Raw genomic sequence first — 55,598 nt, 5'->3', positions numbered from 1 at the left:
CTCCGTGTCCGAGCAGAGCGGCAGCCAGCGACCGGTGCCGTCGTAGCGCTCGTCCTCGGCGCCGTCGCCGGCGAAGCGCGCGACGTAGAGCGTCCCGGTCAGCAGCAGCTGCATGTTGGCCTTGCGCGCCTTCCTGGTGCCGCTGCCGTCGAAGGTGCCGGCGGAGACGAAGCGGTAGATGTAGTCACCGCGCTCGTCGTCGCCCATGTAGGCGACCGCCTTGCCGTTGCTGGCGATCGTGACGTTCGCTCCCTCGTGCTTGAAGCGGCCGAGCATGGTGTGCTTGCGCGGCGTCGAGGTCGGGTCGTAGGGGTCGAGCTCGACGACCCAGCCGAAGCGGTAGGGCTCGTTCGGCTCGTTCTGCATCGAGAACCGGGGCTCGATCGAGCTCCAGCCGCGACCGGCGCCGCCGCTGATGCCGTAGCGGGCGTACTCCGCCTCGTACTCGGCCGGGCGGGTTCCCTCGAAGTACTGGTTGAAGTTCTCCTCGCCCGACAGGATCGTGCCCCACGGGGTACGGCCGCCGGAGCAGTTGTTGAGCGTGCCCTTCACCGTGGTGCCGGTGGCGTCCTCGCTGGTCTTGAGCCGGTCGTCCCCGGCCGCCGGGCCGACGAGCTCGAAGTCCGAGCCCACGTGGAGGCGGCGGTTGAGCGTGGTGTTGGCGACCTTGGCACGGCGCCACGAGCCCTTCCTGGCCCCACGCACGATCTCGACGACCGACAAGCCGTGGGAGGCCATGGCGACACCCTTGACCACGTCGGCGTCGGTGCCCGTCGGGAACATCAGGTTCTCGTCGGTGTACTCGTGGTTGGTCACGAGCACGGCGCGCTTCTGCTTGGTGGGGTGGGGGAGCACGCCCACGTAGTCGTTGTTGTAGCCGAACTGCTGGGCGGCCGCCTCAGGCGTCTGGTTGCGGACGTCGAACCGTGGGGCGCCCTTCTCGACCCGGTCGCCCCAGCTGATCAGCACGTCGGCCCTGAAGCCGCGGGGGACCGTGACCTTGTCGTCGCGGTTCGGGGCGACCGGGGTGAAGGCCCACCCCCCGGCTCCCCGGGCGCTGACCGCGGCCGCTGCGAGCGGGGCCTGGCCCGCGGCCACGCCGGTGAGCGTGAGGGCGCCGGCACCGACGGCGGCGGTCTTGATGAGCGAACGGCGCGCGAGGGCGGTCGCGGCGATCTCGTGGAACTCGGGGTTGTCCGTGGTGTTCGGGACCGGCCGGTCGCAGGCGTTGCCGCAGCGGAAGTGGCAGGTCATGTGGCTGCGCGAGCCGTGGCGCACGTCGGTGTGGAGCGGCAGGAGACGCCGGGTGGGCGTGGTGGTCATCGATCCTCCGGGAGAATGGGTGGTCGTCGCAGCCTCATCGCGACAAGGGAGGAGCAGGTGACTCCCGGGTGAACGACACGCGAAGCGTGGCCCACCGGTGCGGGGTTGACCTCACGTGCACCTGAGGTGCCACGGTGGCCCGATGAGCGCCTTCGACCTGGACGGCTACCTGACCCACCTCGGCGTGGTGGCCCGTGAGCCCACGGTCGACGCGCTGGGCGAGCTCCAGGCGGCGCACGCACGGTGCCACGGCTTCGACAACGTCGACGTCCTGCTCGAGCAGCATCCCGGGGTCGAGCTCGACGCGGTCGTCGAGAAGTTCGTGGGCCGCGGCCGCGGTGGCTACTGCTTCGAGCACGCCACGTTGTTCCACGCGGCGCTCCTCGGCCTCGGCTACGACGTGACCCTGCGGCTCGCCCGGGTCGGTGACCCCTGGCTGGCGGCGCGCACCCACCTCGACATGGTCGTGGTCCTCGACGGGGACCCGTGGCTGGTCGACCCCGGCATCGGTGTCCCGCCGCTGGGTCCGATCCGGCTCGAGGACGGTGCGCGACTGGAGGGCGGGGTGTGGACCCACGAGGTGCGCAGGGACCAGGCGGGCTGGCAGCTGTGGCGCGAGCGGTCGGCGGGCTGGGAGCTGATGCACACGACCGACGACGAGCCGGTGCGTCCCGTCGACGTGCGGATGGGGCACCACTGGACCTCGACCCACCCCTCCTCCCACTTCCGCAGCACGCTCACCGTCGCCCAGCACGGCGTCGCCGCCGACGGCACCGCCGTGCACACCACGGTGAGCCTCGAGGGGGTGACCGAGCGGCGCGCGGGCGGCGCCGCCGTACGGCGTCCGCTCGACCTCGACGAGCTGCCCGGCCTGCTCACCGGCCTCGGCGCCGGGCTGGACGAGTCGGAGACAACCCGGCTGGTCCGGCGCGTCGGCGACCTGCTCCGTGACCGGGGCGTCTAGCGTGGACACGAACACCTGTTCGGACGCCCAGGAAACGGATGGAGAGGGGAGGGGTCACCGTGCGCGTGCTCGGGATCGACCCCGGACTCACCCGCTGCGGCATCGGCGTGGTCGAGGGGATCGTCGGCCGGCCGCTCACCCTCGTCGACGTCAACGTGCTGCGGACGTCCGCCTCGGTGCCGATCGCCCAGCGGCTGGTGACGATCGAACGCGGCATCGACGCGTGGCTCGACGAGTACTCGCCCGACGCGGTGGCCGTCGAGCGGGTCTTCGCCCGGTCCGACTCCAGCACCATCATGGGCACCGCCCAGGCCAGCGGCATCGCGCTCGTCGCGGCTGCCCGGCGGGGCCTGCCCGTCGCGACCTACACGCCGAGTGAGGTCAAGGCCGCGGTGTCCGGCAGCGGTCGCGCCGACAAGGCGCAGGTCGGGGCGATGGTGACCCGCATCCTGCGGCTCGACGCCCCCCCGAAGCCGGCTGACGCCGCCGACGCGCTCGCGCTGGCGGTCACCCACGTGTGGCGCGGTGGAGCCCGCGCCCGGATCGACGCGGCCGTCGCCGCGGGGAGGACCCCATGATCGCCTTCGTACGCGGCCAGGTGGCCACTGTCGGACTCACCTCGGCCGTGGTCGAGGTCGGTGGCGTCGGGCTCGAGCTGCTGTGCACCCCGGGCACCCTCGCGACGCTCCGCCCGGGGCAGTCCACGACGCTGCCGACGAGCATGGTCGTGCGCGAGGACTCCCTCACCCTCTTCGGCTTCCTCGACGACGACGAGCGCTCGACCTTCGAGCTCGTCCAGACTGCCTCGGGGGTCGGCCCCAAGCTGGCGCAGGCGATGGTCGCGGTGCTCTCCCCGGAGGACCTCCGCACGGCGGTCGCCCACGAGGACGTGAAGACCCTCACCCGGGTGCCCGGGATCGGCCAGAAGGGCGCCCAGCGGATCATCCTGGAGCTGCGCGACCGGATCGGCGCGCCCACCGGCGTCCCGAGCGGGTCGCCGGCGACCGCCGCCGCCCAGGCCGACTGGCGCGGACAGGTCCAGCAGGGTCTGGTCGGGCTCGGCTGGTCGGTCAAGGAGGCCGACAGGGCGGTCGAGACGGTCGCCGTGACCGTGGACGACACCTCCGGTGACGCCCCCGACGTCGGCGCGCTCCTGCGGGCGGCCCTGCGTACCCTCAGCAAGGCGTGAGCGACCCAGGCGTGGAGGAGGCGGACGTGACCGAGCAGGGCTGGCCCGGCACCGGGACCCACGACCCGCTGACCGCGGCGGAGGAGGCCCACCTGCACTCGCTCACCGTGGCCGAGGCCGACGGCGACGAGCGCGCCGTCGAGGCCGCACTGCGCCCGCGGACGCTCGACGAGGTGGTGGGCCAGCAGCGGGTGCGCGCCCAGCTCGGCCTGGTCCTCGAGGCGGCGCGGCGGCGCGAGCGCGCCCCCGACCACGTCCTGCTCTCGGGGCCGCCGGGACTCGGCAAGACCACGCTGGCGATGATCATCGCCGCAGAGATGACCGCCCCGTTGCGACTGACCAGCGGCCCGGCCATCACCCACGCCGGCGACCTCGCGGCGATCCTCTCGGGGATGAACGAGGGCGACGTGCTCTTCGTCGACGAGATCCACCGGATGTCCCGTCCGGCCGAGGAGATGCTCTACCTCGCGATGGAGGACTTCCGGGTCGATGTGGTGATCGGCAAGGGCCCTGGTGCCACCGCGATCCCGCTCGAGATCCCGCCGTTCACGCTGGTCGGTGCCACGACCCGAGCCGGCCTGTTGCCCGGACCGCTGCGCGACCGCTTCGGGTTCACCGGCCACCTCGAGTTCTACGAGCCCGACGAGCTCGAGCTGATCGTGCGCCGCTCCGCGGGGCTGCTGGGCGTCGAGCTGACGGACGACGGTGCCTCCGAGATCGCCTCACGCTCGCGGGGCACGCCGCGGATCGCCAACCGGCTGCTCCGCCGGGTCCGCGACTACGCCCAGGTCCGTGCCGACGGCGTGGTCACGCTCGACGTCGCCGGCAAGGCCCTCGACCTCTACGAGGTCGACGAGTCGGGCCTCGACCGGCTCGACCGTGCCGTCCTCGACGTGCTCTGCCGCCGGTTCGGCGGGGGACCGGTCGGCATCTCCACGCTCGCGGTGGGCGTGGGGGAGGAGCGCGAGACGGTCGAGGAGGTCGCCGAGCCGTTCCTGGTCCGCCAGGGCCTCCTCGCGCGGACGCCGCGGGGCCGGGTCGCGACGCCGGCGGCGTGGCTCCACCTCGGTCTCGAGGTGCCCTCGTCACAGGAACCGACCCTCTTCGAGGACTGATGCCGGGGCCGCTGTGGCCCCAGTTACACTTCACCGTTGGCCGACCGGGTCCCCGGTCAGGCCTGCCCTGCACCCCCATCGGAGAGGTCTCGTCGTGGAGTTGCTGCCGATCATCGGCATCGCCGTGTTGTTCTGGTTCATGATCATCCGCCCCCAGCAGAGGCAGCGGAAGGCCGTCCAGAGCATGCAGGCGGCCCTCGAGCCCGGCACCGAGGTCATGCTGACCTCCGGCGTCTACGGCACCATCTCGCGGATCGAGGACGAGAAGGTCTGGGTCGACGTCGCGGACGGCGTGACGCTGACAGTGGCCAAGGGTGCCGTCGGCCAGGTCGTGCAGCCGCGCGGGTCCGAGGTCGAGCCCGCCGCCGACCGCGAGGACGACCAGCCCTCCCAGGACGCCTGACCGTGGCGCGGAGGCGGCGTCCGGGCCGTACCCTGCTCGGATTCTTCGTCGGTCTGGCCCTCGCCTACGGCCTCGTGGCCCTCACGGGCACCTGGACGCCGACCCTGGGCCTCGACCTCCAGGGCGGGACCCGCATCACCCTCATCGCCCAGGGGAACCCGTCCGAGGACAACCTGGTCGAGGCCTCCGAGATCATCGACCAGCGCGTCAACGGCTCGGGCGTCTCCGAGGCCGAGGTGACGACCCAGGGCAACCAGTTCGTGGTCGTCGAGATCCCCGGCGAGAGCCCCGACAACCTGCGCGAGACCGTCGAGCGCCAGGCCCAGCTGCGCTTCCGTGTCGTCGCCTGCACCTCGGCCGACGGCCGCTGCGGCGCGGCGACGGCCCCGACCGCTCCCACCGACCCCGAGGCGTCGACCTCGCCCGGCGCCGGCGTGACCGCGCCCTCGAAGCCGGGCAAGACCGGCAAGAACGACCAGCAGAACGGCTCGAACCGTCCGCCGGTCGCCTTCGCCGAGAAGGACAAGAACGGTCAGGGCGCCACCGACGAGCCCACCGCCGACCCGACCGACGAGCCCACCGACGGGGCCAGCGAGCCGGCGCAGCCCGATGCCGAGGGCGGCTACGGCGACCCGTTGACCTGGATGGATGCCCCCGACGAGGCCTCGATCCAGGCGTTCCAGGACTACCAGTGCCCGCCGGCGGGGGACACCGCGCTGGTCGAGGACGACCCCGACAAGCCCTTGGTCACCTGTGACGACCAGGGCATCAAGTACCTCCTCTCGCCCGCGTTGATCGAGGGCACCGAGCTGGCCGGCGCCGACGCCGGCATCCCCCAGTCGCAGTTCGACTGGGTCGTGTCGCTCGACTTCGACAGCTCCGGCACCAGCAAGTTCACCGAGATCTCGCGCGCCCTCTACGGCACCGAGAAGCAGTTCGCGATCGTGCTCGACGGCCAGGTGCTGTCCGCGCCGACGATGGACGCGGTCATCACCAACGGCCGCGCCGAGATCAGCGGCAACTTCACCGAGCAGTCCGCCACCAGCCTTGCGACGAGCCTCAAGTTCGGCGCCCTGCCGATCGCGTTCGAGCCGGACCCGCCGGTGGAGACCGTCGGTCCCTCGCTGGCCGGCAACCAGCTCTCCGCGGGCCTGTGGGCCGGCGGCATCGGCCTGCTGCTGGTGATGGTCTACTGCCTCTTCTACTACCGCGGCCTCGGGCTCGTCGTGATCGCGTCGCTCGGCGTGGCCGCTGCGGCGACCTACGCGATGGTGCTGCTGCTCAGCGAGAGCGCGAACTTCACGCTGTCGCTCCCGGGCATCGCCGGCCTGATCGTGGCCGTCGGCATCACCGCCGACTCGTTCATCGTCTACTTCGAGCGGATGCGTGACGAGATGCGCGACGGCAAGTCGATGCCGGTCGCGGTCGAGGCCGGCTGGGCTCGGGCGCGCAACACCTGCCTCGCGGCCGACACCGTGTCGCTGCTCGCCGCACTGGTTCTCTACATCTTCGCGGCAGGCGTGGTGAAGGGCTTCGCGTTCGCCCTCGGCCTGTCGACCCTGATCGACCTCGTGGTGTTCTTCTGGTTCACCCACCCGATGGTGTCGTGGCTGGCGAGGTACAAGTTCTTCAACGGCGGCCACCGCCTCTCCGGCCTGTCGGCCGAGACGCTGGGCGTCGACTCGATCGCGACGGCCCGGCCGGCGCGCGTGGGAGGGAGGGCCTGATGGGACGCTTCTCCAGGCTCGGCAACGACCTCTACAACGGTCGCAAGTCGATCGACTTCGTCGGGCGCCGCTGGCTCTGGTACGCCCTGTCCGGCGTCATCGTGGTCGTGGCGATCGCCGGGCTCGGCGTGCGCGGTCTCGACTACGGCATCGAGTTCACCGGCGGCGCCGAGTTCCGCGTCTCGGTGGCGGCCAGCGAGGCGACCCAGGACACGGCCGACGAGCTGCGCCAGGCCGTGGCCGGCACCGGCATCGACGCCGCTTCCAACCCGGTCGTCACGACGTCGGGGTCCGAGGCGATCCTCGTGCAGACCGAGCCCCTCACCTCCGACGAGAGCGACCAGGTCAGCCAGATCCTCCTCGACACCACCGGGGCCGCGGCCGGCGACCTGTCGCAGACCGAGCTGGGGGCGAGCTGGGGCGAGCGGATCGCCCAGCGGGCGCTGATCGGTCTCGCGGTCTTCCTCGTCCTCGTGGTGCTCTTCATCTGGGCCTACTTCCGCGAGTGGAAGATGTCGGTCGCCGCGCTCGTCGCCCTCGCCCACGACGTCCTGATCACGGTCGGCGTCTACTCGATCTCGGGCTTCGAGGTGACCCCGGCGACCGTCACGGGCGTGCTCACGATCCTCGGGTTCTCGCTCTACGACACCGTCGTCGTCTTCGACAAGGTCCGCGAGAACACCAAGCACATGCGCGAGACCCACATGAGCTACGCGCAGGCCGCGAACCTGGCGGTCAACCAGACCCTGGTGCGGTCGATCAACACCTCGATCGTGGCGCTCATCCCGGTCGGCGCGATCCTCTACGTCAGCGCCGTCCAGCTCGGGTCGGGCAACCTCCAGGACCTCGCGCTCGCGCTCTTCGTCGGCATGGCCGCCGGCGCCTACTCCTCGATCTTCATCGCGACTCCCCTCCTGGTCCACATGAAGTCGGGGGAGACCGAGGTGCAGCTCGCCGAGCGGCGGGCCAGGGCACGCGAGAAGGCCAAGGCCGACCGTTATGCCGCCGTGCCGTCCTTCTCCGAGGGCATGGCGGTCACCGACGACCCGGAGGCCACCCCGGCACCGCGCGCCACCTCCGACGCCGAGGCACCGGTCGCGGCGCCGACCGCACGGCAGCCCGCTGCCGGGAAGGGGCGCACGGCGCCGGCCTCCCAGCGCCCCGTGAGCCGCAGCGGCTCGTCGGGCCGCAACCAGCCGAGCCGCTCGACCAAGTCGAAGCGGGGGCGCAGGTGAGCCGCGAGATGGCGCGCTCCGCGCTGGAGCGCCTCGTCGTCGACGTCCCGGACTTCCCGGAGCCAGGCATCGTCTTCAAGGACATCAGCCCGGTCCTCGCCGACCACGACGCGTTCACCGTCGTCATCGGCGCGCTGGCCCAGTCGGGTCGCGACGACCAGGGCCGCGTCGTCGTCGACAAGGTCGTCGGCATGGAGGCCCGCGGGTTCATCCTTGCTGCGCCGGTCGCACTCGCGCTCGGATGCGGGTTCGTCCCGGTCCGCAAGGCGGGGAAGCTCCCTCGGGAGACCCACGCGGTCTCCTACGAGCTCGAGTACGGCCGGGCGACCCTCGAGCTCCATCGCGACGCGATCGCTCCGGGCGACCGGGTGCTCCTGGTCGACGACGTGCTCGCCACCGGCGGCACGGTGGCTGCCACCAACCAGCTGGTCGAGCAGTGCGGCGGCACGCCCCACGCGGTGTCGGTCCTCATGGAGCTCGGGTTCCTCGACGGTCGCAGCAAGGCCGACGGCGTACCCGTCGACAGCCTCCTGACCATCTGACTCCCGGACGCCACCACCAGGCGCCCGCCTACACTGACGGCATGGCGGAGGACCAGGCAGCGACGAGCACCGAGCCGGCCCCGTCTGCGCGCAGCATGCGTGCGCGTCTGGCCCGGATGGGCACCCGCAGCCAGCCCGGCAACCCGGTGCTCGAGCCGTTGTTCCGCGCCGTGCGGACCAACCACCCGAAGGCCGACCTGGCGCTGCTGGAGCGTGCCTACACGACCGCGGAGCGGCACCACGGCACCCAGATGCGCAAGAGCGGTGACCCCTACATCACGCACCCGCTCGCTGTGACGACGATCCTCGCCGACATGGGCATGACCGAGCCGACCCTGGTCGCCGCCCTGCTCCACGACACCGTCGAGGACACGCCCTACACGCTGGAGGAGCTCACGGGCGACTTCGGCGAGGAGGTGGCGCTGCTCGTCGACGGCGTGACCAAGCTCGACAAGGTCAAGTACGGCGACTCGGCCCAGGCCGAGACCATCCGGAAGATGATCGTCGCGATGTCGCGCGACATCCGGGTGCTGGTCATCAAGCTCGCGGACCGGCTCCACAACATGCGCACGCTGCGCTACGTCAAGCGCGAGTCGCAGGAGCGGACAGCCCGCGAGACGCTCGACATCTACGCCCCGCTGGCCCACCGCCTCGGCATGAACACCATCAAGTGGGAGCTCGAGGACCTCGCGTTCGCGACGCTGCACCCCAAGATCTACGACGAGATCGTGCGGATGGTGGCCGAGCGGGCACCCTCGCGCGGCCAGTTCCTCGGCCAGGTGATCAAGCAGGTCGAGAACGACCTCAAGGACGCCAAGATCAAGGCGAAGGTCACCGGCCGACCGAAGCACTACTACTCGATCTACCAGAAGATGATCGTCGGCGGCCGCGAGTTCTCCGACATCTACGACCTGGTCGGCGTGCGGATCCTCGTCGACACCGACCGCGACACCTACTCCGCCCTCGGCGTGCTCCACTCGCGCTGGAACCCGGTCCTCGGTCGGTTCAAGGACTACGTCGCGATGCCGAAGTTCAACATGTACCAGTCGCTCCACACGACCGTCATCGGCCCGCAGGGCAAGCCGGTGGAGCTCCAGATCCGGACCTTCGCCCAGCACCGCCGGGCCGAGTACGGCGTCGCGGCGCACTGGAAGTACAAGGAGGACGGCCGCAACGGGGTCGACACCGAGCGCCGCGCCGATGTCGACGACATGACCTGGATGCGCCAGCTCCTCGACTGGCAGAACGACGTCGAGGACCCGGGCGAGTTCCTGGAGTCGCTGCGCTTCGAGATCAACCGTGCCGAGGTCTACGTCTTCACCCCCCGGGGCGACGTCGTCGCGCTGCCCACCGGCGCGACCCCGGTCGACTTCGCCTATGCCGTCCACACCGAGGTCGGCCACCACACCATCGGCGCCCGGGTGAACGGGCGCCTCGTGCCGCTGGAGTCGACGCTCGAGAACTCCGACGTCGTCGAGATCTTCACCTCGAAGTCGCCGACCGCCGCTCCCTCGCGCGACTGGCTGACCTTCGTGAAGTCGCCGCGGGCGCGCAACAAGATCCGCCAGTGGTTCACCAAGGAGCGGCGCGAGGAGGCGATCGAGGACGGCAAGGACCAGATCGCCAAGCTGATGCGCAAGGAGGGGCTGCCCCTCCAGCGCCTGCTCTCCCACGACACGCTGACCCTGGTCGCGCTCCACTTCAAGCTGGCCGACGTCTCGGCGCTCTACGCCGCGGTCGGCGAGGGCAACGTCAGCGCCCAGGCCGTCGTACGGCGCGTCATCGACCTCAACGGCGGCGACGCCGGAGCTGCGGAGGACCTGTCCGAGGCCGTCACCATCACGGGCCGCAGCCGGTCGAAGATCCCGGCCGCCGGCGACACCGGGGTGATCGTCAAGGGCGCACCGGAGGTCTGGGTGAAGCTCGCGAAGTGCTGCACCCCGGTCCCGCCCGACGACATCCTCGGCTTCGTCACCAAGGGCGGGGGAGTCTCGGTCCACCGCAAGGACTGCACCAACGCCTCGAGCCTGCTCAGCCAGCCCGAACGGGTCCAGGAGGTCGAGTGGGCGCCCACCGGCCAGTCGATGTTCCTGGTCAACATCCAGGTCGAGGCACTCGACCGCGCCCGGCTGCTCTCCGACATCACGATGGCGCTCTCCGACGCCCACGTGAACATCCTCAGCGCCAACCTGTCGACGACCCGCGACCGGGTGGCGAAGAGCAGGTTCTCGTTCGAGATGGCCGAGAGCAAGCACCTCGACAACGTGCTGCGCGCCGTCCGTGCCGTCCCCGGCGTCTTCGACGCCTACCGCATCACCAGCTGACCGTGACGACCATGCGGGCCGTGCGCCTCGTCGCCCACGGCGGACCGGAGTCGCTGGAGCTCCACGACGTCGACGTCCCGGACCCGGGGCCCGCCGAGGTGCTGGTCCGCGTCGCGGCCTGCGGGCTCAACAACACCGACGTCTGGACCCGCGAGGGCAGCTACGGCGCCCCCGGGCCGCCGGCCGGCTGGCTGGGGCCGCTCGACTTCCCCCGGATCCAGGGGGCCGACGTGGTCGGCGAGGTCGTCGCCGCCGGAGGAGCACCGGGCCAGGACCTCGTGGGACACCGTGTCCTGGTCGACCCCGCGATCTACTCCGGTGCCGGTCCCGACGCCCTGCCGGTGGACATCCTCGGCAGCGAGCGTGACGGCGGCTACGCCGAGCAGGTCGTGGTGCCGGCCTCCTGCGCACACCCGGTCGACGACTCCCCGTTGGAGGACGTCGAGCTCGCCTGCCTCCCGATCTCCTACGGCACGGCGCTGGGCATGGTCGACCGGGGCGGTGTCCGCGACGGGGAGACCGTCCTCGTGACAGGCGCCTCCGGAGGCGTCGGGCTGGCGGCGGTCCAGGTGGCCGCGGCGCGGGGTGCCCGCGTCGTCGCCGTGAGCAGCGGCGACAAGACCGAGCGGGTGCGGGAGGCCGGCGCCGACGAGGTCCTCGACCGCGACGCGGGCGACCTGGCCACCGCTGTGCGCGACGCAGCGCCCGGGGGAGTCGACGTCACCGTCGACGTCGTGGCCGGACCGCTGCTCGAGCAGCTCGCCGACCTGCTCGCGCCCGGCGGTCGTTGGGTCGTGGCCGGCGCCCTGGCGGGGCACGAGGTGCGGCTCGACGTCCGCGCCCTCTACCTGCGCAACCTGCGGCTGGTCGGGTCGACCATGCACACGCCGGCCCAGTTCGCCGAGCTGGTCGAGATGGCCCGTGGCGGCCGGTTGCGTCCGGTGGTCGCACGCACCTTCCCGCTGGCCGAGGCAGCGCTGGCCCAGGCCGAGCTCGAGACCCGCCGCCACGTCGGCAAGCTGGTCCTCGTCCCCTGACCCCGACGTCCCCAGGGGGCGGTCAGCCGGAGTAGTCGGCGGAGACCTGCTTGGCCATGGCGAGGAAGGACTGGCGGGAGGCGAGGCTCTCCTCGAGCTCCTTGGCCTTCTTCTCGTTCCCGGCGGACTTCGCGGCCTCGAGGTCCTGCTCGAGGTCGGCGATCGCCGCCTCGAGCTTGGAGACCATGTCGTCAGCGCGGGCCGACTTCTCGGGGTCCGTACGCCGCCACTGGTCGTCCTCGACGTGGCGGACGGCCTCCTCGACCTTGCGCAACCGCCCCTCGAGCGGCTTGATCTGGTCGCGCGGGACCTTGCCGGCCGCCTCCCAGCGGTCGGCGATGTCGCGCAGCGCCCTCTTGGCGGCGTCGAGGTCGGTGACCGGGACCAGCGCCTCGGCCTCGACCAGCAGCGCCTGCTTCACCTCGGCGTTGGCCGCGAACTCCTGGTCCTGCTCGGCCTGGGCGGCGTCGCGGGCACCGAAGAACTGGTCCTGGGCGGCGCGGAAACGCGCCCACAGCTGGTCGTCGACGTCGCGCGGTGCGGGGCCGGCGGCCTTCCACTCGCGCATCAGGTCGCGGTAGGCGCCCGAGGTCGGCCCCCACTCGGTCGAGCCGGAGAGCGCCTCGGCCTCCTTGACCAGCCGCTCCTTCACGATCCGGGCCGCGTCACGCTTCTCGTGCTGCTCGGCGAAGTGCACCTTGCGACGGCGGGTGTAGGTGGTCCGTGCGGTGGAGAACCGGCGCCACAGCGCGTCGTCGGAGGCGCGGTCGATCCGCGGGAGGGCCTTCCACTGGTCGAGCAGGGCGCGGAGGCGGTTGGCGCCGTTGCGCCAGTCGTTGCCCTCGGCGAGCTTCTCGGCCTCGGAGACGATCGCCTCCTTGGCGGCGCGGGACTCCTCGGACTTCTTCGCCCGCTCCTCCTTGCGCGCCTTGCGCTGGGTGGCGATCACGGGGGAGAGGGCGTCGAGCCGGCCGGCGAGGCTGGCGAGGTCGCCGACGGCGTTGGCGTCCACGACCTGTGACCGCACGGTCTTCACCGCCTCGGTCGCCTCGTCGGGCGAGAGCACACCGGCGTTGACGCGCTGCTCGAGGAGCTGGACCTCGAGGGCGAGCGCGTCGTAGCGCTTGGTGTAGAACTCCAGGGCCTGCTCGGGCGTCCCCTCGGGGTACTGCCCCACGGAACGCTCGCCGTCGGCGGTCTTCACGAAGACCGTGCCGTCGTCGGCGACTCGTCCCCACTCATGGCTCGTCACCCGCGACATGCTAGTCAAGGCCCGCTCGGTAGTCTGCGGGGGTGTTCATCGCCGGATTCCCCGCGGGCCCGTGGGGCACCAACTGCTACGTCGCCGCGACGGCTGCGGGCAGCGAGTGCGTCGTCATCGACCCCGGCAAGGACTCCGCCGAGGGCGTCGCCGAGGTCGTGCGAGAGCACCGGCTCAAGCCGGTCGCCGTCCTCGTCACCCACGGCCACGTCGACCACATGTGGTGCGTCGCCCCGGTCGCCGGGACCTACGACGCCACGGCGTGGATCCACCCCGCCGACCGCCACCTGCTGACCGACCCGATGGCCGGCATGTCACGGGAGACGACGCAGATGCTCCTCGGCGGGAACTACGAGTGGGCCGAGCCGGACGACGTCCAGGAGCTCGCCGACGCCCAGTCGCTGGAGCTGGCCGGCCTCACCTTCACTGTCGACCACACGCCCGGCCACACCGAGGGGTCGGTGACCTTCCGGTCGCCCTACGCGCGTGACGACGTCTCCGAGGTCATGTTCTCCGGCGACCTGCTGTTCGCGGGATCGATCGGCCGGACCGATCTGCCCGGCGGCGACCATCCGACGATGCTCCGCAGCCTGCGCGACAAGGTGCTGACGCTGCGCGACGACATCGTGGTGCTGCCCGGCCACGGGGAGCAGACCTCGATCGGCCGCGAGCGCGCCACCAACCCCTTCCTGCTCGAGCTCCAGACTGATGCACCGGACGGTGCCGTCGGTCGCGTCACCCGAGGACTCTGACCCACCCATGGCCACCAAGATCAGCCCGCTCAGCGGGTTTCCCGAGCTGCTGCCCGAACAGCGCTACGTCGAGCAGCAGGTCATCGACACGCTGCGGCACACCTTCGAGCTGCACGGGTTCGCCGGCATCGAGACCCGCGCCGTCGAGCCGCTCGACCAGCTCCTCCGCAAGGGCGACACCTCGAAGGAGGTCTACCTCCTGCGGCGCCTCCACGAGGAGTCGGCCGAGGGGCACGCAGGGCTCGGGCTCCACTTCGACCTCACGGTGCCCTTCGCGCGCTACGTGCTCGAGAACGCCGGCAAGCTGGAGTTTCCCTTCCGCCGCTACCAGGTGCAGAAGGCCTGGCGCGGCGAACGTCCCCAGGAGGGTCGCTACCGCGAGTTCACGCAGGCCGACATCGACATCATCGGCCGTGACGTGCTGCCCTTCCACCACGACGTCGAGGTCACGCGCGTCATGGTCGACGCCCTGAACCGCCTCGACTTCCTGCCCGGCTTCCGGCTCCAGGTCAACAACCGCAAGCTGATCCAGGGCTTCTACGCCGGGCTCGGCATCACCGACGGCGACGAGGTGATGCGGGTCGTCGACAAGCTCGACAAGCTTCCCACCGAGCGGGTCCGGTCGATGCTCGTGGAGGAGGCGGGCCTCGACGGCGCCACCGCCGACCGCGTGCTCGGCCTCGCGACGATCCGTGCCACCGACGACTCCTTCGTCGCCGCCGTCCGCGCGCTCGGCGTCGAGCACGAGCTGCTCGAGGAGGGCCTGGCCGAGCTGGCCGAGCTGGTCAGCTCCTGCGCCGACCTCGTGAGCGACCGGGTTCGCGTCGAGGCCGACCTCTCGATCGCCCGGGGCCTCGACTACTACACGGGCACGGTCTTCGAGACCCGCCTGGACGGCTACGAGTCGATGGGCTCGATCTGCTCCGGTGGGCGCTACGACGCTCTCGCGTCCGACGGCCGCACGACCTACCCGGGCGTCGGGATCTCGCTGGGCGTCAGCCGCGTCGTGGTGCCGCTCCTGGCTCGCACCGGCCTGACCGCGACCCGCCGCGTGCCCAGCGTCGTGGTGGTCGCGCTCACCGACGAGGGGTCCCGCCCGGCCAGCGAGGCGGTGGCCCACGCGCTGCGCGCCCGCGACATCGCCTGCGAGGTCGCCCCCAGCCCCCAGAAGTTCGGGAAGCAAATTCGCTTTGCGGAGCGTCGTGGGATCCCCTATGTCTGGTTCCTGTCCGACGGGGGCCACCAGGTCAAGGACATCCGGAGCGGCGAGCAGGTCGATGCCGACCCGACGACCTGGACACCCCCCGCGGAGGACCTCCGCCCGACCATCACCAGCAAGGAGCAGAACCAGTGATCCGCACCCACGACGCCGGCACCCTCACCGCCGCGAACGTCGGAGAGACCGTCACCCTCGCCGGGTGGGTCGCCCGCCGCCGCGACCACGGTGGAGTGGCGTTCCTGGATCTGCGCGAGGCCAGCGGCGTCGTCCAGGTCGTGGTGCGCGACGAGGACGTCGCCCACAGCCTGCGCTCGGAGTACTGCCTCAAGGTCACCGGCGAGGTCGTCGCCCGCAAGGCCGGCAACGAGAACCCCAACCTCGCGACCGGCGACATCGAGGTCGTCGCAGCGGATGTCGAGGTGCTCAGCGCCAGCGCTCCGCTCCCGTTCCCGATCGACGAGCACGTCGAGGTGGGCGAGGAGGCGCGCCTCAAGCACCGCTACCTCGACCTGCGGCGCCCTGCCCCGGGTGCCGCGCTGCGGCTGCGCAGCAAGGTCAACAAGGCGGCCCGCGACGTGCTCGACGCCCACGACTTCGTCGAGGTCGAGACCCCGACGCTGACGCGGTCGACCCCCGAGGGCGCCCGCGACTTCCTCGTCCCGGCGCGTCTCCAGCCCGGCAGCTGGTACGCCCTGCCCCAGAGCCCCCAGCTGTTCAAGCAGCTGCTGATGGTCGCGGGCATGGAGCGCTACTTCCAGATCGCGCGCTGCTACCGCGACGAGGACTTCCGCGCCGACCGCCAGCCGGAGTTCACCCAGCTCGACATCGAGATGAGCTTCGTCGAGCAGGACGACGTCCTGGCGCTCGCCGAGGAGATCCTGGTGGCGCTGTGGAAGCTCGTCGGCCACGACGTACCGACTCCGCTCCCGCGGATGACCTACGCCGAGTCGATGGCGCGCTACGGCTCCGACAAGCCCGACCTGCGGATGGGCCAGGAGCTCGTCGACTGCACCGACTTCTTCAAGGACACGCCCTTCCGGGTGTTCCAGGCGCCGTACGTCGGCGCCGTGGTGATGCCCGGCGGCGCCTCCCAGCCCCGCAAGCAGCTGGATGTGTGGCAGGAGTGGGCCAAGCAGCGCGGTGCGCGCGGCCTGGCCTACGTCCTCGTCCAGGAGGACGGCGAGCTGACCGGTCCGGTGGCGAAGAACATCACTGACGAGGAGAAGGCAGGCATCGCCGCCCACGTCGGCGCGAAGCCCGGCGACTGCATCTTCTTCGGTGCCGGCGCGGTGAAGTCGAGCCGTGCGCTACTAGGTGCCGCCCGCCTCGAGATCGGTCGCCGTTGCGGCCTGATCGACGAGTCGGCCTGGAGCTTCCTCTGGGTCGTCGACGCGCCGCTGTTCGAGCCCGCCGACGAGGCCACGGCTGCCGGTGACGTCGCCGTCGGCTCCGGCGCCTGGACTGCTGTCCACCACGCCTTCACCAGCCCCCAGGACGTCGACACCTTCGACGAGGACCCCGGCAACGCCGTGGCCTGGGCCTACGACATCGTCTGCAACGGCAACGAGATCGGCGGCGGGTCGATCCGTATCCACCGCGAGGACGTCCAGAAGCGCGTCTTCAAGATCATGGGCATCGAGGAGGACGAGGCACAGGAGAAGTTCGGTTTCCTGCTCGACGCCTTCAAGTACGGCGCCCCGCCGCACGGCGGCATCGCCTTCGGCTGGGACCGGATCGTGGCGCTGCTCGCCGGCACCGACTCGATCCGCGACGTCATCGCGTTCCCGAAGTCCGGCGGCGGTTTCGACCCGCTGACAGCTGCGCCCGCGCCGATCACGCCGGCGCAGCGCAAGGAGGCCGGCGTGGACAGCAAGCCGGAGGCGAAAGAACCCGTCTCCGAGTGAGTGACGACGGGCTGTTCGACGTCCCCGGGGCCTCGACCCCCTCGCCGGGGTCGGGGTCCCTGGGCGCGAACACCCACGCGTCGGCGCCGCTCCCGGTCCGGATGCGGCCGCGCACGCTCGACGAGCTCGTCGGCCAGTCGCAGCTGCGCGCCCCGGGCTCGCCGCTGCGCCAGCTGATCGAGGACGACCAGGCGACCTCGCTGCTGCTGTGGGGGCCGCCGGGCACGGGCAAGACCACGATCGCCGGCATCGTCAGCCAGCAGACCGACCGACGCTTCGTCGAGGTCTCCGCCGTGTCCGCGGGCGTGAAGGAGGTGCGGGCGGCGATCGACGCCGCACGAGCCGAGCTCAGCCGGGGCGGCCGGGAGACGGTCCTGTTCGTCGACGAGGTCCACCGCTTCAGCAAGGCACAGCAGGATGCCCTGCTCCCCGGCGTCGAGAACCGCTGGGTGACGCTGGTCGCCGCCACGACCGAGAACCCGTTCTTCTCGGTGATCTCGCCGCTGCTGTCGCGCAGCCTCCTGCTCCGTCTCCAGCCCCTCACCGACGACGACGTGCGCGACGTGATGGAGCGGGCGGTCGAGGACGAGCGCGGCCTCGGGGCGGCGTACGAGCTCGAGGTGGAGGCGCGCGAGCACCTCGTCCGGCTCGCCGGTGGCGACGCCCGCCGTTCGCTGACCTACCTCGAGGCGGCGGCCCGCGCTGCCGGTGCCCGGGGGACGAAGACGATCGACCTCGAGGCGGCCGAGGCGGCGGTCGACCAGGCGGCGGTGCGCTACGACCGGCAGGGCGACCAGCACTACGACGTCATCAGCGCCTTCATCAAGTCGATCCGCGGCTCCGACCCGGACGCCGCGATCCACTACCTCGCCCGCATGATCGAGGCGGGGGAGGACCCGCGCTTCATCGCCCGACGACTCGTCGTCCACGCCAGCGAGGACATCGGCCTCGCCGACCCGACGGCCCTCCAGGCGGCGGTCGCGGCCGCCCAGGCCGTCCAGCTGATCGGCATGCCGGAGGCCCGCATCAACCTCGCCCAGGCGACGATCCACCTCGCGGTGGCGCCGAAGTCCAACCGGGTCATCACCGCGATCGACGCAGCGATCGGTGACGTGAAGGCCGGCAAGATCGGCCACGTCCCGCCCCACCTCCGCGACGCCCACTACGGCGGCGCGAAGGACCTCGGCCACGGCCGGGGCTACACCTACCCTCACGACGAGCCCTACGGGATCGCCGAGCAGCAGTACCTCCCCGACGTCCTCGACGGCACGACCTACTACGACCCGACGAGCCTCGGCTTCGAGGCGAACGTGTCCGAGCGGCTGCAGCGGATTCGGAAGCTCACTCGCGGCGAGGACTGAGGCCCGGGCTCCCGGATGGCGCCTCGTGGCGCGGATCGGCACTCACCACGTGCTCGCATCGCGGCATGAGGATGGGGTCAGGACTGGGACCGGTAGGTGCGGTAGATCTCGCCGCCGGGCCACGCTGGTTCGTACACGTGCAGTACCTGCTGCGCTAGGTCGCGCGTGCGGAAGTCGTCACCGTGGGCGACATGGGCGACCAGCGCTTCGCGGACCTCGGGCCACTGCAGCGACCGCATCGAGAACTCCAGCACTTCGACCGCTCCCCAGTCCCAGCTTCTGGCCTGCTGCAGCAAGGCATCGACGGCCGTGGAGTAGGGAAGCCGGTCCGACTGGAGAAGCTGCAGTAGGTCCACAAGAGCGTGCTCGTAAAGGTTCACGCCCACGAGGTGCTGGGCGGCGACGCGAATGACTTGCAGGCGTTCGGCCAGTTCATCCTCGGCGGGCCATTGGCTGCTCATTCGGTCATCCTGACAGCACGATTCACTCATCGGCGGAACCGCGGGTGACAGCGGAATGAGCAGCGTTCACCGATGCAACTGGCGACCTCGTCCGCGTTTGGCAGGTGGCGATCGAGCGGCCTCACCTGCAGCTACGATCCGCGCATGCCCCATCTGAGGCGCGTTATGGGTCTGGCTCTGCTGTTGATGTCCGCGGTCGGCTGTAGCAACGCCGCTGACCCTATCGATGCTGCGCCTAGGCAAGACGCTTCGACCACGAGCGAACGGAGCCCGGACCCCGAAGCCAGCAACCCCGGCGAGATGGAAGCAACACCTCGATGCGACGCGCTCGTTGCCCCCTCTCAGGTAAGAGCATTGGGAGGGCTACTAGGCGACTCGGAAGAACTGCCAGGGACAGGGCGACTGCTCTTCTGCGAATGGCGCAAGGGAGAGCAACGCCTCTTGGTCATTCACGGCCCTGCCGCCGACTGGAGTCCGTTCCTTCCCGATCAGGTCAAGCAGTTGCGCGCCTCCCAGCTACCCATCTCAGCAACCCAGGATCGCGCGCTGGACGTCGGCTTGCGACGAGCGGTCCAGGGCAAGGGCGTCTGCCAGACCGTGACCACCATGGCGCAAATCGTGACTGGCGACCCGCAGGCCGACATCGTCGGACGAAGTTTCGGTCCCACCGTCTTGCAGCTAGACACGTGCATCAAGGATGTGTTCACGAGAGTGCTGCTGGACGCCTCCACTGTTCAAGAAGATCCAGATTCAACCGCGGCCGAAGCCCAGAAACTGCTCCAGGCGCTGGTACTCGGAGGTTGAGTCCCTGCCCCGAGCGCGATCCTGACAGCGGCATGAGCGTGCGTTGCAGTAATGCAACATCTGGCGCGGAGGAATGTGCAACCGTGGGTGATGCTCGCACGTCAGACGGACCTGAAGACCTTGCTCGCGGTCGCCGCGACCTTCGTGCTGTTGGTCAGCGCGTTGTCCTCTTGTACCGACGCTGGCGCTCAAGGTGAAGTCTCTGAGCCCCTGCCTCCATCAACGGCCTCTGCTTCCGGCGAGTTCGCCGCTACTGGTGGGGACGTGTGCCCTCACAGTCAGCCACTATCGGACGCAAGTGACGGCTTCGGCGCAAGCGAGATGGCGAAATCCAGACCTCAGTTCCGCCGCGTCGAGCGGGCGTGGGTTTGTGCGTACCGCCCAAGGACGGGCAAACCGGGACCGGACGACCAGGGCCGCTACGTCGGTTGGTTCTTGAGAGGAACAGCAGTGCCAGTGGTCGAGCCGCAGTTGACGTCACTCGAATCCGTTCTGAGCTCGATTGAAGCGCCCGAACCCCCCGGTGACGAAAGGCTGTGTCCTGCCGACTTGGGAACCCGTTGGCTGGTCGTGACTGAGTCTAAGGGAGACCTCACCGGGGTAGCGGTCGACGACTTCGGGTGTGAGGACGTGCGCCTCACTGACGACCCGCTTCACGTAGAGCCGGGAGAAGCCAGTCAGCCAGGAACCCCGTCTGGAACTTTCGCCTCCCCGGCCGGGCTTCTGGACACGGTGAAGGCGCTGTACCCCGACGTCTTGTCCACGGGCTGACGACGCTCCCGGAGCGTCCGCTCATGGGCATGACCGCTTCGCGCCATGAGCGGTCACGCTCGTTCTGGCCGAAAGGCTGCGGTAGCGCCTCGTCGCGGTGATACTTCGGCGGACGGTGCGCCCAAGAATCCCTGCCGGGCTGCCGCCGAAGACTCGGGAACGGGAGAAGTACATGCAAGGTCGTCAGCGTGCTACTGCCTTGATGTTGGCCGTGGCGCTTGTCGTCACCATGGCTGGCCAGGCGTACGGCGCACGACTGACGACTACGGATGATGGGTCCGACGTGTGGTCTCCCGAGGGGAGCGAGTACGTCGCCGCCGGATCTGTTGCGAACACCGACCTACTTCGGACCTCGCTGAATCACCGAGAGCACAGGATCGTGGGCCGTGCCCGCTACGAAGCGCTGACCAAGAACACCAGTCACGAGGTTCGGCTCAACACCCAGTTGAAGACCAACCAAGGCAAGGTTTACGACGTCATCGTGATGGTCGATCCGAACGGTGAGGGCGAGAGGTTGCTGCTGTTCCGCCGCTGGCGTGACAACCCGATCGAGTGTGACCACGCGGTCGGGACTGCCGCGTGGTCGGACGAGAAGATCAGCTTCTCGGTGCCGCGCGCGTGTCTGGGGTCCCCGCGATGGGTCAAGTACAGGGCGGTGGCGCGTTCCTACAAGGAGGAGACCGGGCTGTTCTTGGACATGGCCAACCACTCCGGCCCGACCAAGAACCCTTGGAGCGCACGAGTCAGGCGTGATTGAGCCTGCACGGTGAGAACGCGTGATGGTCAGTCGGCCTGCCGCCATCCGCTCAGCGGCATGAGCGTGCGCAGCTCTCAGAAGAGCCAGTCGCTGATTGCGGAGGCAGCGAGGAACAGTGCGACCACTAGAACCACCTTGGCGATCCAAGTCGCGATGATGAGTGTCTGCTCGTCGCGGTCCTCTTGTGAGCGCACGTTTCACATCGTAGGCCGCCTAGCCCTGCCCCTGCGCCCTACTGACGGCTATAAGAGCGTGTGTATGTGAGGATGCGGCCATGCTGCGCCGGGACTATGGCGAGTACCGCGACGCCATGCGGCGAATGGTCAACGACGTTGATCCGATAGCTCTCATCAAGGGTGGGGCGCCCGCCGACGAGTACGACCCGGAGATCTCCGAACTGCTCAAGTGGCGGACTGTCGTGACCCTGGAGCGCGTGCATGAGGTTTTCCAACGCGCATTCGAGATGCCGATCAGCGATGACGACGCCAGGCGGATAGCCGAAGGCATCGGCCGAGTCCGCGAGAACTTCGGTTACGCCGCTGGAGATTAGAGGCGGGCCGTGACCCTATGCCGTACTGACAGCGGCATGAGCGGTCACGCCGTGGCTAGATGCTGCGGTCATCGTCCGCCATGTCTCTGGCAACCTGCTCTTGCGCCACAGTGAGTTCCGCGTCGGTGTGCCCGAGTCCACGTGCCCACTCGATGGATGTAGCGAGGTCGCGGAGCGCCTGCTTCTGTGCTGGATGGGTGAACGGCAGCGAGTCCTCGTCCCTCGTCATCAGCCAGTCGAACAGCACGAGTGCGGACTGGTCCCATAGGCGGAGGTCGAGGAGCTGCGGCTCTGGCTCAGACACCTCAGGATGCTCGCACAAACGACCGCTCCTGGGCACGAGCGAGCGGATCGCGGCGTGAGCGAGCACGCGATGCCGAACTGGCAGTACCGGCGTGAGCGGACTTCTCGCTGAGGCCCGCTAGCCCCAGTCATCATCAACGGCGGCGACCACGGCCTGCACGTCCCGGAGAGCCGATAGCGAAACAACGAAGGCCAGGTCCGACGCCTCCGGGCCGCCATCACCGACGTTCAGGTGCAGAACATCATCGGAGACGTGCCACCACACGGCGGACCCTTCAACCGACCCGAGGCGCACGGCGCGGCGTCTACTCCAGTCCGTGTCCGACACGGAGGTCAAACGCTCCCAATCACGGGGATGGGCCCGGATATTCACCTGCCAAGAGGACCCCTCCAGCGTGACCACCACGGTGGCTTCACGCTCGCCCTCCTGGGTCTCAGCTCTCACCGCGACGTGCTCCACGTCGGTACGTTCGCACGGCTGCGACCGACCGCACATCGGCAGGACCGCGACTGTCAGCGGCATGACCGTGCGTCGGAGCCCAGCTAGTCAGGGAAGGCTTGTTCTTCTACGAGTCCGGCGATGAAGTCCTCGAAGGCGGGTGCGAGTGGAGTGACGGCGTAGTCGACCTCCTGATCCACGTGCACGACGACAGGTTCGCCATCGGGTCCGCAAGCGCGGTAGTCGAGGGCGATCATGTCGTGACCCGCGGACGGGGTGTCGGCAAAGTAGACGCCGAGGTCCGGATAGCCCCACTCTTGTAGCCACAGGCGCTGACCGTGCGGCCCGCAGAGGCTCATGCGGGCGGTGCGCCCAATGGCGAAGATGCCGGTGACCGCCACGTGGTCGGGCGCCCAGGTGGTTGGAGCCGGGCTGGCGTGAGCAGTCCGAGCCAGCAGGCCGCCGTTGCGTGTGCGAGCCAGGCTGACGTAGGCAGCGGGTAGCTGGTAGCCGAGTTCTGCTTCGACTGAACGGAGGGCCTCCTCAGACAGCGGCGTTTCGCTGTACTCCGTCGCACCTGCCTCGTCTGGCACCCACAGATCGGGATCGAGATCGGGTGAGTCCGGCATGGGCTGCACAGTAGCGACGGCGCGACCGCTCAGCGGCATGAGCGAACGCTGTGCCGCCATCCGCTCAGCGGCATGAGCGTGCGGTCTGCTCTTGCCACGGTCACTCGTCCACGAGCAGAACAACCTTAGTGGCGAAGCCGGGCTCGTCTACCCACGCTGAGACGTGGCATCCACCCGACGTGATGGGGAGACGTACCTCGACGTTCGCATCCGAGTCACCAATGAGCAGTGTTTGGCTTGCAACCTCCAAGCGCCCACTGAATACCTGAGAGAGACCCTCATGGTCGCCACCTTCGGCACTCGATCGCACGAGCACGGCTACAGCACTCTCCATGGGTGGGTTCACTGCAACGAACAACGGCTCGTCCTGGCGATGCGCTGGTTGAGCAGTCGAATCCCAGTCGTCGTGGTCCGCTCGGCTTCCGAGGGGTTCGATCACCACGATGCCGTGATCGCAGGCCACAGTGAACTGCACGTTGAGGTCGCCAGACATGAACCGGAGTGTGCCTCAGGGAGACCAGTGACGTGCGCGCACATCGGCATGACCGCTGTACTGACAGAGGCATGACAGTGCGGGCCGTTAGGAGTAAGGCTCGTATTCGATGCGCTCAGCGCGGCGCCGCCAACCCGGCCACGGCCATGCGTTGCGCCAACTCCGGGACGTGTCCTCGCCGTCCTGAATCTCCACACACCCGCCGCGACCAAGGTGGAACGCCGTGGCACGGCCTTGGACAGCCACGGATACGAAGTAGTCGATCGACTCGAGGTCGGCGACGGGATCATTGCCCAGTTCGGCCGGGACACATGCCGGATCGTCCAAGGCCACCGTCCCCACCTTGTCGTCGAGGAGATGGAGCACAACGGCCACCGCGGTGGGTGTGCGGGGACGCAGCGTCAGCATCGTTGCCCCCTCCTGCTCCGAAACCTCGAGGGCCGCGTGATCCGCCAGCTCAACGGCACTGCCTTCGAAGTGGGTTCGCAGAGAAGACATGGCGCGACCCTACGATCCGCCGGCCCGGACTTGCCCTCACAGGCAGCGCCGTACTGACAGCGGCATGAGCGGTTGATTGTCCTAGCCGACGTCCGCAAGGCCCAGGAGGTCGATCAGTTCGTCTACCGAACTCGCGACGTTCTCCCAATACTGCCCCTCAGCGGCCCAGACGAGCCGCAGCACGCGTGCGGGGGTCGTCCGGTAGTCGGCGATCAGGACGGTCTCTGAACCCGTACCGAAGTCGCCGAGCAGCACCGCTTCACGTGGATCGATTTGGTCGATGACGCTCACTTCGTCCCAGTACGCAGGGTTCCGCGCGGCATCCTCGGAGACCGTGACCAGCGGAGGAGGGTAGAGGACGAGATGGTCCTCATCGGGTGCGAATGCACGGACTCGGTCTCGAACAACGAGGGGCGAAAAGTGCTGGTCGTCGACCCGCGTACCTTCCCGAGGCCAGCCGCCCGCCACCAAGGTCGACTCCAGGTCTCCGCGCTGCTCGCCTGTTGGCACGCGCCGAACTCTAACGAAGTAGCGATCGCTCATCGGCAGTAGAGCGCAATCAGCGGCATGAGCGGTCACGCTATGCCGTACTGACAGCGGCATGAGCGGACGAGTTCTCAGGTGCCGGTCCCGCCGCCTTCAAGTACCGCCAACGCGTCTGGCAGGGCGAACACGGTGGTCACGTCAGGGCGACGCACATCGAGGTCGGGACGCACTGCTTGGGCTTCCAAGCCCCACACCTTGGTGCCCCGACGACGCACCCAGTTCATGGCCGCCTTTGCCCAACGTTCGTACTCGCTCGACACCGCGCTCAATGAGTCGGCCTGCGACCCGATGTGGCCCGAGGTCAAGGCGCTTCCGGTGTGGGTGGCGGGAGCCCACAGCAATACTGGTGAGGCGTTGGAGTCCACCAGAGCCTCAGTGGGCTGGGGCTTCAAGCGCTCCCAGTTCAGGCGGTTGAACAATCCGGCCTTCGACGTACTGGACATTGCTGCGTCCCCGTCTCGCACCAGGACTGGGAGCCCGAGTGCCCGTCTGACGACCATGACGTTGCCCCCGGAGAGCGCCTCCTCGCGCGACAGGACTATCGGAGGTGACGCGACAACGGGCCAGGGATGCAGGGTCACCTCGGCAGGCTCTCCGAGGTAGTCCAGAAGTTGCTCATGGTCGTTCGCGGTCGCGTAGAAGTGCACGGCGGATACCACGTCCGGGAGTCTCCCACGAGGCCGCGCAGGCGACCGCTCATCGGCATGAGCGGCCACGAATGACGTCGTGCGAACCGGCGGTGATTGCGCCTGACCCGCATGGCGTCCGCGCTCGCGAAGGGCGCGGTCATGCGCAGACAGGTGCGGTTCAGGAGCGGCGGGCCGAGGTGACTCGGTGGACGAGCATGGGCAGGTGGGTCAGGGTCCGGCTCGCGAGCAGCCGGACCCGCGATTCACCGGACGGTCGGACGGGGTGACGTCGCGGGTGCCGGTGGTGTCGGAGAGGAATTGTTGGCCGTGGGGGTCGGCCCAGAGGAAGGTCGTCTCATCGAGGCGGGTGTAGCGCCAGCCGGCGTGGGTGCGGAGCCGGTGGTGGCGGCGACACAGGGGTGCGAGATTGCAGTCGCAGGTCGCGCCGCCGTCGACGTGGGGGACGCCGTGGTCGTGGTCGCAGACGCGGGCTTCGCGGGTGCACCAGGGGAAGACGCAGTGGGGCAGGAGGAGTTCGACCTGGGTGCGAAGGCGTCCGCGGGACTCGTAGGCGGTGGAGTCGGTGTGGTCCGCGAGGTCGATCACGGGTTGGACCGTGAGGTGCGTGTCGGTGCGGCCGAGCCAGTCACGCAGCTGGCTGACGAGCATCGGGACGGTGCCGCAGCGGGCGACGGGGTTGCCGCCGGTGACGGCGTCGTCGGCGACGTGGAGCACGAGCAGCGCATTCTTGCGCGGGGAGGGCGTGTCCTCGTCGTCGAGCAGGGCCCGGGCTGTGGCGGGGTCGGCGAGCACGCCCAGGGCGCGGGAGCGGCGTACGTCGAGGGAATCCTCGTGTCGACCCTCGGTCTCGTCGAGGGCGGCCAGACGGGCGGCGATGGCGGAGACGGTCTGGTCGAAGTCGTGGAGGTCATTCCAGTCGCCTCGGATCGACATGTCGGCCACACCGGTGTCGTTGATCGAGCGCTCGTGGAGGGTGACGTGGCGCTGGTCGAGCGCGGCGAGCTGGTCGAGCTCGCGCTCCTCGGGGTGGAGCCGCATCATCGCCTCGTCCAGCAGCCTGGCAAGGGTGGTGGCCCCGACGCGGTGGGCGAGGTGGGACAGCTCGCGGTCGAGGTGGTCGCAGACGTCGTCGGGGGAGCCGAGGACCAGCTGGGCGATGCGTCGGGCGCGCCAAGCCTCGAGCTCGGCGGCGACCACGCGGCGCCAGAGCCGGGGCAGCCGGTGGCGGAGCACGAGGGCGTCGCGGATCAGGGCGTCACCGGCCGCGGTCGACCGGCCGATGGCAGCGGCGAAGGGGGCGGCGGCCGACCAGGACCAGCCAGGGATCCCGCGCTCCTCGTCGAAGGCCCGCAGCGCCTCGGCTCCGGGCTCGAGGCCGGCCGGGTCGGAGGTGGCCGCGAAAGGCTCGTCGCCGAGGTCGGGATGGGCGTCGGCCCACTCCGCGGCCTGCACCAGCAGCTCGGCCTCCGCGCGGAGCTGGGCCGACCGGGTGGCGCGCACCCGAGCGAGCAGCCCGGTCGGGGTGACCGGAACTGCGTCGGCGACGATGTCGAACATGTGTTCGATGATAGGCGGACCCACTGACAACGGAGCCGGCACTGTCTCCCGGGCGCCGAGTGGCGTGGGGCAGGATGCAGGACATGGACACGTGGGGGAGTCGCGCGGTGACGGCGGTGCTCGGTCTCGCCGGCGGCGTGGTGGTGCTCGGGGTGGCCTGGTGGGTCGCCGACGTCGCACGTCTGCGGGGCCCGGGCGGCCCGCAGGTGGCCCTCGCCCTGGTGTGCGCCCCGATCGTCGTCTGGCTGGCGGCGACCAGCGAGGCGCCGCGCCTGTGGCGGCGCGGCACCGGCGGCACCCGCAGGCACGAGGGCTGAGCGGTGCCGTCGTGGATCGTCCGGCTGGAGCACGCGTGGGACGCGCGTCGGTTGCGACGCTCCGCTGACCGCACGCCCCACCACTTCCGGATCGAGTCCTACGGCGGCCACGGCAGCGCGGCCGGCGTGGTCGTTCGCGGCAGGGTGTTCGACGACCCGCCCATCACCGACGCCGTCGAGGGTGAAGGGGTGCGCGCGGCGCTGTCGCGGACCGTCCGCAGGTTCCTGACCGACGAGCTGCCCGGCGTCCCGTTGCGGGTGACGGTCGGAGACGCCAGCGCGGCGACCAGCACCGACCACGACGGCTACTTCAAGGTCCGCCTCGAGCCCGACCCGGCGTCGCTCGTCAGCCCGTGGACCAGGGGATCGGTCGAGCTGGACGGCGACTACCGCGGGCTGCGCGAGCCGTGCACCACCCCCGTCGAGGTACGGGTCCCGGAGCCGGAGGCGGCGTACGGCGTCATCTCCGACGTCGACGACACGATCCTCGTGACGGGGGTGCAGCGGGTCTTCCAGATGGTCCGCCAGACGCTGACCGGTTCCTCCCTCAGCCGTCGCGACTTCCCCGGTGCCGCCGCGCTCTACCGGGACCTCGCGGCACAGGGCCGACCGGTGTTCTACGTCTCCTCCAGCCCGTGGAACCTCCACGGGTTCCTGACGGCGTTCATGCGCCACCGCCGGTTCCCGCTGGGACCGGTGCTCCTGCGCGACCTGCTCGGGACGGCGGCGGGCCGGGAGCAGAAGCACACCCGCATCGACGAGGTCCTCGAGCTCCACCCCGACCTGCACTTCGTCCTCCTCGGCGACTCGGGGGAGAAGGACGCCGAGATCTACGCCGCCACGGTGCGCGACCACCCCGGACGGATCCTCGCGGTCTGCATCCGGGAGGTCAGGCTCGACCCCGGCGACGGACGGGTCGAGGCCGTCTCGGACGGCTGGGACCACGACGTCCCGTTCGTGCTCGCCGCCGACACCGAGGCGATCCGGCACCACCTGGCAGACCTCGGCCTGCTCTGACGGGGCGCTCCTAGGCTGGCGCCATGACCTACGCCGACGACGGTCGGACCAACCGCGAGCGGATGCTGGCCGGCGACCCCTACATCGCCGACGACCCCGAGCTCGAGGAGCTGAGCCACCGTGCTCGCGACCTGGCCGACAGCTACAACCGGACGACGCCCCGGCAGGCGCCGCTGCGCCGACGGATCCTCGAGGGGCTGCTCGGGGAGGTCGGTGAGGACGTCGTGCTGCAGCCGCCGCTCTACGTCGACTACGGGTCGAACATCCGCATCGGGTCCCGCACCTTCGCCAACTACGGGCTGACCGCGCTCGACGTCGCGGCGATCACGATCGGCGAGGACGTCCAGATCGGCCCGCACGTGCAGCTGCTCACGCCGACCCACCCGGTCGAGGCCGGTCCCCGGCGTGACAAGTGGGAGTCCGCGCTGCCGATCACGATCGGTGACAACGTCTGGCTCGGCGGGGGCGCCATCGTCTGCCCCGGCGTCACCATCGGCGAGAACACCGTGGTCGGTGCCGGGGCCGTGGTCACCAGGGACCTCCCCGCGAACGTCGTCGCCGTCGGCAACCCGGCCCGCGCGGTCCGCGACGTGCCTGCCTGAGCCTCGGGGTTCACCGATAGGGTCGGGCACCATGACGTGGCAGTGGCTGGCCCTCGGGGCGCTCGCGCTCGGAGCGGTGCTGCTCGTCGCCGCCCTGGCCCGGTTGCGGAGCCGCACGCGGGCCGAGCTCGCCGCGGCCCGGGCGGAGTCCGCGGCCCTGCGTGAGCGGCTCGACCGGCTCGAGGCCGAGCAGGTCCGGCCCGAGCCGCCGGTCCGCGCCGAGGAGCGCGAATACACGATCACCCACCTCGGGGAGCAGCCCACCGAGGTCGAGCCCGTCAGCCTCGAGCGGGCCGTGTTCGCCGACCTGCTGCTGCGCGAGAGCGTGATCCGGCTCGGCTCCCTGAGCCACGGCGTACGCCGCGCGCTGTCCGCCGAGTCGCGCAACCGGATCCGCTTCGAGATGAAGCGTGAGGTCAAGCGCGCCCGCAAGCAGCGCCGCGTCGAGCAGCGTGAGGCCTACCGCGAGTGGCAGGCCCGGAAGCGCCGACGCGTCACCGAGCAGGACGTCGCATGAACCGCGCGCTCTGGTTCGTCGCCGGGGCGGGCGCCGGCGTCTACGGCGTCGTCCGGGCCCGTCGTGCGGCCGAGGTCTTCACGGCCGAGGGTGCCCAGGACCGGATGAACGCCCTCTTCCTCGGCGCCCGGCTGTTCCGCGACGAGGTCGCCCAGGGCGCCGCCGACCGCGAAACCGAGTTGCGGGAACGCTTCGGCGTCCTGCCTCATGAGAGACCCACCACCCCCGAGCTGGAGAGCAGAGGACAGCACTGATGGACACCGCGGAGATCCGCCGCCGGTTCACGAGCCACTTCGAGCGGGCCGGCCACACGGCCGTGCCCTCGGCGTCGCTCCTCCTCGACGACCCGAACCTGCTCTTCGTCAACGCCGGCATGGTGCCCTTCAAGCCCTACTTCCTGGGCCAGGAGACGCCGCCCTACGACCGGGCGACCTCGGTCCAGAAGTGCATCCGGACGCCCGACATCGAGGACGTCGGCAAGACCACGCGCCACGGCACGTTCTTCGAGATGTGCGGCAACTTCTCCTTCGGCGACTACTTCAAGGAAGGCGCCATCGAGCTCGCCTGGGACCTCGTGACGAAGTCGCGCGAGGACGGCGGCTGGGGCTTCGAGGAGTCGCGCCTCTACCCCTCGATCCTCGACGGCGACGACGAGGCGCTCGGGCTCTGGAAGAAGGTCACCGGGCTCCCCGACGACCGCATCATCCGGCTCGGCCCCAAGGAGAACTACTGGTCGATGGGCGTGCCCGGACCCGGCGGCCCGTGCTCGGAGATCCTCTACGACCGCGGCCCGGACTACGGCCCCGACGGCGACTTCTCCGCCGAGGACCGCTACCTCGAGTTCTGGAACCTCGTCTTCATGCAGGACGAGCTCAGCGCGGTGCGGTCCAAGGAGGACTTCGACATCTCCGGCTCGCTGCCGAAGAAGAACATCGACACCGGCATGGGCCTCGAGCGCGTCGCGTTCCTGACCCAGGGCGTCGAGAACATGTACGAGATCGACGTCATGTTCCCGGTCATCGAGAAGGCCATGGAGCTGACCGGCAGGAAGTACGGCGTCGACCATACCGACGACGTCAGGTTCCGCGTCGTCGCCGACCACGTCCGTTCCTCGATGATGCTGATCAGCGACGGCGTGACCCCCGGCAACGAGGCCCGCGGCTACGTCCTGCGCCGCCTGCTGCGACGCGCCGTCCGCTCGATGCGCCTCCTCGGCTTCGAGGACCGGGCGCTGCCGGAGCTGATGCCGATCTCGCGCGACAAGATGGGGGAGACCTACGGCGACCTCCACCGCGACTGGGAGCGGATCTCCACCGTCGCCTACGCCGAGGAGGACGCGTTCCGCCAGACGCTGCGCGCCGGCACCGCGATCTTCGACCTCGCCACGACCGAGGTGAAGCAGGGCGGCGGCGGCCAGCTGTCGGGCTCGAAGGCGTTCGCGCTCCACGACACCTACGGCTTCCCGATCGACCTCACCCTCGAGATGGCGGCCGAGCAGGGGCTCTCCGTCGACGAGGAGGGCTTCCGCCGCCTCATGGGGGAGCAGCGCGACCGGGCGAAGGCCGACGCGCGCGCCAAGAAGGGCCAGCACCGCGACGCCTCCGCCTACCGCGCTGTCGCCGACGGCATGGGCCGCGCGGTCGAGTTCACCGGCTACTCCGAGGTCGTCACGGAGGGGTCGGTGCGCGGCATCGTCACCCCGAGCGGCGCGGTGGAGTCCGCCCGCGAGGGCGACGAGATCGAGCTCGTGCTCGACCGCACCCCGTTCTACGCCGAGGGTGGCGGCCAGCTCGCCGACCAGGGCGTCATCGAGCTCGAGAACGGCGCGCGCATCGAGGTCCGCGACGTGCAGTCGCCGATCACCGGCCTGGTCGTCCACCAGGCGACGGTGCTCTCCGGCGAGGTCGTCGTCGGCGTCGGCGCCCAGGCGCTGGTCGACGTCGAGCGCCGCCGCTCGATCTCGCGGTCCCACACCGCGACCCACATGGTCCACAAGGCGTTCCGCGAGGCGCTCGGCGACACTGCCACCCAGGCCGGCTCGGAGAACAGCCCGGGGCGGTTCCGCTTCGACTTCTCGGCCACGGGCGCGGTGCCGACCTCGGTCATGGCCGACGTCGAGGCGCGGGTCAACGCGCTCGTCCTCGACGACCTGGCCGTCCACGCCGAGATCATGAGCCAGGAGGACGCCGTGAAGTCCGGCGCCATGGCGCTGTTCGGTGAGAAGTACGGCGACCAGGTGCGGGTCATCTCGGTCGGTGACTGGGCCCGCGAGCTGTGCGGCGGCACCCACGCCGAGCGCTCCGGCAACCTCGGCGTGATCAAGCTGCTCGGTGAGTCGTCGATCGGCTCCGGCGTACGTCGCGTCGAGGCCCTCGTCGGCGGCGACGCCTACCGCTTCCTCGCCCGCGAGCACGTCCTGGTCGCGCAGCTGTCGGAGGCGCTCAAGGTGCGTCCCGAGCAGCTGCCCGAGCGGGTCAACGACATCGTCGAGAAGCTGCGTGCGGCCGAGAAGGAGATCGAGAAGGTCCGGGTCGCCCAGCTCCTGGACGCCGGCGGCGACCTCGCCTCCGGCGCCCAGCAGGTCGGCCCAGCCCGGGTCGTCGCCCACCACGCGCCCGGTGCCGGCGGTGGCGACGTCCGCCAGCTCGCCCTCGACGTCCGCGGCCGGTTGCCCGTCGGCGAGCCCGGCGTCGTGGTCGTCATCGGTGACGCCGACGGCAAGGTCGCCGTCGTGGCGGCGGTCAACGACGCGGGTCGCGAGCGCGGCCTGTCGGCCAACGCGCTGGTCGGCGCCGTCGGTCCGCTGGTCGGTGGTCGCGGCGGCGGCAAGGACGACGTCGCCCAGGGCGGTGGCAGCGACCCCTCGCGGATCGGCGAGGCGCTCGCCCTGGTCGCCGCCGAGGTCGGCCGCACGGTGGGAGCCTGACGCGTGCGCCACGGCGTACGCCTCGGGATCGACCCCGGGGACGCCCGGATCGGTGTCGCGCGCAGCGACCCGACCGGGTTCCTCGCCACGCCCGTGGAGACGGTCAGGCGCGGCAAGGGCGACCTCCGCAGGATCGCGGCCATCGCCTCCGAGGAGGAGGCCGTCGAGGTCGTCGTCGGGCTGCCCCGCTCGCTCGCGGGTGGTGAGGGGCCGGCGGCGGTCAAGGTGCGTGAGTTCGCGGCCCGGCTCGCGACCCGCCTCGCCCCCGTCACCGTACGACTCGTCGACGAGCGTCTGACCACGGTGTCGGCGGAGGCTATGCTGCGCGACCGGGGGAAGAAGGGTCAGCAGCGCCGCGCCGTCGTCGACCAGGCCGCAGCCGTCATGATCCTGCAACACGCACTGGACACCGAACGCGCTACGGGTGTGCCCCCGGGCGAACTCGTCGAGAGGGACGGATGAATCAAGACGACCAGCACCTGAGCGACCCCGCCGCCGTGGTGCCCGGTGTCGAGCCGGACGTGCCCGCTGAGGGAGGACGCCGCCGCAAGCGCTCACGCAAGCTCCCGGGCTGCCTGGCCGCGCTCGTGGCGCTGGCGATCCTGGTCGGCGGCCTCTACTTCGGCGTCACCAAGGGTGTGGACCTCCTGCGCGACCAGTTCGCGGATCCCGAGGACTACCCGGGACCGGGACAGGGCAAGGTCAACTTCCAGGTCGAGGAGGGCGACACGCTCTCCGAGATGGGCCGCAACCTGAAGTCGGCGGGCGTCGTGGCCTCGGTGCAGGCCTTCATCAACGCCGCCAACGGGGACCCGGAGTCGTCCGGCATCCAGGTCGGCTACTACAAGCTCAAGAAGGAGATGGCGGCGGCCGACGCCCTCGACGTGCTCGTCGACCCCCAGAACATCCTCAAGAACACCGTCACGGTGCCCGAGGGCCTGCGCGTCGTCGACATCGTGAAGGTGCTCGCCAAGAACACCGACTTCACCAAGGGCCAGTACGAGAAGGTCCTCGACCAGCCCGGCCGGCTCGGCCTGCCCGGCTATGCCGGGGGCGACCCGGAGGGCTACCTGTTCCCCTCGACCTACGACCTCCCGCCCGACGCGACGGCGCGCTCGATCATCGTCGCGATGGTCGACCGCTGGCAGCAGGCCGCCGACGAGGCCGGTCTCGAGGAGAAGGCCGCGGCGATGGGCTACACGCCCCACGAGCTGATGACCGTGGCGAGCCTCGTCGAGTCCGAGGCCGGCCGCCAGGAGGACCGGGGCAAGGTCGCCCAGGTGATCTACAACCGGCTCACCGGCGACGAGACCAACGGGCTGCTCCAGATCGACGCGACGGTCAACTTCGCCGCCGACCAGTCGCTCGGCGCGGTGCCGACGGAGGCGGACCTCCAGATCGACTCGCCCTACAACACCTACCTCAACCCCGGCCTGCCGCCGGGACCGATCGAGGCACCCGGCGACGCGGCGATCGAGGCGGCGGCGAACCCGACCGACGGTCCCTGGTACTACTACGTCACGGTCAACCTCCGGACCGGCGAGACCAAGTTCGCCGAGACCTACGACGAGTTCCTGACCTACAAGAACGAGCTGCGGGACTACTGCGAGAACGAGTCGCAGGGCGCCTGCTGACATGCGTCGCTGCGCCGTCCTCGGGGACCCGATCGACCACTCGCTGTCCCCGGTGCTCCACCGGGCGGCGTACGGCGCCACGGGGCTGGACTGGGTCTACGACGCGCGTCGGGTCCCGGCCGGCGGGCTGGCGGGCTTCGTCGCGGACCTCGACGACGACTGGCGCGGACTGTCGCTGACGATGCCGCTGAAGCGGGAGGTGCTGGGCCTGCCCGGCCTGGCCGAGGTGGCCGACTGGGCCCGCCTCGCCGGAGCCGCGAACACCCTGGTGCGGACCGACCGCGGCTGGGTGGCCGACAACACCGACGTGCCGGGCGCCGTGTCGGCCGTGCGCGAGCGCAGCGACGGCGCGTTCGTCGCCGCGACGGTGCTCGGCGGCGGTGCGACGGCGGCGTCGACCGCGCTGGCGCTCTGCGAGCTCGGGGTCGGCTCGATCACGCTGCTGGTCCGCTCGCCCGACCGGGCGGCGGAGACGCTCGAGGCGATCGACCGCCACCCGGCTCGCCCGGGCGTGCGGGTCGGGCTGCTGGCGCGCGACGAGGTCGTCGGCGACGTCGTCGTCTCGACCATCCCGGCGGACGCCCAGGACGAGTCGGTCCTGCGACGGTGCCGCGTGGTGCCGCTGGTCTTCGAGGTGCTCTACGACCCGTGGCCGACCCCCCTGGCCGCGCAGGCGCGGGAGACCGGGCAGGTCCTGGTCGGCGGGCTCGACCTCCTGGTCCACCAGGCCGCGCTGCAGTTCTCCGCCTTCACCGGACTCGATGCCCCGCTCGACGCGATGCGCGCCGCCGGCGAGGCAGCGCTCGGCGGACGCGCGTGACGACCCAGCTGGCGGCGCTGCTGGCCGTCGTCGTCGCCGGGTTGGCCGGGGCCCTCGCACCCCGCGTGGTCGCAGCGCTGCCCGAGCCCGAGCACGACGAGTCGCTCGAGGACGAGGACCCGAAGCCGCTCTACGCCGACCTCGCCGCCCGGCCCGGCCGCGCGATGCTCCTGGGCGGGGCGTCGGCCCTGGCCGCGGCGCTGGTGGTGCTGGCGGTGGGACCCGACCCCTGGCTGGTCGGGCTCGTGCCGCTCGTACCCGTCGGCGTCGTCCTCGCCTGGGTCGACTGGCACACCCGGCTGCTGCCCTCGCGGATCGTGCTGCCGGCGACGGCCTACGCCCTCGCCGTGGCGCTGGTGCTGTGGCCCTTGACCGGCAGCGCCGACGACCTCGTCAGAGGCCTGGTCGGCCTGGTGGTGCTGCGTTCCCTCTACTGGCTGATGTGGCGGATCCACTCCGCGGGGATGGGGTTCGGCGACGTGCGGCTCGCCGCCCTCGTCGGCCTGGCCCTCGGCCACGTCGGGGTCGCGGAGCTGCTCGTCGGCGGCTACGCGGGGTTCCTGATCTTCGGGCTGCCCGGCCTGGTGCTGGCGGTCGTGAAGTGGGACCGGACGCTGCTGAAGACCCCCTTCCCGTTCGGGCCCTTCATGCTCATCGGCGCGCTGCTGGGTCTCCTGGTCGGGCCCTGGGTGCTGCTGCGTCTCGTCGGTGCCTGACCGTCGTCGGCGCGCCGACGACGCGTGAAACACTGGGCCCATGCTGCGCTGGTTGACCGCGGGTGAGTCCCACGGCCCGTCCCTGGTCGCGATCCTGGAGGGGCTGCCCGCCCACGTCCGGGTGACGTCCGACGACATCACCGACGCCCTCGCGCGCCGCCGCCTCGGCTACGGCCGCGGCGCGCGGATGAAGTTCGAGCAGGACGAGGTCACCTTCGTCGGTGGCGTCCGCCACGGCGAGAGCCAGGGCGGACCGGTCGCGATCATGGTCGGCAACACCGAGTGGCCCAAGTGGGAGAAGGTCATGTCGGCCGACCCGGTCGACCCCGTCGAGCTGGAGGCGCTGGCGCGCAACGCCGCCCTCACCCGCCCGCGGCCGGGCCACGCCGACCTCGTCGGCATGCAGAAGTACGACTTCGACGAGGCCCGCCCCGTGCTCGAGCGGGCCAGCGCCCGCGAGACCGCGGCCCGGGTGGCCCTGGGCCGGGTGGCCTCGAACTTCCTCGAGCAGTCCGTCGGCGCGCGCATCGTCAGCCACGTGATCGAGCTCGGCGGGGTGCGCGTCCCGGCCGGGATCGTGCCCGGGCCCGACGACGTCGCCCGGCTCGACGACGACCCGGTGCGCTGCCTCGACCCCGACACCAGCCAGAAGATGGTCGAGACCATCGACCGGGCCCACCAGGACGGCGACACCCTCGGCGGAGTCGTCGAGGTCGTGGTCCACGGCCTCCCGCCGGGCCTCGGGTCCCACGTCCACTGGGACCGCCGGCTCGACTCGCGGCTCGCCGGCGCGCTCATGGGCATCCAGGCGATCAAGGGCGTCGAGGTCGGCGACGGGTTCGAGCTCGCCGCCACCCCCGGGTCCCTCGCCCACGACGAGATCGAGGCGACCGAGTCCGGCCTGCGGCGTACGTCGGGACGCAGCGGCGGCACCGAGGGCGGCATGTCCACCGGTGAGGTGCTGCGCGTCCGCGCCGCGATGAAGCCGATCGCCACCGTCCCGCGCGCGCTGCGCACCGTGGACGTCGCCACCGGGGAGGCCACCACCGCCCATCACCAGCGCTCGGACGTCTGCGCCGTTCCCGCGGCGGGCATCGTGGCCGAGGCCATGGTCGCCCTGGTGCTGGCCGACGCCGTCACCGAGAAGTTCGGCGGCGACGCGGTGACCGAGACCCGGCGCAACGCCGAGTCCTACCTCGACACGTTGCGCTTCAAGTGATGGCGCCGCGCGTCGTCCTCGTCGGCCCGATGGGCGCGGGCAAGACCACGGTCGCCGGGCTGCTCGGCGAGGCGTGGGACCTGCCCGTGCGCGACACCGACGCCGACGTCGAGGCGGCCGAGGGTCGCACGATCTCCGACATCTTCGTCGACGACGGCGAGGCCCACTTCCGGACGCTGGAGGCGAAGGCCGTCGCCGACGCCCTGGCTTCCCACGACGGCGTGCTCGCGCTGGGCGGGGGAGCGGTCCTCGACCCTGCGACCCGCGCGCTGCTCGAGGGCCACGAGGTCGTGTTCCTGCGGGTCGGTCTCTCCGAGGCCGTGAAGCGGGTCGGCCTCGGCGCGGGCCGTCCGCTGCTGCTCGGCGGCGTCCGCGCCCGGATCAAGGCGCTGCTCGACGAGCGCACGCCGGTCTACGAGTCCGTGGCGGCCCACGTCGTCGAGACCGACGCGAGGTCGCCGGAGGACGTGGCGGCCGAGGTGCGGGAGCGTCTGTCGTGACCGCGACCGTGCTGCACGTCGGCGGCGCAGCGCCCTACGACGCGGTCGTCGGGCACGACCTCGGCGACCGGCTCCCGGGCGTGCTCGGCGATGCGGTCACGCGCGTGGCCGTGCTCTACGCCGAGCCGCTCGCCGAGCTGGCGCAGCCGCTCGTCGAGCTCCTGGTCGACCACTACGACGTGCTCGCGCTCGGGCTGCCCGAGGGCGAGGCCGCGAAGACCGCCTCCGTGGCCCACGACTGCTGGGAGGCACTGGGCGAGCACGGCTTCACCCGCTCCGACGCCGTGGTCACCGTCGGCGGAGGTGCGGTGACCGACCTCGGCGGCTTCGTCGCCGCGACGTGGCTGCGCGGCGTCCGGGTCGTGCACGTGCCGACCACGCTGCTGGCGATGGTCGACGCGGCGGTCGGGGGCAAGACCGGCATCAACACCGCGGCGGGCAAGAACCTGGTCGGCTCCTTCCACGAGCCGACCGGCGTGCTGTGCGACCTCACCTCCCTCGAGACGCTGCCGCGCGGGGACCTCGTCGCCGGGCTCGGCGAGGTCGTGAAGTGCGGCTTCATCGCCGACCCGGAGATCCTGCGTCTGGTCGAGGAGACCGACCCCGCGTCCCTCACGCCCGGATCGCCGGTGCTGCGCGAGCTCGTCGAACGCGCGATCCGGGTCAAGATCGACGTCGTGGTGGGTGACCTGAAGGAGACCGGCGGCACCGGGGGCCATCCCGGTCGCGAGGTCCTCAACTACGGCCACACCCTCGCCCACGCGATCGAGCGCGCCGAGGGCTACACCGTGCGCCACGGCGACGCGGTCGCGATCGGCTGCGTCTACGCCGCCGAGGTGGCGGCGGCGGCCGGGGTGCTCGACCCCGCCGTGGCTGCCCGTCACCACGAGGCGTTCTCCCGGGTCGGTCTCCCGACGACCTACGACGGCGCTCCGTTCGACGACCTGCTCGCCACGATGCGTGTGGACAAGAAGTCCCGCGGGTCGGTGCTGCGCTACGTGGTGCTCGAGGACGTCGCGCGCCCCCGGATCCTCGAGGGTCCGGCGGAGGAGCACCTGCGGGCGGCGTACGCCCGGATCGGGGGACCAGCATGACCCCCGTGCTCGTCCTCAACGGTCCCAACCTCGGCCGGCTCGGTCGACGCCAGCCCGAGATCTACGGCACGACGACGCACGCCGAGCTGGCGGAGCTGTGCGTGGAGTGGGGGAACGCGCTCGGGCTCGACGTCGAGGTCCGCCAGACCAACCACGAGGGCGAGCTCCTCGACTGGCTCAACACCGCGGCCGACGACGCCACCCCGGTCGTCCTCAACGCCGGTGCGTGGACCCACTACTCGCTCGCCCTCTACGACGCCTGTGCCCAGCTCACCGCGCCCCTGGTCGAGGTCCACCTCTCCGACCCGAAGCAGCGCCCGGAGCAGTTCCGCCACACCTCGCACGTCGAGCCCCACGCCGCCCTCACGGTCGCCGGCCGCGGCACCGACGGCTACCGCCTCGCCCTAGAGCACCTCGCGGACGCGCTCGGGGTCTGAACCGGACCGGACCGGGGTCGACGGACGGGCGCGAGCGCTTTCCCGCCGGTGCCCGGCGGCCCCACACTGGGCTCGTGCGACGCGCGCTGCGGGTGACGCTCACGGTGGTGCCGGTCGGCCTGGTCACCGGGTGGCTCAGCGTGGGCGTGCTGGGTCGGCTCGCGATGATGTTGCTCGCCCGGCTCAACCCGGCGGCCACCGGTGTGACCAGCGACGACGGCTTCGAGATGGGCACGTTCACCCTCGCGGGCACGGCCAACCTGATGTTCGCCGCGGGCACGTTCCTCGGCCTGCTCAGCGCCGTGCTCTACCTGCTGCTGCGCCCGTTGATGACCGGTCCGGGATGGTTCCGGCTGCTCTCCGTCTCACTGGGAGCAGGAGTGGTCGTGGCGTCCCAGGTGGTCCACCCGGACGGCGTGGACTTCACGCTGCTCCGGCCGTTGTGGTTGGCCGTAGGGCTCTTCGTGCTGATCCCGACCCTCCACGTCGCCGTGGTCTCCGCCGTGTCCGAGCGGCTGCTGTCCGACGACCCACGGCGCTGGCGGGAGCTCCCGGGCTGGCTCGGCTGGCCGGCACGGGGCGCGCTCGCGGTCCTCTTCGTGCTCGCACTGATCGACCTCGTCCGGGACGTCGCCGTCCTCGGCTGAGGGAACCGAGCCGGTTCCCGTCACGTCCGAGACCGCATGAACCAGACGGTGACGGTGAGCGTGAAGGGTCTGCTGGTGGCGGTGCTGGTGCTGCTGGCGGTGGTGGTGGCCTACCTGCTCGGGGGCGCGGGCGGGACGACCGTGCTGCCCGCCCAGGCGGCGCCGCAGGTCCAGCCTGCCGGTGCGGGGGAGCGGCCGGTGGTGCGGATGATCGGCGAGGGGACGACCGCCGTGGTGCCCGACGAGCTGTCGTTCGCGCTGTCGGTGACGCGCAAGGAGCCCGACCTCGACGCTGCTCTCGACGGGTCGAGCGCCACGCTCGACCGGGTGCTCGACCGGCTCGTCGGCCTGGGCGTGCGCAGGGCCGACGTGCAGACGACGGGGCTGCAGATGTATCCCGAGTACGACTACCCGGCCTACGGACCGCCGGTCCTGACCGGCTATCGCGTCACGCAGCGCGCCCGGGTGACCGTTCGCGACCTCGCCGACGGTGGCCGTGTGGTCTCCGCGGCCGTCGAGACCGGCGGGAACGGCGTCCGCGCGACCGACCTGCGCCTCGGCGTCTCCGACCCCGAGGCCGCCCTGGCGCGGGCCCGGGCCGACGCCGTGGAGCAGGCCACCGAGAAGGCGCAGCAGTACGCGACGGCGGCGGGCCGTGACCTCGGTGAGGTGCTCTCGGTGCAGGAGCTCGGCGGGCACCGCGCGGCGGTGCGCGACCTGCGCGCCGGGGCCTCGCTCGCCCGGGAGGCCTACGACGCGGGGAAGGCGATCCCGATCAGGGCCGGGAAGGACGACCTGGCGGTGAAGGTCGAGGTGCAGTGGGCCTTCGCCGAATAGGAGAGCCGCCGGGCCGCTCGATATCCTCCGGCCCATGGCGACGACGAACGACCTCAAGAACGGCATGGTGCTCAAGCTGGACGGCCAGCTCTGGCAGGTCATGTGGTTCCAGCACCACAAGCCCGGCAAGGGCGGCGCGGTGGTCCGCACCAAGCTGCGGGCGGTCGAGTCCGGCAAGACGGTCGACAAGACCTTCAACGCCGACGTGAAGGTCGAGGTCGCCTCGGTCGACAAGCGCACGATGCAGTACCTCTACAACGACGGCACGTCCTACGTCTTCATGGACACCGCCACCTACGACCAGCTCGAGATCGAGCCCGACATCGTCGGTGACGCCAAGAACTTCCTGCTCGAGCAGCAGGAGGCGATCGTCGCCACCAACGAGGGCCGCGTCCTCTACATCGAGATGCCTGCTTCCGTGGAGCTCGAGATCACCTACACCGAGCCCGGCGTGGTCGGCGACAGCGCCACCGGTCGCACCAAGCCGGCCACGCTCGAGACCGGTCACGAGATCCAGGTCCCGTTGTTCATCAACCAGGGCGAGAAGGTCAAGGTCGACACCCGCGACTCCTCCTACCTGGGTCGCGTCAAGTCCTGATGCCCGCCCGCACCAAGGCCCGCAAGCGCGCCCTCGACATCCTCTTCGCCTCCGAGCTGCGGCGGGAGGACCCCGTCGAGGCGCTCGACCGCGCGGTCGCCGACGGCGAGGGACCGACGAACCCCTACACCGGTGACCTCGTGCGCGGCGTCCAGGACCACCGGGAGCGGATCGACGAGCTGTTGTCGGAGTACTCGACCGGCTGGAGCCTCGAGCGGATGCCGGCCGTCGACCGCAACGTGCTGCGGATCGGCCTCTACGAGCTGCTGTGGGTCGACGACGTGCCCGACCCCGTCGCGGTGACCGAGGCCATGGCGCTGGTGCGCGAGCTGTCGACCGACGAGTCGCCCCAGTTCGTCAACGGCGTGCTCGGCAGCCTGCTGCGCAACAAGGAGTCCCTCACGGGGTGAGCACGGACCTGGTCGCAGGCCCTAGTGTCAGCCCATGAGCAACATCTCCCGCGCCGCCCAGAAGGCGGACGACAGCGACAGCCTCGACCACGTGATCCGGGTCGGGTTGATCGCCTACGGCGTGGTCCACCTCCTGATCGGGTGGCTCGCGCTCCAGATCGCCTTCGGCGAGAAGGCGAAGAACGCCTCCGGCACCGGGGCTCTCGAGTATCTCGCCCGGCAACCGTTCGGCGGCGTGCTGATCTGGGTCGTCGCGATCGGGATGGTCGCCCTCGTGCTCTGGCGCCTGCTCGAGGCGTGGCAGGGGTGGCAGCGTGAGGACGACAACGCCGACCGGGCCAAGGCGGCCGTGCCCCAGCTGTTCAAGGGCGTGCTCTACGCCATGCTCGCGTGGTCGGCGCTCCAGGTGGCGACCAACAGCAGCGGGGGCGGCAGCGGCACCGACGGCTTGACTGCGAAGCTGCTGCAGCTTCCGGCGGGCCAGCTGATCGTCGGCGCGATCGGGCTCGGCATCGTGGGCTACGGCGGCTACTACGTCTACCAGGGCTGGAGCGACAAGTTCCTCGAGAAGCTCGACGGCCGGCCCCAGAACGCCGACGTCAGCAAGGCCTACCGCTGGGTCGGCAAGGCGGGTCACATCGGCAAGGGCGCCTCCATCGCGGTGATCGGCGCGCTCTTCACCTACGCCGCGGCCACCCACGACGCGAACAAGTCCGCCGGCCTCGACCGGGCGCTCCAGGAGGTCGCCCAGGCGCCCTTCGGCCAGCTGCTGCTGACGCTGGTGGCCCTCGGCATCGCCTGCTACGGCGTCTTCGCCTTCGCCCGCGCCCGCCACTTCGACCGCTGAGGTGCTCACCACGACGGTGCGAGGGTGGGGGACATGACGACCTACGACGTGGACGTGGTGGTGCTCGGGCTCGGCCCCGGCGGTGAGTACGCCGCCCAGAAGCTCGCCGAGGCGGGGCTGGACGTGGTCGGTGTCGACCGCGACCTGGTCGGCGGCGAGTGCCCCTTCTACGGGTGCATCCCGTCGAAGATGATGATCCGCGCCGCGGACGCCCTCGGCGAGGCGCGTCGGGTCGACCAGCTCGCCGGCCACGCCCAGGTCGAGCCCGACTGGGGCGCGGTCGCGAAGCGGATCGACAAGCAGGCGACCAACCACTGGCGCGACGACTCCCACGTCGAGCGGCTCGAGGCCGCCGGCGTCCGGATCGTGCGCGGCCAGGGCGAGCTGGTCGGCACCGGCCGGGTCCGGGTCGACGAGGACGAGTACGTCGGGGCACGCGGCGTGGTCCTCAACGTCGGGACCAGCCCCGCCCAGCTGCCCATCGACGGCCTGGCGTCGACGCCCCACCTCACCAACCGTGAGGTGGTGAAGCTGACCGAGCTGCCCGGCTCGATGGTCATCATCGGCGGCGGTCCGATCGGGTGCGAGCTGGCCCAGGCGTTCCACCGGTTCGGCACCGACGTCACGGTCCTCGAGCTCGCCGACCGGCTGCTGCCGCCGGAGGAGCCGGAGTCCGGCGAGCTGCTCGCGCGGGTCTTCGCCGAGGAGGGGATCCGGGTCGAGACCGGCACCACCATCGAGCGCGTCGACCACGCGAACGACCGGTTCCGCGTCACCACCGACCGCGGCGAGATCGAGGCCGACCAGCTGCTGGTCGCCGCGGGCCGCACCCTCAACCTCCACGGCATCGGCCTCGAGAACGTCGGACTCGACCCGGACGCCCGCAGCGTCGACACCGACGAGTGGATGCGGGCCGGCGAGCGGCTCTGGGCGGTCGGCGACATCACCGGCCACGGACCGTTCACCCACGTCTCGATGTACCAGGGCGACGTCGTGGTCCGCGACGTGCTCGCGCAGGGTGGGCCCCCGGCGGACTACCGCGCCGTCAGCCGGGTCACGTTCACCGACCCGGAGGTCGGGTCGGTCGGGATGTCGGAGAAGGCAGCCCGCGACGCCGGTCTCGACGTCCGTGTGGGCCGCGCCGACCTCGCGGAGTCCAGCCGCGGCTGGATCCACCAGCAGGGAGCCGAGGGTCTGGTCAAGCTGGTCGCCGACGCCGACCGTGGCGTGCTCGTGGGGGCGGCGTCGGTGGGCCCGAGCGGTGGCGAGGTGCTCGGGCTGCTGGCCCTGGCCGTCCACGCGGAGGTGCCGCTCGAGCGGATCGCGTCGATGCACTTCGCCTACCCGACCTTCCACCGGGCCATCGAGGTCGCGGTCAAACAACTGCTCTGAGATGTTTGACGGGTGACCCGCCGGGTGAGGATGGTGGGGACGTTCCCCCGGAGGAGGCAGCATGTCCGAGTCCCACCCCCCGCAGCAGGGCTCGCCGAGCCACCGTTTCGAGCCCGACACCAGCGAGCGGCTCTACCGCACCGAGGAGCTGGCGGCCTACGAGCGTGAGCGGCTCGGTGAGGCGGCCCCCGCGCCGCACGGCGACCCGCTGTTCGACCCGCTCCCGGGTCAGCGTCGCGCCGAGCCCGAGCCCGAGCCCGAGCCCGAGCCGGAGCCGGAGCCGGAGCACACCCGGATCCGGGCCACGCCTCAGCCGGACCCGGTGGCTCCGGCTCCGCCGGTTCCTGCCACGCCGACGGCGTCCGCTCCGGTCGAGCCGGAGGTCCAGCGGTTCATGACGGCCACCGACTTCCTCGACCGACGCTCCGAGCAGGTCGAGCTCGGCCCCGCGACCTGGGGCTGGCGGGGCGCCGTACGGCGGTGGAGCGGTGGCACCCTCAACCCGAGGATGGGGCCCGCCGAGGTGCGCCACGAGCACGACCGCCGGGCGATCCAGCGCGACTTCGACGGTCCGCGCACCGTGGCGTTCCTCAACCCCAAGGGCGGTGCCGCGAAGACGACCGGTGTCCTGGCCGCGGGCTACACGTTCGGCACCGTCCGCGGCGGCGGGGTCGTCGCGTGGGACAACAACGAGACCCGCGGGACGCTCGGGATCCGCGGCCACCGCAGCACCCACCGCAACACGACGCGTGAGCTCCTGGAGGACCTCGAGCGCTTCAACGACGTCTACCAGGCCCGGATCGGCGACCTCGGTGCGTTCGTGAGGTCGCAGGGCGACGCCCACTTCGACATCCTCGCCTCCGACGAGCGTCCCGACGTGACCGGAACGATCCGTGCCGACGACTTCACGGCGGTCCACGGACTGCTCGAGCGGTTCTACCGGCTGATCCTCGTCGACACCGGCAACAACATGCGGGCGGAGAACTGGCTGGCCGCGGCCGGGACCGCCGACCTGCTGGTCGTGACCTCGACCGTCCGCGAGGACACCGGCTACTCCGGGCTGTGGATGCTCGACGCCCTGCAGGACGCCGGGTGGACCGACCTCAAGCACAAGACCGTGACGGTGCTGTCCGACCCGTCCTTCCACGTCGACGAGCAGCTCGCCACCGACCTGGTGCAGGTCTACGAGCAGCGCACCAAGGCCGTCTACCGGGTGCCTTACGACCCGGTGCTCGTCTCCGGGTCGGTGGTGCCCTACGCGATGCTCAGCGACGACACGCGGGCGGCCTGGTTGCGTGCCTGCGCGGGAATGGCGGGTCTGCTCTAGGAGGTTGCCCCCTCATGCGCACCGTCACCTACACCGAGACCGGTCCGTCCTCCGTCCTCACGCTCGCCGAGCGTGAGGTGCCCGAACCCGGCCCGGGGGAGGTGCGGGTCCGGCTGCTCCGCGCGGGGGTCAACCCGACCGACTGGAAGTTCCGGGCCGGGGGGATGCCGGGCGGGATGCCCTTCCCCGAGGTGTCGCCCGGCCAGGACGGCGCGGGCGTCGTCGACGCAGTCGGCGAGGGCGTGACCTCCCACGCGATCGGTGACCGGGTGTGGCTGGTCCTCGCCCAGCACGGCCGCCCCCTCGGCACCGCGTCCGAGCTGACGATCCAGCCCGCCGAGCGCGTCGTGCGGCTGCCCGACGCGGCGTCCTACGACCTCGGCGCGAGCGTGGGCGTCCCGGCGGTGACCGCCCACCGCGCGCTCACGGCGTCCGAGGACGGGCCGGCGCGTCTCGCTCCCGGGGCGCTCGACCGAATGACGGTGCTCGTCGCCGGTGGTGCCGGTGCGGTCGGCAACGCCGCGATCCAGCTTGCCCGCTGGGCGGGGGCGACCGTCGTCACGACCGTCAGCAGCGACGAGAAGGCCACCCTGGCGAGGGCCGCCGGTGCTCACCACGTCGTCAACTACCGGACCGAGGACGCCGCTGCCCGGATCCTCGAGGTCGCCCCCGGCGGTGTCGACATCGCCGTCGAGGTGGCTCCGGCCCAGAACGTCGCGCTCGACCTCGAGGTGGTCCGGCCCCACGGGCTGGTCTCGATCTATGCCAACAACGGCGGCGACGAGCTGACGATGCCGCTGCGCGCGGCCTTCGGGAAGAACCTGCGCTTCCAGTTCCTCATCCTCTACACCCTCCACGCCCACCTGATCGCCGCCGCGACCGAGGACGTCACGGCCGCGATCGAGGCGGGCGCGCTGCGGGTCGGCGAGGACGCCGGGCTGCCGCTCCACCACTTCCCGCTGGCCGAGGCGGGCGCGGCCCACGACGCCGTCGAGGGCGGCGCCGTCGGCAAGGTCTTGCTCGACATCGACGACTGAGCCCTGCTCAGCCGGGGTCGACCAGCAGGGCACGACTCCAGACGTCGACCAGCAGCCGGCCGCACGCGGCCGGCGCCAGCCCGCGCCCGCGGAGCAGCATCCAGTACTCCGGACCGTTCATCGACCACACGAGGAGGGCTACCGCCTCGTCGTCGAGGTCGGGCCGGAGGTCGCCGGTGGCCCGCAGGTCGGCGGCGAACAGCCTCATGTTGGCTGCCCGGCGGTCGGAGACGGCCGCGGCGGCGCGAGCGCACTCGGGATCGTCGTCGCCCGCTGCACGCAGTGCGAGGAGCAACGGCGCGACCCGAGGCATGGTCTCGACGAGGGCAGCGGCGTAGACCTCGATCCTGGCGCGTCCTCCGGTCGCTGACCGGATCCGCCGCACGTAGTCGCGCTGCTCGGCCGGCAGGGGCTCGGGCCCACCCGCGAGCTCCATGTCGACCACCGCCGTCAACAGCGCCGGCTTGCGGCCGACACTGCTGTAGACGGTGTCGAGCGAGACTCCGGCGCGACGGGCGACCTCGGCGACGGCGGTGCCGTGCCATCCGCGCGTGGTGAACAGGTCGTGGGCGGCGTCGAGCACCGCGCGCCGGGTACGCGCTGCGGCCTCGCGCCGAAGCGGGGAGTCGTAGCGACGGCTCTTGACCGGGTCGGGCACGAGTCCTAGCGTAGCAATTGACCGTAAGTGTCTTCAGATGAAAAGAGCCTCCCGTGGACGTCGTGATGCGCGAGCCGGGCACCTCCCGGGGGACCTGGGCGATGCAGTCGCTCTTCGAGCACCTGCTGGAGTCGGGAGAGGCCGAGGGGGCCCTGGGGGTAGCGCTGGTCACGCAACCGCCCGGCATCGCCACCCCGCTCCACCGGCACACCCGCGAGGCCGAGTCGTTCTTCGTGCTCGAGGGGCGGATCCACTACCGGGCCGGGGAGCAGGACCACCATCTCTACCCCGGCTGCTTCCTCCACCTGCCCGCCGGCCTGCCGCACGCCTTCCGGATCCGGGGCGACGAGCCGGCGAGGTTCCTGGCGCTGACGACGCCCGGAGGGCTCTTCGACCTCTACGACGAGGTGGGCCTGCCGGCGGCCCAGCTGCGCCTGCCCGGCGAGGACGGACTGCCGCCGGAGGTGGAGATCCCGCGCTGGTCCGACGTCGCCCCCCGCTACGGCCTCGAGGTCGTGGGACCGCCGATCCCCGAGTGAGCGGTGGGCCCGACGCGGTGGGCTACAGTGACCGCGATCGACATCCTTTAACGAGCCGTCCCGTGAGGCGGAGAAGGAGGTCCGGCACGCTGATGGCTGCCACCCCCACCGACGGAAGCGCCGGGACCACGGTGCTCGACGCCCGTGACGTCTCCCGGGCACTCACCCGCATCTCCCACGAGATCCTCGAGCGCAACAAGGGTCCGCGCGACCTGGTCCTGCTCGGGATCCCCAGCCGCGGTGTCCCGCTCGCCGAACGCATCGGCGAGAAGATCGCCGGGGTCGAGGGCGACCCCGTGCCGGTCGGGTCGCTCGACGTGACGATGTATCGCGACGACCTGCGCCGTGGCCCGGTCCGGGCGCTCCTCCACACCGAGATCCCGCCCGGCGGCATCGACGGCAAGGTCGTGGTGCTCGTCGACGACGTCCTCTTCTCCGGCCGGACCATCCGCGCCGCGCTCGACGCCCTCACCGAGATCGGCCGTCCTGCCGCCGTCCGGCTGGCCGTGCTGGTCGACCGCGGCCACCGCGAGCTGCCGATCCGTGCCGACTTCGTCGGCAAGAACCTGCCGACCTCGCTGGTCGAGCGGGTCCGGGTCACCGTGGCCGAGATCGACGGCGAGGACGCGGTCACGATCGAGGGCCGGGGCACGGCCGACGAGGGGGAGGACCTCTGATGCGACACCTGCTGTCCGCGGCCGACCTGAGCCGCGACGAGGCCGAGCTGGTGCTGACGACCGCCGCCGAGATGCGGTCGCTCGCCGACCGGCCGATCAAGAAGCTGCCCGCGCTGCGCGGCCGCACCGTGGTCAACCTCTTCTTCGAGGACTCCACCCGGACCCGGATCTCCTTCGAGGCCGCGGCCAAGCGGCTCTCGGCCGACGTCATCAACTTCGCAGCCAAGGGTTCCTCGCTCTCGAAGGGCGAGTCGCTCAAGGACACCGCCCTCACGCTCGAGGCGATGGGGGCCGACGCGGTCGTCGTCCGCCACAGCGCCAGCGGCGCGCCCTACCGCCTGGCCCACTCGGGCTGGGTCCACTCCAGCGTCGTCAACGCCGGCGACGGCACCCACGAGCACCCCACCCAGGCCCTCCTCGACGCCTTCACGATGTGGCGCCACCTGGGCTCGCTCGACGGACGCAAGGTCGCCCTGGTCGGTGACGTCCTCCACTCGCGGGTCGCCCGCTCCAACGCCCTCCTGCTCCAGACGCTGGGGGCCGAGGTCACGCTGGTGGCGCCGCCGACGCTGCTGCCCGTCGGCGTCGACACGTGGGGCGTCGAGACGTCCTACGACCTCGACGCCGTGCTGCCGAAGACCGACGTGGTGATGATGCTCCGCGTCCAGCGCGAGCGGATGAGCGGCGGGTTCTTCCCCACGGCGCGCGAGTACTCCCGCCGCTACGGTCTCGACGGCCGCCGGATGGCCACGCTGCCGGACCACACGATCGTGATGCACCCCGGCCCGATGGTCCGTGGCATGGAGATCACCGCCGACGTCGCCGACTCCGACCGCTCGGTCATCGTCGAGCAGGTCACCAACGGCGTCGCCGTGCGGATGGCCGTCCTCTACCTGCTGCTCAGCGGCGCCGACACCGACGACGAAGGACTCGACGCGTGACCACCTACCTGATCCAGAACGCCGCGATCCTCGGGGGCGCGCCGACGGACCTGCTGCTGCGCGACGGCGTCGTGGCCGAGATCGGCGACGGCCTGTCCGCCGACGGGGCCGAGGTGGTCGACGGCAGCGGCCTGGTCGCGCTGCCGGGCCTCGTGGACCTCCACACCCACCTGCGCGAGCCGGGCCGTGAGGACGCCGAGACCGTCCTGACCGGCACGCAGGCCGCGGCGATGGGCGGCTTCACCGCCGTCCACGCGATGGCCAACACCGAGCCGGTCGCCGACACCGCCGGCGTCGTGGAGCAGGTGTGGCGCCTCGGGCGGGAGGGGGGCTACTGCGACGTCCACCCCGTCGGCGCGGTCACCGTCGGGCTCGGTGGCCAGCAGCTCGCCGAGCTCGGCGCGATGGCCGACTCCGCGGCCCGGGTCCGGGTCTTCTCCGACGACGGCCACTGCGTCGACGACGCGGTGCTGATGCGCCGCGCGCTGGAGTACGTCAAGGCCTTCGACGGCGTCGTCGCCCAGCACGCCCAGGAGCCGCGGCTGACCGAGGGCGCCCAGATGAACGAGGGTGAGCTCTCCGGACGGCTCGGGCTGACCGGGTGGCCCGCCGTCGCCGAGGAGGCGATCATCGCCCGCGACTGCCTGCTCGCCGCCCACGTCGGCTCGCGCCTCCACGTCTGCCACGTCTCGACCGCCGGGTCGGTCGAGATCGTCCGCGACGCCAAGCGGAAGGGCGTCGACGTCACCGCCGAGGCCTGCCCCCACCACCTGCTGCTGACCGACGAGCTGGCGACGACCTACGACCCGATCTACAAGGTCAACCCGCCGCTGCGCTCCCGCGAGGACGTCGAGGCGCTGCGTGCCGGCCTCGCCGACGGCACGATCGACGTCGTCGCCACCGACCACGCGCCCCACCCCCACGAGGACAAGGACTGCGAGTGGGCGGCCGCCGCCTTCGGCATGCTCGGTCTCGAGACCGCGCTGTCGATCGTGCAGGAGACGATGGTCGACCCCGGTCTCCTCGACTGGGCCGGTGTCGCCGAGCGGATGTCGGCGACGCCCGCGCGGATCGGCCGGCTGGCCGGGCAGGGGCGTCCGATCGCGGTGGGGGAGCCGGCCAACGTGGTGCTCTACGACCCGTCCGTGCGCCGCACGGTGGAGCCGGGCGAGTCGGCCTCGCTGTCGCGCAACACGCCGTACGCCGGCATGGAGCTCCCGGGTCGGGTCGTGGCGACGTTCCTCCGGGGCAGGGCCACCGTCCTCGACGGGAAGCTCACCTGAGGCGTCTCACCTGCGACGGGTGACCCGCGCGGCGCACGGCGGGCGCACGCTGGGGCCATGGAGCACACTCTGTCCCAGCGGCTCGCCGCGGAGTTCCTCGGCACCTTCGTCCTCGTCCTCGGCGGCTGCGGGTCGGCGGTCCTCGCAGCGGGGGTCGCCGATGTCGGCATCGGCTTCGCCGGCGTCGCCCTCGCCTTCGGCCTGACGGTGCTGACGATGGCCTACGCCGTGGGCCACGTGAGTGGCGGGCACTTCAACCCCGCCGTCACCCTCGGCCTGACCCTCGGCAAGCGCTTCGCGTGGAAGGACGTCCCGGCCTACGTCGTCACCCAGGTCGTGGCCGCGGTCGCGGCCGCCCTGGTCCTGTTCGTCGTCGCGAGCGGCAAGGACGGGTTCTCCGCCTCGGAGTCGGGGTTCGCCACGAACGGCTACGGCGACCGGTCGCCCGACGGCTACTCGCTGCTCGCCGTGCTGGTGGTCGAGGTGGTCCTCACCGCCGTCTTCCTCTACGTGATCCTGGGCGCCACGGACACGCGCGCGCCCAAGGGCTTCGCGCCGATCGCGATCGGGCTGTCGCTGACCCTGATCCACCTCGTGAGCATCCCGGTCAGCAACACCTCGGTGAACCCGGCGCGCTCCACGGGCCCGGCGCTCTTCGCCGGCGGGGAGGCGCTCGGCCAGCTGTGGTTGTTCTGGCTGGCACCCCTGATCGGCGCCGCGATCGCGGGCCTCACCTACGCCGCGCTGCTCGGCAAGGCGCAGGCCGCCGTGCCGCTGCCGGAGGCCACCGAGGGCTGACGCGTGTCGCCGCCACCGCGGCGCGCGCTCGGGCTAGCGTGCTGCGCGGCGGATCCGGCTGGCACGCAGACGGGCGCCCACGTCTCGGACGACTGGGAGGAACCCGATGCGTACCACCACCCGAGCCGCCCTCGCGCTGGCGGCGACGGCGACCCTGACGATCTCGTCGGCCGCGGCGGCCGCACCCGGCCGCAACAACATGCAGGCCGACGCGGAGCGCTCGACGGCGGGCGCGAGCGTGTTCAAGGTCAACCCGGTGCAGTCGTCGGGAGACCAGACCCTGACCGACCAGAAGGATTCCGCGACCGCCGTGCCGGTCGACGAGTACGCCCCCGTCGACCTGACACGGCTCGACGGCAGCGGCTACCTCCGGGGCGACTGGGTCACCGTCGAGTCCTCGACCGGCAAGGCGGCGTACTCGGCGACGGGGAGCTATCTCTACAACCGCGCCGAGGACCAGTTCGAGCAGGTGATGGCCTACTTCTGGATCACCCGAGCCCAGGACTACCTCCAGGGCCTCGGATTCGGCAGCACGCTGCCCGGCGTCATGGACGAGCAGATCGCGGTCAAGATCAACCAGCTCGGCGGCGACAACAGCTATCAGACCGACAAGCCGTTCCGGCTCCGCTTCGGCAAGGGCGGCGTCGACGACGCCGAGGACGCCGAGGTGATCGTCCACGAGTACGGCCACGCGATCCAGGCCGACCAGGTCCCGGGCTACGGCACGAGCTTCGACGCGCGCGTGATCGGCGAGGGCTTCAGCGACTACCTCGCCGTCAGCGTCGGCCTCGCCGTCTCGGCGGACGAGGGCTGGGACACCCGCCCCGACAACGATCCCTACGAGACCAGCCGTGGGTGGGAGGCCGAGGCGTGCTTCGCCGACTGGGACGCCACCGAGGTCAGCCCGTTGCCGGTGAAGTGTCTGCGGCGGCTCGACCAGACCTTCACGACTGCCGACCGCACCGGTGACCTCTATCGCGAGTCCATGATCTGGAGCGGCGCCCTCTGGCAGATCCGCAAGGCCTACGAGGACCTGGGCGTGGGCAGCGCGGCGTGGGACACCACGCTGATCGTCTCCCAGTTCGGCTACGCGCCGGGCACGTCCTTCGCCGCCGCCGCGCAGCAGGCCGTCGACACGGCCGCCCAGCGCGACGGCACCGCGGCTGCGGATGCCGTTCGGGCCGAGTTCGTCGAGCGAGGCATCCTCAGCTGAGCCTGAGTCGCCGGGCGTGCAGCCGCTCGTAGGCCGGCCGGCACGCCGCGGCGACGGCCGCGTCGTGGGGGGAGAGGTCCACCTCGCGGGGCGCGTACGCCGCGAAACCGGTCGACGCCCACACCGCGTCGTACCAGTGGGGGGCCCACACCCCGTCGCTGTCGCGCGGTCCTGCGGGCCAGTGGAGCATCCGGTCGGTGAAGTCGATGCCGAGCCACTCGCAGAGCCAGCGCAGGTGGCCCTCGGGGTCGCGGAGGAAGTCGGTGGCGTCGATGACCGGCGGCTCGTCGTCGAGCGCGTCGAGCAGCGCTACCTGCTGGAGCAGCCCGATGTCCTCGGGCTCGCAGGCCTCGCGCGACCTCACGTAGGACGCGACGACCTCGGCCGGGTCACGGACCAGCAGGACGTTGCGGAACCCGCGCGCCCAGGACAGGTCCTGGCCCGGCGCGAGGTGGTGCGTCATGTGCTTGGCGTAGTGGACCGCGACCCCCTCCGGCAGCGGCGCGGCCAGACCGGCCACGACGTCGTCGACGTCGGTGGGCTGGGAGGCGATGACCTCCGCCGCGGCCGGGTGGTCGAGCCCGGTCCGGTGGAGGAAAGCGGCATAGAAGGGCTCGTCGACGACGACCGTGTCCGGCCGGTTCTCCCAGGCCCGCATCATCGCGGTCGAGATGTTGCGCGGGCCGCTCCACATCGCGACCCGGACGGGCGGCTGTGCCGTCACGGCGCCGTCCGCCGGGCGACGTCGGCGGCCACGTGCTCGGCGTACAACCGCTGGAGCCGTTCGACGACCGGACCGCGGGCGCCGCTGCCGATGGTCCGTCCGTCGACGGTGCGGACCGGCACGACCCCGGCGAAGGTGCCGGTCACGAAGGCCTCGCTCGCGCTGTAGACGTCGGTGAGGCTGAAGGTCGTCTCCCGGGCGGGGATGCCCGCGCCCCGGCAGACGTCGAGGACGTTGCCGCGGGTGATCCCGCCGAGGCAGAACCGGCCGTCCGAGGTCCACACCTCGTCGGTCGGCGTCACGATGAAGAAGTGGGTGGAGTTGCAGGTCGCGACGAACCCGTGGGGGTCGAGCATCAATGCCTCGTCCGCGCCGGCCGTGTAGGCCTGGATGCACGCCTGGATGTCGTTGAGCTTGCTGTGGGCATTGAGCTTCGGGTCGAGCGTGTCCGGCGTCGCCCGCCGGACGTGGGTGGTGAACAGGGTGATCCCCTCGGTGACCGTCGCCGGCAGCGGCTCCTTGTGCTCCGCGATCACGACCACCGTCGCGGGCCCGATCGTCACCCGCGGGTCCTGGTAGGGCGTCGACTTCACCCCACGCGTCACCATGAGCCGGATGTGCACACCGTCGGTCATGTCGTTGGCGGCGAGGGTGTCGTAGAGGGCCCGTGTCAGCTCCTCGCGACTCATCCCGATGTCGAGCATGATCGCCGCGGCGCCCTGCCACAGCCGGTCGAGGTGGGTCTCGAGGAAGGCGGGGTGGCCGTCGGCGACCCGGAGCCCCTCCCACACGCCGTCGCCGAGCACGAAGCCGGAGTCGAAGACCGACACGACGGCCTCCGCACGTGGCTTCAGCTCGCCGTTGACCCAGATCAGGATGTCGTCGTTGCGGGGGTCGTCCCCGTGGTCGTGCGTCCCCTTGGCCATGCGCCGACCCTAGTGAGGACGCGGGAAAACCGGTGGCCGGTCCGCGGCGGGCCGCCTACCGTGGACGCATCATGTGGATCCACGCCTGACCCGACCCGCGTCCGCGGCGCCCCTGCCCGGCGGGTCACGACCCCTCCGTCGACAGGCATCCCATGACCTCCCCGCTGCAGCCCCTCGTCCTCACCGACGTCTCCGTCTCGTTCCCCGACCGCACCGTCCTCTCCGGCATCGACCTGATCGCCCAGCCCGGGCGCCGGATCGGCCTGGTGGGGGAGAACGGGGTCGGCAAGTCCACCCTGCTGCGTGCCGCCGCAGGGCGGCTGCCGGCGCGCGCCCGGCTCGGGGGGAGCGTGACGGCACCACCGGACCTCGTGCTCCTCGGGCAGGAGCCGCCGTTCCGGGACCACCTCACGGTCAGGGAGGTGCTGGACGCCACCCTCGCGCCGTTGCGGACGGCCGCGGCCGACGTCGAGCGGCTCGCCGCCGACCTGCCCGAGGCGGGGGAGGAGTACGCCGCGCGGCTGGAGTGGGCGGTGGCCCACGACGCGTGGGACGCCGACAGGCGCGCCCTCCTGGCCGCCGAGCGGCTGGGGCTGGGCGGTGTGGCTCCCGACCGTCGGGTCGGGTCGCTGTCCGGCGGCGAGCGCACCCGGCTCGCGCTCGCCACGATCATGACCACACGGCCGACCTGCCTGCTGCTCGACGAGCCGACCAACCACCTCGACGACGACGCCGTCGAGGTCCTGGCGGGGTTCCTGCGGGAGCTGCCGGGGGTGGTGCTGCTCGCCAGCCACGACCGGGTGCTGCTCGACGACGTCGCGACCGACCTGGTCGACCTCGACCCCTCCGTCCTCGGCACCGACGGTCGTGGCGGCCGCCGCTTCGGGGGCGGCTGGTCGGCCTACGAGCAGCACCGCCAGGAGGCCAGGCGCCGCTGGGAGGAGACGTGGGAGAACCAGCAGGAGGAGCTGGAGCGGTTGCGCGCGGCGACCCGGATCGGCTCGTCCGCGGTCGCCCACGGGCGTGCGCCGCGGGACAACGACCGCTTCATCCACGCGTTCAAGGGCGCCCGGGTCGAGCAGACGGTCGCGCGCCGCAAGCGGCAGGCGGAACGGCGGCTCGACGCGGCCGAGCGGGAGCAGGTCCGCAAGCCACCGGCCCCGCTGCGCTTCGACGGCGCGCTCACGCAGGGATCGGGGACCGGTCGCGTCGTCATCGCCCGGGACCTCGAGGTGCGAGGGCGCCTTCGCCTGCCCCGTCTGGACGTGACCGCGGGCGAGCACCTGCTGGTGACCGGGGCCAACGGCGTGGGGAAGTCGACCCTGCTCGGCACGCTGTCGGGCCGCGTCCGTCCTGACCGCGGCTCGGCGCTCGTGGCTGCACGCCGTGTGGCCGAGCTCGAGCAGGACGTGGTCTTCGCCGACCCGCGTCTCGACGCCGCCACGACCTATCGCCGACGGGTCGGGGAGGAGACGGCGGCGGACACGCCACTGCGCTCGCTCGGGCTGCTGCACCCACGGGACCTGCGGACCCCGGTCGGTCGGTTGTCCGTCGGCCAGCGTCGGCGCCTCGGGCTCGCACTCGCGGTCGCGACGGGTCCGGACCTGCTGCTGCTCGACGAGCCGACCAACCACCTCTCGCTCACGCTGGCCGGGGAGCTGGAGGAGGCGCTGGGTCGCAGCGCCGGCACCGTCGTCGTCGCCTCCCACGACCGGTGGTTGCGTCGCCGGTGGGACGGGCGGGAGCTGCGGCTGCTCCCGCCGTCGTGAGGCCGGGTCAGCCGCGCCGGTGGACGCGGATCGCGTTGTGCGAGCCCGCGTCGCGGACCTGCGTGGCGCCCCGCCGCACGACGACGCGGTTGTCGTCGCCGCCGACGGCGACCGCGTCGAGGCGCCGGTAGCGGACCCGGTTCGCGTCGCCGGGCACGCGGGCGTCGTAGCCGCGCCGGGCGTGGAGCGCATGACCGCGGCCGCGCACGACGGCGTCGGTCACCTGGTCGGCGGTGACCGTGGAGCCGCGACGGGCGAGCAGGAGCTCCTCGACGAGGCCGTCCACCGCGACCGTGCTGTGCTTCGAGGCCACGTCGGCGTCGCGGACACTGGCGGCCTCGACCCGCTGGCCGCGGCCCTTC

The 55,598-nt window shown here is 71.4% G+C and carries 61 protein-coding genes (2 of these 61 only partly in view); 46 read left to right on the top strand and 15 right to left on the bottom strand.

The window, feature by feature from the left end:
- A protein-coding gene (locus ABD091_RS00615) for a PhoX family protein (protein WP_343915168.1) crosses the window boundary here: on the bottom strand, positions 1-1,323 show its 5' portion. The gene continues 714 nt to the left of window position 1, outside the view; the window shows 1,323 of its 2,037 coding nt (coding positions 1-1,323); it begins with the start codon at positions 1,321-1,323; its stop codon lies off the left edge, out of view.
- Between the two features lie 142 nt (positions 1,324-1,465).
- Here ABD091_RS00615 and ABD091_RS00610 point away from each other — a divergent pair, with 142 nt between their 5' ends.
- The 10 genes from ABD091_RS00610 (at position 1,466) to ABD091_RS00565 (ending at position 11,859) form a co-directional block, all read left to right on the top strand.
- Positions 1,466-2,287 carry an arylamine N-acetyltransferase family protein gene (locus ABD091_RS00610; protein WP_343915167.1) on the top strand — a complete coding sequence of 274 codons (822 nt, stop codon included), beginning with the start codon at positions 1,466-1,468 and terminating at the stop codon, positions 2,285-2,287.
- 38 nt (positions 2,288-2,325) lie between these two features.
- Positions 2,326-2,865 (top strand): crossover junction endodeoxyribonuclease RuvC, encoded by a 540-nt coding sequence (gene ruvC, locus ABD091_RS00605; RefSeq protein ID WP_343915166.1) that lies wholly within the window; start codon positions 2,326-2,328, stop codon positions 2,863-2,865.
- Positions 2,862-3,476 carry a Holliday junction branch migration protein RuvA gene (gene ruvA, locus ABD091_RS00600; RefSeq protein ID WP_343915165.1) on the top strand — a complete coding sequence of 205 codons (615 nt, stop codon included), beginning with the start codon at positions 2,862-2,864 and terminating at the stop codon, positions 3,474-3,476. The genes ruvC and ruvA overlap by 4 nt, the downstream gene beginning before the upstream one ends.
- 92 nt (positions 3,477-3,568) lie before the next feature.
- Entirely contained in the window at positions 3,569-4,591 is a 1,023-nt protein-coding gene (gene ruvB / locus ABD091_RS00595; protein ID WP_379189213.1) for a Holliday junction branch migration DNA helicase RuvB, read from the top strand.
- Positions 4,592-4,685: 94 nt separating this feature from the next.
- Entirely contained in the window at positions 4,686-4,994 is a 309-nt protein-coding gene (yajC, locus tag ABD091_RS00590; RefSeq protein ID WP_343915164.1) for a preprotein translocase subunit YajC, read from the top strand.
- A gap of 2 nt (positions 4,995-4,996) precedes the next feature.
- A complete protein-coding gene (gene secD, locus ABD091_RS00585; RefSeq protein WP_343915163.1) occupies positions 4,997-6,721 on the top strand; it encodes a protein translocase subunit SecD in 1,725 nt (574 codons plus the stop codon).
- Positions 6,721-7,956 (top strand): protein translocase subunit SecF, encoded by a 1,236-nt coding sequence (secF, locus tag ABD091_RS00580; protein ID WP_343915162.1) that lies wholly within the window; start codon positions 6,721-6,723, stop codon positions 7,954-7,956. The genes secD and secF overlap by 1 nt, the downstream gene beginning before the upstream one ends.
- A gap of 8 nt (positions 7,957-7,964) precedes the next feature.
- Positions 7,965-8,498 carry an adenine phosphoribosyltransferase gene (locus ABD091_RS00575; protein WP_343920843.1) on the top strand — a complete coding sequence of 178 codons (534 nt, stop codon included), beginning with the start codon at positions 7,965-7,967 and terminating at the stop codon, positions 8,496-8,498.
- 95 nt (positions 8,499-8,593) lie between these two features.
- The gene (locus ABD091_RS00570) at positions 8,594-10,822 is read left to right on the top strand and encodes a RelA/SpoT family protein (protein WP_343920841.1); all 2,229 of its coding nucleotides are present in this window, start codon (positions 8,594-8,596) and stop codon (positions 10,820-10,822) included.
- An 11-nt stretch (positions 10,823-10,833) separates the two neighbouring features.
- Positions 10,834-11,859, top strand: coding sequence for a zinc-binding dehydrogenase (locus ABD091_RS00565; protein WP_343920839.1), 1,026 nt, complete (start codon positions 10,834-10,836; stop codon positions 11,857-11,859).
- Positions 11,860-11,881: 22 nt separating this feature from the next.
- Here ABD091_RS00565 and ABD091_RS00560 read toward each other — a convergent pair whose 3' ends face one another.
- A complete protein-coding gene (locus ABD091_RS00560) occupies positions 11,882-13,120 on the bottom strand; it encodes a DUF349 domain-containing protein (protein ID WP_379189163.1) in 1,239 nt (412 codons plus the stop codon).
- 32 nt (positions 13,121-13,152) lie between these two features.
- Between ABD091_RS00560 and ABD091_RS00555 the strand changes: the two genes are divergently transcribed.
- Genes ABD091_RS00555 through ABD091_RS00540 form a run of 4 tightly spaced genes read left to right on the top strand, consistent with a single transcriptional unit; the run spans position 13,153 to position 18,356 of the window.
- Entirely contained in the window at positions 13,153-13,872 is a 720-nt protein-coding gene (locus tag ABD091_RS00555; protein ID WP_343915160.1) for an MBL fold metallo-hydrolase, read from the top strand.
- Positions 13,873-13,879: 7 nt separating this feature from the next.
- Positions 13,880-15,226: a histidine--tRNA ligase gene (gene hisS, locus ABD091_RS00550; protein ID WP_343915159.1), complete on the top strand. Its 1,347-nt coding sequence runs from the start codon at positions 13,880-13,882 to the stop codon at positions 15,224-15,226.
- Positions 15,223-16,995: an aspartate--tRNA ligase gene (gene aspS, locus ABD091_RS00545; RefSeq protein WP_343915158.1), complete on the top strand. Its 1,773-nt coding sequence runs from the start codon at positions 15,223-15,225 to the stop codon at positions 16,993-16,995. The genes hisS and aspS overlap by 4 nt, the downstream gene beginning before the upstream one ends.
- Positions 16,992-18,356, top strand: a complete 1,365-nt coding sequence (locus tag ABD091_RS00540; protein WP_343915157.1) for a replication-associated recombination protein A — start codon at positions 16,992-16,994, stop codon at positions 18,354-18,356. Before aspS ends, ABD091_RS00540 begins: the two co-directional genes overlap by 4 nt.
- Before the next feature lie 77 nt (positions 18,357-18,433).
- On the opposite strand, the gene ABD091_RS00535 is transcribed toward ABD091_RS00540, so the two are convergent.
- Positions 18,434-18,817, bottom strand: coding sequence for a hypothetical protein (locus ABD091_RS00535; protein ID WP_343915156.1), 384 nt, complete (start codon positions 18,815-18,817; stop codon positions 18,434-18,436).
- 144 nt (positions 18,818-18,961) lie between these two features.
- Here ABD091_RS00535 and ABD091_RS00530 point away from each other — a divergent pair, with 144 nt between their 5' ends.
- From ABD091_RS00530 to ABD091_RS00520, 3 genes are all read left to right on the top strand, one after another.
- Positions 18,962-19,621 carry a hypothetical protein gene (locus tag ABD091_RS00530; protein ID WP_343915155.1) on the top strand — a complete coding sequence of 220 codons (660 nt, stop codon included), beginning with the start codon at positions 18,962-18,964 and terminating at the stop codon, positions 19,619-19,621.
- A gap of 982 nt (positions 19,622-20,603) precedes the next feature.
- The gene (locus tag ABD091_RS00525; RefSeq protein ID WP_343915154.1) at positions 20,604-21,149 is read left to right on the top strand and encodes a hypothetical protein; all 546 of its coding nucleotides are present in this window, start codon (positions 20,604-20,606) and stop codon (positions 21,147-21,149) included.
- A gap of 274 nt (positions 21,150-21,423) precedes the next feature.
- Positions 21,424-21,699, top strand: coding sequence for a hypothetical protein (locus tag ABD091_RS00520; RefSeq protein ID WP_343915153.1), 276 nt, complete (start codon positions 21,424-21,426; stop codon positions 21,697-21,699).
- 55 nt (positions 21,700-21,754) lie between these two features.
- Here ABD091_RS00520 and ABD091_RS00515 read toward each other — a convergent pair whose 3' ends face one another.
- The 8 genes from ABD091_RS00515 to ABD091_RS00480 form a co-directional block, all read right to left on the bottom strand.
- On the bottom strand, positions 21,755-22,003 hold the full coding sequence (locus tag ABD091_RS00515; protein WP_343915152.1) for a hypothetical protein: 249 nt from the start codon (positions 22,001-22,003) through the stop codon (positions 21,755-21,757).
- 117 nt (positions 22,004-22,120) lie between these two features.
- Entirely contained in the window at positions 22,121-22,462 is a 342-nt protein-coding gene (locus ABD091_RS00510) for a hypothetical protein (RefSeq protein WP_343915151.1), read from the bottom strand.
- 83 nt (positions 22,463-22,545) lie between these two features.
- Positions 22,546-23,070, bottom strand: coding sequence for an SMI1/KNR4 family protein (locus ABD091_RS00505; RefSeq protein ID WP_343915150.1), 525 nt, complete (start codon positions 23,068-23,070; stop codon positions 22,546-22,548).
- A gap of 100 nt (positions 23,071-23,170) precedes the next feature.
- Entirely contained in the window at positions 23,171-23,563 is a 393-nt protein-coding gene (locus ABD091_RS00500) for a hypothetical protein (protein ID WP_343915149.1), read from the bottom strand.
- An 87-nt stretch (positions 23,564-23,650) separates the two neighbouring features.
- Entirely contained in the window at positions 23,651-24,061 is a 411-nt protein-coding gene (locus ABD091_RS00495) for a hypothetical protein (protein WP_343915148.1), read from the bottom strand.
- Between the two features lie 81 nt (positions 24,062-24,142).
- The gene (locus tag ABD091_RS00490; protein WP_343915147.1) at positions 24,143-24,571 is read right to left on the bottom strand and encodes a hypothetical protein; all 429 of its coding nucleotides are present in this window, start codon (positions 24,569-24,571) and stop codon (positions 24,143-24,145) included.
- Between the two features lie 107 nt (positions 24,572-24,678).
- Positions 24,679-25,266, bottom strand: coding sequence for a hypothetical protein (locus ABD091_RS00485; RefSeq protein WP_343915146.1), 588 nt, complete (start codon positions 25,264-25,266; stop codon positions 24,679-24,681).
- A 198-nt stretch (positions 25,267-25,464) separates the two neighbouring features.
- Complete coding sequence (locus ABD091_RS00480; RefSeq protein ID WP_343915145.1) at positions 25,465-26,814, bottom strand: HNH endonuclease signature motif containing protein; 1,350 nt, start codon at positions 26,812-26,814, stop codon at positions 25,465-25,467.
- A gap of 83 nt (positions 26,815-26,897) precedes the next feature.
- On the opposite strand from ABD091_RS00480, the gene ABD091_RS00475 reads away from it, so the two are divergent.
- From ABD091_RS00475 to ABD091_RS00370, 22 genes are all read left to right on the top strand, one after another.
- The gene (locus ABD091_RS00475; RefSeq protein WP_343915144.1) at positions 26,898-27,131 is read left to right on the top strand and encodes a hypothetical protein; all 234 of its coding nucleotides are present in this window, start codon (positions 26,898-26,900) and stop codon (positions 27,129-27,131) included.
- A 3-nt stretch (positions 27,132-27,134) separates the two neighbouring features.
- Positions 27,135-28,148: an App1 family protein phosphatidate phosphatase gene (locus tag ABD091_RS00470; RefSeq protein WP_343915143.1), complete on the top strand. Its 1,014-nt coding sequence runs from the start codon at positions 27,135-27,137 to the stop codon at positions 28,146-28,148.
- A gap of 23 nt (positions 28,149-28,171) precedes the next feature.
- On the top strand, positions 28,172-28,750 hold the full coding sequence (locus ABD091_RS00465; protein WP_343915142.1) for a sugar O-acetyltransferase: 579 nt from the start codon (positions 28,172-28,174) through the stop codon (positions 28,748-28,750).
- 31 nt (positions 28,751-28,781) lie between these two features.
- Positions 28,782-29,267, top strand: coding sequence for a hypothetical protein (locus tag ABD091_RS00460; RefSeq protein ID WP_343915140.1), 486 nt, complete (start codon positions 28,782-28,784; stop codon positions 29,265-29,267).
- The gene (locus ABD091_RS00455; protein WP_343915139.1) at positions 29,264-29,521 is read left to right on the top strand and encodes a DUF6167 family protein; all 258 of its coding nucleotides are present in this window, start codon (positions 29,264-29,266) and stop codon (positions 29,519-29,521) included. The genes ABD091_RS00460 and ABD091_RS00455 overlap by 4 nt, the downstream gene beginning before the upstream one ends.
- Positions 29,521-32,193 (top strand): alanine--tRNA ligase, encoded by a 2,673-nt coding sequence (gene alaS, locus ABD091_RS00450; RefSeq protein WP_343915138.1) that lies wholly within the window; start codon positions 29,521-29,523, stop codon positions 32,191-32,193. Before ABD091_RS00455 ends, alaS begins: the two co-directional genes overlap by 1 nt.
- A gap of 3 nt (positions 32,194-32,196) precedes the next feature.
- Positions 32,197-32,655 carry a Holliday junction resolvase RuvX gene (ruvX, locus tag ABD091_RS00445; RefSeq protein WP_343915137.1) on the top strand — a complete coding sequence of 153 codons (459 nt, stop codon included), beginning with the start codon at positions 32,197-32,199 and terminating at the stop codon, positions 32,653-32,655.
- Positions 32,652-33,827, top strand: coding sequence for an endolytic transglycosylase MltG (gene mltG, locus ABD091_RS00440; RefSeq protein ID WP_343915136.1), 1,176 nt, complete (start codon positions 32,652-32,654; stop codon positions 33,825-33,827). The genes ruvX and mltG overlap by 4 nt, the downstream gene beginning before the upstream one ends.
- A gap of 1 nt (position 33,828) precedes the next feature.
- On the top strand, positions 33,829-34,647 hold the full coding sequence (locus ABD091_RS00435; protein ID WP_343915135.1) for a shikimate dehydrogenase: 819 nt from the start codon (positions 33,829-33,831) through the stop codon (positions 34,645-34,647).
- Positions 34,644-35,363, top strand: coding sequence for a prepilin peptidase (locus ABD091_RS00430; protein ID WP_343915134.1), 720 nt, complete (start codon positions 34,644-34,646; stop codon positions 35,361-35,363). The genes ABD091_RS00435 and ABD091_RS00430 overlap by 4 nt, the downstream gene beginning before the upstream one ends.
- Positions 35,364-35,403: 40 nt before the next feature.
- Positions 35,404-36,582, top strand: a complete 1,179-nt coding sequence (gene aroC, locus ABD091_RS00425) for a chorismate synthase (protein ID WP_343915133.1) — start codon at positions 35,404-35,406, stop codon at positions 36,580-36,582.
- A complete protein-coding gene (locus tag ABD091_RS00420) occupies positions 36,582-37,082 on the top strand; it encodes a shikimate kinase (RefSeq protein WP_343915132.1) in 501 nt (166 codons plus the stop codon). The genes aroC and ABD091_RS00420 overlap by 1 nt, the downstream gene beginning before the upstream one ends.
- Entirely contained in the window at positions 37,079-38,176 is a 1,098-nt protein-coding gene (gene aroB / locus ABD091_RS00415; protein ID WP_343915130.1) for a 3-dehydroquinate synthase, read from the top strand. The genes ABD091_RS00420 and aroB overlap by 4 nt, the downstream gene beginning before the upstream one ends.
- Positions 38,173-38,613: a type II 3-dehydroquinate dehydratase gene (locus tag ABD091_RS00410; protein ID WP_343915129.1), complete on the top strand. Its 441-nt coding sequence runs from the start codon at positions 38,173-38,175 to the stop codon at positions 38,611-38,613. Before aroB ends, ABD091_RS00410 begins: the two co-directional genes overlap by 4 nt.
- A 74-nt stretch (positions 38,614-38,687) precedes the next feature.
- Positions 38,688-39,260 carry a hypothetical protein gene (locus tag ABD091_RS00405; RefSeq protein ID WP_343915127.1) on the top strand — a complete coding sequence of 191 codons (573 nt, stop codon included), beginning with the start codon at positions 38,688-38,690 and terminating at the stop codon, positions 39,258-39,260.
- 36 nt (positions 39,261-39,296) lie between these two features.
- Positions 39,297-40,097 (top strand): SIMPL domain-containing protein, encoded by an 801-nt coding sequence (locus ABD091_RS00400; protein WP_343915126.1) that lies wholly within the window; start codon positions 39,297-39,299, stop codon positions 40,095-40,097.
- Positions 40,098-40,131: 34 nt separating this feature from the next.
- Positions 40,132-40,695 (top strand): elongation factor P, encoded by a 564-nt coding sequence (gene efp, locus ABD091_RS00395; protein ID WP_343915125.1) that lies wholly within the window; start codon positions 40,132-40,134, stop codon positions 40,693-40,695.
- Positions 40,695-41,105, top strand: coding sequence for a transcription antitermination factor NusB (nusB, locus tag ABD091_RS00390; protein ID WP_343915124.1), 411 nt, complete (start codon positions 40,695-40,697; stop codon positions 41,103-41,105). Before efp ends, nusB begins: the two co-directional genes overlap by 1 nt.
- Before the next feature lie 34 nt (positions 41,106-41,139).
- Positions 41,140-41,952, top strand: a complete 813-nt coding sequence (locus tag ABD091_RS00385; protein ID WP_343915123.1) for a DUF1206 domain-containing protein — start codon at positions 41,140-41,142, stop codon at positions 41,950-41,952.
- A gap of 33 nt (positions 41,953-41,985) precedes the next feature.
- Positions 41,986-43,344: a dihydrolipoyl dehydrogenase family protein gene (locus tag ABD091_RS00380; RefSeq protein ID WP_343915122.1), complete on the top strand. Its 1,359-nt coding sequence runs from the start codon at positions 41,986-41,988 to the stop codon at positions 43,342-43,344.
- A 61-nt stretch (positions 43,345-43,405) separates the two neighbouring features.
- Positions 43,406-44,671 (top strand): MinD/ParA family ATP-binding protein, encoded by a 1,266-nt coding sequence (locus ABD091_RS00375; protein WP_343915121.1) that lies wholly within the window; start codon positions 43,406-43,408, stop codon positions 44,669-44,671.
- 14 nt (positions 44,672-44,685) lie between these two features.
- Positions 44,686-45,708 (top strand): NADPH:quinone reductase, encoded by a 1,023-nt coding sequence (locus ABD091_RS00370; protein ID WP_343915120.1) that lies wholly within the window; start codon positions 44,686-44,688, stop codon positions 45,706-45,708.
- Between the two features lie 7 nt (positions 45,709-45,715).
- On the opposite strand, the gene ABD091_RS00365 is transcribed toward ABD091_RS00370, so the two are convergent.
- Positions 45,716-46,366: a TetR/AcrR family transcriptional regulator gene (locus ABD091_RS00365; RefSeq protein WP_343915119.1), complete on the bottom strand. Its 651-nt coding sequence runs from the start codon at positions 46,364-46,366 to the stop codon at positions 45,716-45,718.
- A 53-nt stretch (positions 46,367-46,419) separates the two neighbouring features.
- Here ABD091_RS00365 and ABD091_RS00360 point away from each other — a divergent pair, with 53 nt between their 5' ends.
- The 6 genes from ABD091_RS00360 to ABD091_RS00335 all read left to right on the top strand — a co-directional run bounded on the left by ABD091_RS00360 (position 46,420) and on the right by ABD091_RS00335 (position 51,817).
- Positions 46,420-46,905 (top strand): cupin domain-containing protein, encoded by a 486-nt coding sequence (locus ABD091_RS00360; RefSeq protein WP_343915118.1) that lies wholly within the window; start codon positions 46,420-46,422, stop codon positions 46,903-46,905.
- Positions 46,906-46,997: 92 nt separating this feature from the next.
- The gene (gene pyrR / locus ABD091_RS00355) at positions 46,998-47,582 is read left to right on the top strand and encodes a bifunctional pyr operon transcriptional regulator/uracil phosphoribosyltransferase PyrR (protein WP_343915117.1); all 585 of its coding nucleotides are present in this window, start codon (positions 46,998-47,000) and stop codon (positions 47,580-47,582) included.
- Positions 47,582-48,523 (top strand): aspartate carbamoyltransferase catalytic subunit, encoded by a 942-nt coding sequence (locus ABD091_RS00350; protein ID WP_343915116.1) that lies wholly within the window; start codon positions 47,582-47,584, stop codon positions 48,521-48,523. The genes pyrR and ABD091_RS00350 overlap by 1 nt, the downstream gene beginning before the upstream one ends.
- Positions 48,520-49,806 (top strand): dihydroorotase, encoded by a 1,287-nt coding sequence (locus ABD091_RS00345; RefSeq protein ID WP_343915115.1) that lies wholly within the window; start codon positions 48,520-48,522, stop codon positions 49,804-49,806. Before ABD091_RS00350 ends, ABD091_RS00345 begins: the two co-directional genes overlap by 4 nt.
- 57 nt (positions 49,807-49,863) lie before the next feature.
- On the top strand, positions 49,864-50,604 hold the full coding sequence (gene aqpZ / locus ABD091_RS00340; RefSeq protein ID WP_343915114.1) for an aquaporin Z: 741 nt from the start codon (positions 49,864-49,866) through the stop codon (positions 50,602-50,604).
- Between the two features lie 106 nt (positions 50,605-50,710).
- Positions 50,711-51,817 carry a bacillolysin gene (locus ABD091_RS00335; protein WP_343915113.1) on the top strand — a complete coding sequence of 369 codons (1,107 nt, stop codon included), beginning with the start codon at positions 50,711-50,713 and terminating at the stop codon, positions 51,815-51,817.
- Here the strand turns inward: ABD091_RS00335 and ABD091_RS00330 are convergent.
- Positions 51,810-52,541: a sulfotransferase-like domain-containing protein gene (locus ABD091_RS00330; RefSeq protein WP_343915112.1), complete on the bottom strand. Its 732-nt coding sequence runs from the start codon at positions 52,539-52,541 to the stop codon at positions 51,810-51,812. The genes ABD091_RS00335 and ABD091_RS00330 overlap by 8 nt on opposite strands.
- Positions 52,538-53,467: an aminotransferase class IV gene (locus tag ABD091_RS00325; protein ID WP_343915111.1), complete on the bottom strand. Its 930-nt coding sequence runs from the start codon at positions 53,465-53,467 to the stop codon at positions 52,538-52,540. Before ABD091_RS00325 ends, ABD091_RS00330 begins: the two co-directional genes overlap by 4 nt.
- Before the next feature lie 152 nt (positions 53,468-53,619).
- Between ABD091_RS00325 and ABD091_RS00320 the strand changes: the two genes are divergently transcribed.
- On the top strand, positions 53,620-55,236 hold the full coding sequence (locus tag ABD091_RS00320; RefSeq protein ID WP_343915110.1) for an ABC-F family ATP-binding cassette domain-containing protein: 1,617 nt from the start codon (positions 53,620-53,622) through the stop codon (positions 55,234-55,236).
- Between the two features lie 7 nt (positions 55,237-55,243).
- On the opposite strand, the gene ABD091_RS00315 is transcribed toward ABD091_RS00320, so the two are convergent.
- A protein-coding gene (locus ABD091_RS00315) for a DUF3060 domain-containing protein (protein ID WP_343915109.1) crosses the window boundary here: on the bottom strand, positions 55,244-55,598 show its 3' portion. It continues 311 nt past the right edge of the window; 355 of the gene's 666 nt are visible here — the last part of the coding sequence; its start codon lies beyond the right edge, outside the window — the gene reads right to left on this strand; its stop codon occupies positions 55,244-55,246.

Origin of the sequence: Nocardioides aestuarii (genome assembly GCF_039527245.1) — a bacterium.
GTDB classification, from domain to species: Bacteria; Actinomycetota; Actinomycetes; order Propionibacteriales; family Nocardioidaceae; genus Nocardioides; species Nocardioides aestuarii.
This window is presented reverse-complemented; position numbering and strand designations above follow the sequence as displayed.

Bases quoted from the DNA above. Each gene is read 5' to 3' on its own strand.
- ABD091_RS00610 (WP_343915167.1), top strand. From the start codon at position 1,466: ATGAGCGCCTTCGACCTGGACGGCTACCTGACCCACCTCGGCGTGGTG.
- ruvC (WP_343915166.1), top strand. From the start codon at position 2,326: ATGGAGAGGGGAGGGGTCACCGTGCGCGTGCTCGGGATCGACCCCGGA.
- ruvA (WP_343915165.1), top strand. From the start codon at position 2,862: ATGATCGCCTTCGTACGCGGCCAGGTGGCCACTGTCGGACTCACCTCG.
- secF (WP_343915162.1), top strand. From the start codon at position 6,721: ATGGGACGCTTCTCCAGGCTCGGCAACGACCTCTACAACGGTCGCAAG.
- ABD091_RS00575 (WP_343920843.1), top strand. From the start codon at position 7,965: ATGGCGCGCTCCGCGCTGGAGCGCCTCGTCGTCGACGTCCCGGACTTC.
- ABD091_RS00570 (WP_343920841.1), top strand. From the start codon at position 8,594: ATGCGTGCGCGTCTGGCCCGGATGGGCACCCGCAGCCAGCCCGGCAAC.
- ABD091_RS00565 (WP_343920839.1), top strand. From the start codon at position 10,834: ATGCGGGCCGTGCGCCTCGTCGCCCACGGCGGACCGGAGTCGCTGGAG.
- ABD091_RS00560 (WP_379189163.1), bottom strand. From the start codon at position 13,120: ATGTCGCGGGTGACGAGCCATGAGTGGGGACGAGTCGCCGACGACGGC.
- hisS (WP_343915159.1), top strand. From the start codon at position 13,880: ATGGCCACCAAGATCAGCCCGCTCAGCGGGTTTCCCGAGCTGCTGCCC.
- ABD091_RS00535 (WP_343915156.1), bottom strand. From the start codon at position 18,817: ATGAGCAGCCAATGGCCCGCCGAGGATGAACTGGCCGAACGCCTGCAA.
- ABD091_RS00530 (WP_343915155.1), top strand. From the start codon at position 18,962: ATGCCCCATCTGAGGCGCGTTATGGGTCTGGCTCTGCTGTTGATGTCC.
- ABD091_RS00520 (WP_343915153.1), top strand. From the start codon at position 21,424: ATGCTGCGCCGGGACTATGGCGAGTACCGCGACGCCATGCGGCGAATG.
- ABD091_RS00505 (WP_343915150.1), bottom strand. From the start codon at position 23,070: ATGCCGGACTCACCCGATCTCGATCCCGATCTGTGGGTGCCAGACGAG.
- ABD091_RS00500 (WP_343915149.1), bottom strand. From the start codon at position 23,563: ATGTCTGGCGACCTCAACGTGCAGTTCACTGTGGCCTGCGATCACGGC.
- ABD091_RS00495 (WP_343915148.1), bottom strand. From the start codon at position 24,061: ATGTCTTCTCTGCGAACCCACTTCGAAGGCAGTGCCGTTGAGCTGGCG.
- ABD091_RS00480 (WP_343915145.1), bottom strand. From the start codon at position 26,814: ATGTTCGACATCGTCGCCGACGCAGTTCCGGTCACCCCGACCGGGCTG.
- ABD091_RS00475 (WP_343915144.1), top strand. From the start codon at position 26,898: ATGGACACGTGGGGGAGTCGCGCGGTGACGGCGGTGCTCGGTCTCGCC.
- ABD091_RS00465 (WP_343915142.1), top strand. From the start codon at position 28,172: ATGACCTACGCCGACGACGGTCGGACCAACCGCGAGCGGATGCTGGCC.
- ABD091_RS00460 (WP_343915140.1), top strand. From the start codon at position 28,782: ATGACGTGGCAGTGGCTGGCCCTCGGGGCGCTCGCGCTCGGAGCGGTG.
- ABD091_RS00455 (WP_343915139.1), top strand. From the start codon at position 29,264: ATGAACCGCGCGCTCTGGTTCGTCGCCGGGGCGGGCGCCGGCGTCTAC.
- alaS (WP_343915138.1), top strand. From the start codon at position 29,521: ATGGACACCGCGGAGATCCGCCGCCGGTTCACGAGCCACTTCGAGCGG.
- mltG (WP_343915136.1), top strand. From the start codon at position 32,652: ATGAATCAAGACGACCAGCACCTGAGCGACCCCGCCGCCGTGGTGCCC.
- ABD091_RS00435 (WP_343915135.1), top strand. From the start codon at position 33,829: ATGCGTCGCTGCGCCGTCCTCGGGGACCCGATCGACCACTCGCTGTCC.
- aroC (WP_343915133.1), top strand. From the start codon at position 35,404: ATGCTGCGCTGGTTGACCGCGGGTGAGTCCCACGGCCCGTCCCTGGTC.
- ABD091_RS00420 (WP_343915132.1), top strand. From the start codon at position 36,582: ATGGCGCCGCGCGTCGTCCTCGTCGGCCCGATGGGCGCGGGCAAGACC.
- ABD091_RS00410 (WP_343915129.1), top strand. From the start codon at position 38,173: ATGACCCCCGTGCTCGTCCTCAACGGTCCCAACCTCGGCCGGCTCGGT.
- ABD091_RS00400 (WP_343915126.1), top strand. From the start codon at position 39,297: ATGAACCAGACGGTGACGGTGAGCGTGAAGGGTCTGCTGGTGGCGGTG.
- efp (WP_343915125.1), top strand. From the start codon at position 40,132: ATGGCGACGACGAACGACCTCAAGAACGGCATGGTGCTCAAGCTGGAC.
- nusB (WP_343915124.1), top strand. From the start codon at position 40,695: ATGCCCGCCCGCACCAAGGCCCGCAAGCGCGCCCTCGACATCCTCTTC.
- ABD091_RS00385 (WP_343915123.1), top strand. From the start codon at position 41,140: ATGAGCAACATCTCCCGCGCCGCCCAGAAGGCGGACGACAGCGACAGC.
- ABD091_RS00380 (WP_343915122.1), top strand. From the start codon at position 41,986: ATGACGACCTACGACGTGGACGTGGTGGTGCTCGGGCTCGGCCCCGGC.
- ABD091_RS00375 (WP_343915121.1), top strand. From the start codon at position 43,406: ATGTCCGAGTCCCACCCCCCGCAGCAGGGCTCGCCGAGCCACCGTTTC.
- ABD091_RS00370 (WP_343915120.1), top strand. From the start codon at position 44,686: ATGCGCACCGTCACCTACACCGAGACCGGTCCGTCCTCCGTCCTCACG.
- pyrR (WP_343915117.1), top strand. From the start codon at position 46,998: ATGGCTGCCACCCCCACCGACGGAAGCGCCGGGACCACGGTGCTCGAC.
- ABD091_RS00350 (WP_343915116.1), top strand. From the start codon at position 47,582: ATGCGACACCTGCTGTCCGCGGCCGACCTGAGCCGCGACGAGGCCGAG.
- aqpZ (WP_343915114.1), top strand. From the start codon at position 49,864: ATGGAGCACACTCTGTCCCAGCGGCTCGCCGCGGAGTTCCTCGGCACC.
- ABD091_RS00335 (WP_343915113.1), top strand. From the start codon at position 50,711: ATGCGTACCACCACCCGAGCCGCCCTCGCGCTGGCGGCGACGGCGACC.
- ABD091_RS00325 (WP_343915111.1), bottom strand. From the start codon at position 53,467: ATGGCCAAGGGGACGCACGACCACGGGGACGACCCCCGCAACGACGAC.
- ABD091_RS00320 (WP_343915110.1), top strand. From the start codon at position 53,620: ATGACCTCCCCGCTGCAGCCCCTCGTCCTCACCGACGTCTCCGTCTCG.